Source organism: Mameliella sp. MMSF_3455 (assembly GCF_030733205.1).
Classification (GTDB): domain Bacteria; phylum Pseudomonadota; class Alphaproteobacteria; order Rhodobacterales; family Rhodobacteraceae; genus Antarctobacter.
Genome location: NZ_JASHJL010000032.1, coordinates 1 through 57440, shown reverse-complemented (window position 1 = coordinate 57440; position 57440 = coordinate 1). Strand labels below are relative to the sequence as shown.

Sequence of the window (57440 nt, the reverse complement as noted above, 5' to 3'; positions counted from 1 at the left end):
CCGGTACGGAATCTCATGAACCCCGGCTCGTTTTTCAGGGAAGTGCTTGAATCTCATGAATTCCGGCTATCCGACAGATTTCTCGGTGTTTTCTGACATGTCGCCGAGCATATTCTTTTACGTCCGATAAGGCAAACTTATTGGACATTAATAAGACTTACAAGGCGGGGCGGTTTAGACGCTATTTTCTGGAATAAAGCGCCGCGAAGATGTAGGTTGTCCGCATGATCTTTACCCGCGACAGCCGCATCAGCGACCCTGAGACCCTACCCCGGATGCCCGCCTGGGTCACCTCTGCACGCGCTGAAACCCTTGAAGATGTTGCGTTTTTGTCAGGTGCAGCGCTGAACCACCTGCATGTTGTGTTGGCGCAAGGGGACCTGCCCCACGCCTTGTTCCGGGATCGGCTCGCTCTGCGTGCCGCAGAGGCTTGTGTCGCGTTTTCCGGGCGGCCGGAGCGGGCGGCGGAGTTGCGCGACGTGGTACATGTTCTGCGGCCCGGTGACTTGCCGGGTCCGGCGGGCGAAACCTACCTGGTCTGGCGGCGCGCGGTGGAGCGGCCGGTGTCGATCAAGGCTCTAGGCCGAGCCTTGCCGACCTTCGAGCCGGGCCAGATTGCTACAAGGCTCGATACGGGGAAGGGGGCGCCGGTGACCCGCGCCGCGATGGCGCTGGAAGCCGTTCTGCGCGAGGCGCCACGTGCAGACGTAGCAGGACTGATGCTCGCGGATGCGGCCCTGGCTAGGGCACTCGGCTGGGATCATTTCGTGCCGCTGCTGGCCCCAGGCCTGAAACGCGCCGATCTGCGTAAGCGTGGCGAAGACTTGCGCTTGGCCTGTCATCGGGCACTCATCTCTTCGGTGTTCGAGGCGGTGCGGCAGGCCTCTGACCTCGCGCGTCGGGTGACGCACCTAAAGTCGGTCGCTCCGAAGCTGCGGGCAAAGGGGGCGGGGGATGCCGTCGAGATGTTCCTGACCCGGGATGCCGTGGCGCCGTCGGCCCTGCCTTTGCCGGATCGCGCCGCGCGGCGGCTCTGCGACCGGCTGGTCGACCTCGGCGCGGTGCGCGAGCTGACTGGGCGCGACACTTTCCGACTCTACGGGGTGTAGCGATGGCGAAGGATCGCCCTGAGCCGGAGCTTGATCGCGAGTTGACCGACCTGCCGCCCGATCTGCGCTGGCGCGAATGGATGCGCCGGATCGAAGCGGTTCTGTTTGCCAGTGCCGCGCCGGTGCCACGTGAGGATCTGGCGCGGGTCGTGGGGCAGGGGGCCTCAGTCGATCTGCTGGTTGAGGACCTTGCCGCCGATCTGGAGGGGCGGGCCTTCGAGATCGCGCAAGTTGCCGGCGGCTGGATGTTCCGGACGCGGTCGGCCTATGCCCCCGCGATCCGCGCCGCGGCGGATGTCGGGGACCAGTTGCTGGACTTGAGTGAATTCGACGTCGCGGTGCTGGCCGCCATCGCCTATCACCAGCCTATCACCCGCGACGGGCTGAAGGACATCTTCGGCAAAGAGATCAGCCGTGACCTGATCGGGCGGCTCCATGCGCGCGGGCTGATCGGAACCGGGCCGCGGTCGCCTCGACGCGGGGCGCCCTATACCTTCGTCACCACCGAGCAGTTCCTTGTCGCGTTTGGGTTGGAGAGCCTTCGCGATCTTCCCGATCGCGAGCAGCTGGTGGATGCGGGGGTGGTCGGCTCGGCTTAGTGGCCTAGCGGCACTCGGTCAGGCGGCTCGTTCACATGGCGTTAGTGAATTTCGAATATTTCGAGTGTTGCGATTGTTTCGAATGGGAGCTATCCTATATCTAACTCAAGTCGTGAGAACTGGAGAGACAAGATGAACGCCCTCAGAAAAGAGGCGTTTTTTGATCGCTTGCCCGATGAGGTGGAGATCAAGAACGCTGAACAACTCAGAACAATTGTCGCTTCCCAAATCAAGGAGGGCGAGCCCACTACGCTGTCGCTTGCCCTTGAAAGCGGCGAAGTCCAAACCGTAACCCTTGCACCGGCCCTCACAGCATCTCTTCTCGAGGTGCTGCGCCTCGTATCGAGCGGTCGCGGGTTTCGGATGATCCCGGTAGAGGCTGAGCTGACGACACAGCAGGCAGCAGACTTGCTCAACGTATCGCGTCCATTCCTGGTGAAGCTTCTTGAGGAGAAAGAAATTCCGTTCACGAAGACAGGACGGCATCGCCGCGTCCGCGCGAATGATCTGTTTGCTTACAAAGAAAAGCGTGACGCTGCCAGATCAGACGCGTTGGGCGATCTTGCGGTGATGGATGCCGAGGACGGCCTTATATGAGCCGATACGCAGATCGGTTCACGGCTCTCCTCGATGCATGCGTCATAGGCGGCGCGCTTCGTAGAAACATGCTGCTCAGCCTTGCCGAGGCCGGACTGTTCCGGCCCCGGTGGAGCAGTCGCATTCTGGACGAGACTCAGAAAGCCATCTTTCAGATCACGAAGGGCGAGACCGATGGTGCGCGTCAGAGGGCGGCCATAGAAGCCGCCTTCCCAGAAGCTTTGGTGACGGGCTATGAAATTTTCGAAGAGAAACTCGCCTTGCCAGACCCTGACGACAATCATGTCCTCGCCGCCGCCATCGCAACGTCAGCGTCCGTCATAGTGACGGACAATCTAGCCGATTTCCCATCCGAGGCCCTGGACCTGCACGCCATCCAGGCGATTTCCGCCGACGACTTCATCGCCGACACAATCGAGTTGGATCCCTCGGAGGCCATTCTGGCCCTGCGCCGTATGCGCGAGCGTTTCAGGAATCCGGCGCTCGATGTTGCGACCTTGATTCACAAGTCCGAAGCGCAGGGCCTACTGCAGGTTGCAACCTTCATGGACGAGTACCAGTCGTTCCTGTAGCTTGCTTCTTCCTGGCGAACGGCTGAAGAACCAATTTTTTTGACGCTGCTAATCACGCCATGGCCCGTTCCAACCTCTGCTTCCGACGCTCCCAATCGGGCATCACTTTGTCGAGGAGATCGAAGAAGGCTGATCCGTGATGGGGCTCAGCTACATGGCAGAGCTCGTGGGTGATCACATAGTCTATGGCGTCGACCGGGGCTTGCACGAGGCGGCGGTTCAGCAGAAGGCGCCCGGCTGGTGACATAGATCCCCATCTTTGTCGGGTCTGGCGCACGATGAGCGCTTTTGGCCGGAATGCTGCGGGATCCGGGAAGAGACCAAGACAGAGTTCGATCCGCTCCGGAAACTTGATGTGTGCCCGGTCTCGGTACCATGCCTCGACCAGTTCGCGCGTCACTTCCGGCTTGGCCGGCCGGTGCGTTTGCACGACGATGAAGCCGCGGCTCAGATTTACGCTTTCTCTAACATGCGGGATGACCTTCAGTCGGTATTGGCGCCCGAGATAGAGATGGGTCTCGCCTGCGACGAACCTGCGCTCTGGTGTTCTTGGAAGGAACTGGGCAAAATACCGCTGCTGCCTTGTCACCCATGCCGCGCGTTTCCGCAGCTTGGCTTCAATGGCGTCGAGCGTCGCGTCTTCCGGGGCCGCGATCACCACCGTCGCATCCGGCTCGACGGCAATCTCAAGTGTTTTTCTCGGGCGTCGGACGATCTCGTATAGGATCTCGTGCTCGCCATACTGCAGGCAGTGCAACTCACGCGTCATGCCGCGAACCGGGCTCGAGCGAGATCCATAATTTTCAGCTCGAGATCGTCGAGCACCTCTACCGGGAGGTCGATGCCTTGCTCGTCGCGCAGAACGTCGAAGAAGTAGTCGTCTATGGCGTTGCGCAGATTGTTCTGGGCCACTTCGTTCGACCAAATGTCCACGATCAGGTGGGACTTGATGATGTCGATAATCTGTCGAGCGATCGCTGCGGCATCGTTCCCGTCCACAGTATCATCGCCCACGGTCTTGAGCTGACCGTCCAGGATGCCGAAGAACGCCTGTGCATCTTCATCGCCTTGAATGCTCTCAGGAACATCCCGGCCACGATCCTTGCGTGCCACCTTGCTCGCGAGGTTCACGACGCTGTTCAGATACTCGCGCTCGGATAGCCGCTTCTCGCGATAGGCGCGGATGGTGTCTTCGAGCAGCTCGGAGAACTGTTTATAGAAAGTTGGGTCCTCATCCATCTTCTCAGTGATCGCCTTCCGGGTCGCGCTGGCAATGCGGTCTGCTCTTGAGGCTTCGGAGACGCTCGTTTCACCGACAACTGCTTTCAGCGCGTCAGGGTCGTTGATATTGACCACCTCGATGATGGTTTCCGCCGGCATCGCCACAACGTGGTCATCGAGCAGCTTCTGGATCTTCGGCTCGAACTCGCGGACGTCAACTGTCTCCTGGTAGCGGAGCTGGACCGAGCGTTTGAGTTCGGAGAACTGCTTCCAGTCCCGCTTCAGAGCATCGACCTTGGCGTGGTCGAAGACATCGAACAGCTTGTCGGACGAGAGCGAGATGTGCAGGCAACGGCTGAATGCCTTGAGGCGCGCGTAGAATTCATGACGCAACGCCTCGTCAGCGAGATGCTGCTCGAACTGCTCCATGTCTTTCTTGTTCCGAACCGGCTTGAAAAGGTCCCATAGCTGATCATGCAGCTGGGGCAGCTTGCGGATCTCCTCCCGGACATCGTGCACCGTCCCGGCGAGGTCCGTAGCCTCGTAACCTTCGAAGGCGCTATAGGTCGTCAGGGCGCTGTCCAACTCGCCGAGCAGCCCCTCGTAATCGACGATGAAACCGAACTGCTTCTCCGTTCCGCCGTCCTCGTAGAGACGGTTCACGCGCGCAATCGCCTGTAGAAGGTTGTGTTCTTTCAGGGACTTGCAGACGTAGAGCACCGTGTTCCGGGGCGCGTCGAAGCCGGTGAGGAGCTTGGAGACGACGATCAGGATCTCTGGATCGCCGGAACCTTTGAAGGCATCGATGATCTGGCGGTTGTACTCCTCCTCGGTCTTGTACCGCGCCATCATCTGCGACCAGAAGCGTCGCACCAGGTCCTTGGACTCCTGGTCGACCTCCTCGTTGCCCTCGTTCTCGTCCGGCGGGGAGATGACGATCGCGCTCGAGGCGTGGCCAATCTCGTCGAGTACATCTTTGAAGCGGACCGCCGCCGCCTTCGACGGGGCGACGAGCTGCGCCTTGAAGCCGGTCCCCTGCCAGTGCTGGCGATAGTGTTCGGAGATGTCGAACGCCTTAGCTCGGATAGCCTGGTCAGTCTTGGCCAGCGCGTCCATCCGGGAGAACTTGCGCTTGAGGTCGGCCTTCTGGCTGTCAGTCAACCCCTCGCTGATCTTCTCGAACCAGCGGTCGATCACGGCTCCGGATACCTGCTGCTCGACAAGCCTTCCCTCATACAGTAGCGGCACGACGGCACCGTCGGCGACCGCCTCGTCGATGGCGTAGCGGTGGATCAGTCGCCCGAAGGTCGACAGTGTGTTCTTCTCCTTCTTCAGCAGGGGCGTGCCGGTGAAGCCGAGGTAGCAGGCCTTGGGCAGGAGGCGCCGCATCTTGGCGGCGAATTGGCTGTGGCCGCCGTAGCGCCCAGTCTGCGTCCTGTGGCTCTCGTCCACCAGCACGAAGGTGTTCGGATCGTCGTCCACAAGCTTGCTGTTCTTCAGCGCAGTATCGAACTTGTTGATGATCGTGGTGACCAGTGGAGCCTTGTTTTGAACGAGATCGAGAAGGTGAGACCCGCTTGTTGCGCGAACCGGCTCGAGGTCGCAGGACTTGAAGGTGTCCTTGATCTGCTTGTCGAGATCATCGCGGTCCGTGACGATAATGATCCGCGGGTTCTCGATGCTACGCTCGAGAGCGAGCGAGCGCCCCAGCATCACCATCGTCAACGACTTGCCCGACCCCTGCGTGTGCCAGATGACACCGCCCTTGCGAGCGCCGTTAACATCATGCTGCTTGACCGTCTCGACAGCGCGCCGGATCCCGAAAAACTGCTGATGGCGCGCAACCTTGCGGACGCCGCCATCGAACACCGTGAAGCGGCGGATGAGATCGAGCAGCCGCACGGGGCGGCACAACGCGTACACCGTCCGGTCTTGAACCGTGACCGCGCGGTCGCCCTCAACGGCCATCGCATCGAAATAGGCGCGTGCGCCCGTGAAATCGCCGGAGAAGATGGCGTCTTTCTCCGCCGCAGAAAGCACACGGTTGGCGAAGGGCGCGATGGCCTCGTCAGTGTCTTCCTCGTCGCGCCAGTCAGCCCAGAACTTGGATCTTGTCCCAACCGTAGCATAGCGCGCACCATTGCGGTTCATGGAGACCAGTAGCTGGGCGAAGTGGAAGAGCTGTGGGATGTTGTCCTCGTTCTGGTAGCCGATCAGTTGACTGTCCGCCTTCTTCAGGCTTTCGGTCGGCCGCTTGTTCTCGATCACGAGAATCGGGATGCCGTTCACGAATGCGACGATGTCGCAGCGCTTGGTCTGGCTCGACGCCGTCCTCTCGACCGAGAACTCGGCAGTGACATGGAAAACGTTGTTCTCCGGCCGCTCCCAATCGATGTAGCGGAACGAGTAGCTCTTCGAGTCGCCGTCGATGGACTTCGTGATCGTCGTGCCGAGGACGAGCGTGTCGTAGATGTCCTGGTTAGTGCCCTTAAGACCCTTCAAACGGTCGGGCGTGGGCTTGAGGCGCCGCATGGCGTCATGCGCGTCCTCAAGGTCAAAGCTGTATTCACGCCCCCGATGGGTGAAGCGGTTGATGCGCATCAGCTGGTCGGCGAGCACGTCATCCAGCACCACGTTCCGCAGGCGCCCGCCGCGCAGGCGAAGCGCCTCCTCTTGTGAGAGCGGGGTGAACCCAAGCGCCACGAGCAGCTGCAGCGCTGGCACCTGGGACTGGTGTTTCTCAGCCGCGATGAATCCCTCGTAATTCATGCTACCTCGTCTGCGGGGTCAATCACCTCGCCGTCATCTTGATCGTCTTCTGTGGGCTTCGATGGCTTCACACCGACGGCAGCCGGCTTCTTGATCCAAGCAAACGCTGCTTTGTAGCCCAGTGCCTTGAGATCGCGGACGGCCTGGCGAAGCGTGACAAGGCTGAAGAAAGGAAGCTTCGGCACGTCACCGGTTCCGATGACGGCATAGACGATGGTGTAGTCCCGCGACTGGAAGTTGCTTGCTGCAGTCGGAATTATTTTCGCGAAGTCCGCCTGACCGGTCTCGGCTTCAACCTCGGCGATCTTGCCCCTGACAAGGTCGCGAGCGGCTCCATCAACGATCAAGATCCGACCGGAAACCGTGCCCTGGTTGAACAAGTGACTGAGGCGCGAGGACGAAGTCTTGTCCTTCACGTGGATGATGCGCGAGCCCTTATCGAGGAAATCGCAAGCTTCAACCGTCGTGGTCCAGCCGGTGGGCTTGATGAGTTTGCGATCGAGGCAGAGAAGCTCAGGCACGTCTTTCTTCAAGCGCCTGTTGTACTTCTCCTCATTTTCATCGGGGAGCGCGTCTGGAAGTTCTTCCTTTGGTAGTTCGTCGAAGAACTTCACTAACTCCTGAGCATAGTCCTGAGCGACCTGATACCAGCGTCCGCCGGAGAGCACGTAGGTATGGCCATCAACCTCGGCTTCGAGAACAAGACACTCGCCAATCTTCCAGCTCTTGCCGCAGTCCTTGCCCTCGTCGTCGACCTCGTGGACAGCATGCTTCCTGAGATCGTCGGCCGAGAAACTCGTCACGCCCTGCTCCTGAAGGGCGCCCAGGTAACCGGAGAGATCGAGGTCGGGGAACACAAGCTTGCTGCGGAAGCCCTTGTAGCGAATGCAGGCGCCCTTTTCTGGGTCGTAGATGATGGGAAAGGCCAAGTGCAGGCCATCCGGGTCTGCTCCACCGATGACAGCCTCGAGCTTCGCGGCAGCGGCATCATCCAGCTTCTCAAGAAGGTCGGCTTCGCGCACGTGTTTGATCTGGTCGACCCATCCGAAGTGGTTCTTGTAGGCGTCCTTCGCATATACGGAGAGCGCGTCGGCGCAGGCTTTCGGAAGGTCAGCCACCTTCAGACGGCGATCCATGGACAATGCATCACTGCCGGCGACCCGTGTCGCGAAGTCCTTGTCCTTGGGAGTGCCGGCCAACCCGCGAATGATATCGCGTTCGACGTCGATCGCGAAGGCCGTCTGGTCGGACCCGCGACTCGTCTGGCTGCGCCGGGACAAGGTGTTCTCGTCGGGCGTCCGGACATCGGCGCTCTTCAACTGCTCTTCGTCCACCGAGTTGAGGACGACCCGAAGACCGAAGTCCTGCTCGAACTTGGAGGGGTCCAATTTCACATGACCCATACCGAATGACACGGCGAACCAGCGGCCAGACGTCTGCAGAAAGACCAGACCGTATGCGGTGTTGTTCCAGACCTTCTTTTTTTCGTCCGCGGACAGCCCCAGGAAACCGGACCACTTCGGCGGGTTGCCACCCATCGTGTCCAGCGCGATCTTGGCGCCTTCGATCTTGGGCCAGTTCTCCAAGTCGACACCGTCGCGGAGGGCATCTGCAGGTTCGACACCGTCCTTCAGGAGGCGGATGGATAGCTTCTGAATATTGTCGGTCATGAAAATTCCTTCTGGTCACTCTTCAATTTCACGCGCCACTCACCCGTCAGCAGCTTCTGCATCAGGCCGCGCTTCTGCCGGGTGACCGCTTCGATTTCTCGTTCTGTGGCGGCGAGGTCGTCCCGCGCAGTGTTCAGAACTTCGACGATGGCTTTCTGTTCATCCAACGGCGGCACCGGAAACGGGAGGCGAGAAAAATCGCTCCAGCGGAGGCTGCCGCGCCGGTCCACCGAGGCGCTGGTACTTACCTCAAAGATGTGCCGGTAGAGTTCCGTCTTCAGAACCGCAAATGCGTATTCTGCACTCACCTCGTCTGGGCTGAAGCGGAAGACAGTGTAGATGGGACTGACGACGCCGATATCAGTGAGGTTCTGGAGGCCGATCGACCCTTCCTCGACGTGGTTGCTGGGGAAGCCGAAATCGCCGCGCCAGATTTTCTTATAGCCGGTCAGGTCGGCGCTGAAGACCTGCTTCTTGAAGTACTCCAGCGACCGCACGAAGCCGTCGTGCTTCGAGCATGAGAGAACTTCGTGCTGGTCAACTGCACCATTCCGCTCCGAGACTTCTGTGGCCAAATCGCCGATAGGGCGGCAGCCCCATGATGCAGGAAGCTGAAACCACCTGTAGGGCGCTACCTCGTCAGTCCTCCGGAAGCGGTCTAGCTGCTTGGCGCCGAAGGCCAACGCCATCGTGAGTCCCCGGTGCCGCCTGAGCTTCGCCGCGCGGAGGGCAGTGAGTTTTTCGAGCGCCTCGTCCCAAGTCCGCAGGATTTCGGCGATCTTGCGCTGTTCGGGGAGCGGGGGCAGCAAGATCGGGAGCTTTTCGAGCGCCTGCTTCGTGAGCTTGTAGCGCCCGGCGCCTTGACGGGTGAGCGAATGCGAAATGTCTCGGTGCCTAAAGAACTGAAAGAACCAGTCGACTGCGCAGCCCTTACCGCTCGCGATCAAATGAGCGTGGTTGTTGACGTTGAACCGCCCGGACACCCTAACGGTCTGGCTCTTCTTCTCCGTGTCGAGAAAATGATCGCCATCTTCGCCAATGAGCGCAAACTCACCTTCAGCGCGAAACTCATCAATGTAATCGAGAATGCCGGTCGGGCCGTAATACGGATACTCTCCCTGCATCACCGCTCTTGTTTCGACCGACAACGGCAAGCGAAGATCGTTTCGGATCGTGCAAGCCTTGCCCACGGTTGATAGCTTCCAGCCATCCGGAACCGTGGTCACGCCAAGTCGGCCGAGGTCTCGCTCAGCGGCACGGCTCCGCGCGCTTTCTTTCGCCGAAGTCGTTCCGTCACGCATCAACGCCGAGCTCCTTCAGATACCCGGCCATCTTCGCCCGAACGTCGGCCAGTTCGGCCTCGATCCGCAGGATGTCCTTCTGCACGGCGGCGACGTCGATCTCCTCCTCCGGCTCGAACGTGTCGACGTAGCGGGGGATGTTGAGGTTGTAGCCGTTCTCGGCGATTTCCTCCGGGCTGGCCCGGTGCGAATACCGCTCGACCTCGGCGCGGGTGCTGTAGGTCTCCAGCACCCTCGCCACATGCGCGTCGTCCATCACGTTCTGGGTCTTGCCCGGCGTGAACTCCTTGCTGGCGTCGATGAACAGCACGTCGCGCCGGCCCGCGTTCGCGCCGCCTTCCTCTCGCGAGCGGTCGAAGATCAGGATGGCGACCGGGATCCCTGTGGTGGTGAACAGGTTGGCGGGCAGGCCGACGACGGCATCGAGAAGGTTTTCCTCGATCAGCTGCTGCCGGATGCGCCCCTCGGCCCCGCCCCGGAACAGCACGCCATGCGGCACGATCACGGCCACGCGGCCGGACTGCCGCTTGGCGATCTCGATCATGTGGGTGATGAAGGCGTAGTCGCCCTTGGACTTGGGCGGCACACCGCGCCAGAACCGTTTGTACTGGTCGCTGTCCGCATCCTCCGCGCCCCACTTGTCGAGCGAGAACGGCGGATTGGCGAGCACCACGTCGAAGCGCATGAGGTGATCGCCCTCGACCAGCGTCGGGCTATTCAGCGTGTCGCACCATTCGATGCGGGCCGCGTCCTTGGCGTGCAGGAACATGTTCATGCGGGCCAGCGCCCAAGTCGCGCCGTTCACCTCTTGCCCGTAGAGGGCGAAGTTTTCGGACCCGACTTCCTGTGATGCCTGAATAAGCAGAGAGCCCGACCCACATGCCGGATCGCAGATGGTATCGCCCGGCTGAGGCGCGACCAGCTTGGCCAGCAGTCCGGAAACGGCGGTTGGGGTATAGAACTCGCCTGCCTTCTTGCCGGCGTCCGAGGCGAAGCGGGAAATCAGGTAGATGTAGCACTCGCCAATGATGTCCTCGGTCACCCGCGACGGGCGCAGGTCGAGCGCGGGCTTGGCGAAGTCCTCAAGCATGTTCTTGAGGCGGCGGTTGCGATCCTTCGGGCGGCCGAGATTGGCCTCGGAATTGAAGTCGATATTGCGGAAGACGCCTTCGAGCTTTGCGCGGTTCGCGTCCTCGATCTTTTCAAGCGCGATGTTGATCAGCTCGCCGATGTTGGGCTCGTTTCGCTGCGCGTAGAGATCGTAGAAGCTGGCGCCCTCGGGAAGGATGAAGCGCTCACGTTCCAACCGCCGACGGATGCGCGCATCATCGTCCCCGTATTGCTTGCGGTAGGTCTCGATATGATCATTCCAGAGGTCCGAAATGTACTTCAGGAACAACATCACGAGGATGTAGTCCTTGTACTGACCGGCATCGACGGCGCCCCGGAAGGTGTCGCAGGCCGCCCAAGCGGTCTGGTTGATCTGCTGTTGGGTAACCTGATCTGTCATTGGAAGAGTTCCTTTTTGCGACCGGCGCGGGCGCGCTCAGCCAGAATAATGGATGAAAGCTGCTCTCGGCGATCAGCCAGGTCGCGGAGCAATGCACCCTCGCGCTTTGCAAGCTTATGAATTGCAACAATACGTGCCTGAGTTTCGATATCGGGCAATGGCACGTCCAGCTCCTCGAGTACGGCCTTGGATATCATCCGCATGCTGGTCCCTTGTGCTTCTGTGTCGAAGTATCTCTGGGACCTTGGCTGATTGATCGCCCAGGCGAGGTAGTCCGGCAGCGTAAGACCCGCCTTAGGGCGCAAAATGACGAGCGGCAGGATAACGACAATCGGTTCTTCAAGTTTCGTGTTAACGGGCGCCGCTACGTTAGGCTCGCCACGTGACTTGAAGATCACTTCTCCCCCGCGCACAACATGGCGCTCGGGTAGACCATCCAGTGCATAACGCTGCAATGGCCTAGCGGCCAAATCGTCATCGGGCTGGATGTCGCGAAGCTGGACGGCAAGCCGCCCGCCTTCCGGGGAAACCTCTAAGCGCCCTCTTGCGGTGTGCCCTGACCAAATTTCGCAAATGTCACCAAGCCTCAAGATCGATTCCTCTGTATTGTCCATACAGAGATACGCCGTTGCAGCCAGATTGTCAAGGCCGCGAACTCAGTAGCTAGATTACAGAGAGTTTCGGTCTGGGGCGGTACTTCTGGCAGACAACTCGAGGAGACGGCTAATTCGCAAATTAGGTCAAGCTGATCGTTGGCCTGTCTCTGGCCTGCTCAAGACGCCATCGTTCCAGCTTACTGCCAATCCTGCCGAGGTGCGGCGTACGGTCTATCTTGATTGTCGCGGTCGTGGCGTTCGGGTTCGAACCGTTCTGGTTGGCAAAGATCAAGGACGGCAAGCGCCGAAGAAGGGCAGCATCTCCCTCGGCTGTTCACCCACCTTCCTTCGCGGCTACCGCACTTCTCCCGATGTGTTGCTTTGCATGACATGCTGGTCGCAGCTGTCGTCCCGCCCACAAGGGTTGTCGCCGATCTTTTTCCCCTGACCCTGCGGGTCATTCCTCGCGAGCCAAAAACACCGGCGCCTGCCCCTCTCCGCTGCGCTTCGCCTTCGGTGTGGCCGGGCCTTGGCCAGCTGCAAGGTGACCATCATTGCAACGCAAACAAGGAGAAGAGCAATGACCACGAACTGCATCAAATTCACCAGCGCCGACATCGAAACCGCCAAGGGCACAGGCTCCATCTCGACCCTGACCTTCGACCTCGACATCACGGTCGAACCCGTCGCGAGCACGAACCCGATGGCCCCCACGCACCGCGTCCTCGGCCGCTCCCCGCGCGGCAAGCTGGTCGAGTGCGGCGGTATCTGGAAGAAGCAGAACAAGGAGACCGGCGCCGACTACTACACGCTGACCATCCGCGACCACGGCTTCAACGCCAACCTCGGCAAGGCCGCAAACCAGGACGATCTGTCCGTGCAGGCCGTCATTCCCTGGGGTCCCAAAGACGCCGCCTAAGCCAACGGCCAGGCCGCTCCGGCGGTCTGGCTATTTCTTGTTCTTAGGTTCGCCCCAAGGACGGGCCGGATGCCGGTGCCCGAAGAACGCGGCATATTTCGGACGCGGTCACAGTGGTGGATAGTCAGACTGGATCGGTCGCCATGCGACGCCGATCTTTCTGTTCAGCGACAGCGAGGATCGCGCGAACCCGAGGCGGAACCGAATGTCAGCCGGAGAACTGGCAGCCGGCTGAGCGAGCCAAGCGCACTCCTTCTCTCAGTCGAGCAAACCGCGCCAGGACCGTCTTCGCGATGCTTCCCGGGGTGGCGAATTTACAATGTGCCGCGAGGGTAGAAACCGCAGATCAACGACATGAGTCCGGGGGCCACGTCTCACGTCAGGGCCACCGCCGCGCGCCTTTCCGTCGACCTGTTGGCCTTAGAGATCGCTAGCCCGGGGTAGAGCGGTCGGCAACGCCGGGGGCAGGTTTCTGGACGGCTGACGCCTTGAGCGCTGCTGGGCATCGCTCACAACAAACCTGCCCCCGGCGTGCTCCATTTCATTCCGCCCCGTGCCGGGTGCAGCCCGCTCTCATGCCCCCGGTCTTTTCCACGATCCGTCCAACGACGATCAAAGGAAAGGATCACACCATGACACTCGAACAATCCATCGACCTCGCCGAACTGCAAGCCGACATGGCCTTCGAGGCCTACCTCACCGCCTTTGATGAGGCCGCCCATCCCGAGACACTCGACAGCCTCGAGACCGAGGCGCTGATCGCCCGCAGTCGCTACGACGATCTGCGCAATCAGGGACTGGGTCACTGACCCAGACACCCCTGCGGGTCTTCGGATCCGCAGGGGTTTGACCCTGATACTTACCAACACTGTGACGCCCTAAACGGGCGTGACCCGCGCCATCCCGCGCGGGCCGTCTTCGTGTTCCTGGCGCCCGACCCGTGACCGGCTCGAGCGTCCGGTTCGTCTGTCGTCGCGTGCGTCTTGAACACAAGTTTCGGAAGTTTTTTCGACCTGGTTGTCCTGCATCGATGAGGGCGGGACCCGTTCCATGCCGCGCTGCGCGGCGGTCGTGAGTGCACATCATTTCCCGCAAAAAGATACAACATGCAAAACGTAATATTGCACAATGTGATGTATTGAAGTATAAGCGAAGGAGAGAAGGAAGACGTTGGCAGGATATGGCCAATGTTTGCACATTTTGTCCGAGGGGTCTGACCCGTGCCGAGGCCAGCGAGAAACCTGAAGCTTGAAGAGCGCATCGAAGTGGCGCGGCGCTTCGCGGCGGGCGAGACCGCGAAGGACCTGGCGGCGGCGTTCGGCATCTCTCCGCGTCATGTGAACCGGCTCGCGAACGAGGAGGCGGGCGAGGGCATCGCGGTGCGCGATCCGAGCGAGACAGTGGCCTTTCGGGCGAGCCAGTCCGAGCTTGCAGCGTTTGATGCGGAGTGGCGCGCGCGGGGCTTTGCCAATCGTTCGCAGGCGCTCAATGCGGTGCTGCGCGGACGCTGCGGTTTCCTCGATGTACCCCGTGATCTGGTCGCGGAATTCTGCGCCGCGTGGCGGCAGGCGAAGGATGTAAGCGACGCCGGTCTGGTCCTCGCCAAGGCGGTGCATCGCGGCCGACTGGAGGTCTCAGAGGCGGACCGCGCGGTGCTGATCGAACTCGTTGATCTGGCGCAGTCGATGAGCCGTGAGATGGGCCGGATGAAAGATGCGGCGCAGGCGTTGCGTCATCAGGAGTGGCCGCAAAAGGAAGAAGGGCAGGGGACGGAGAGCGCGGTTCTGGAGGATGACCCGCGCGCGATCGGGAGCGGTCTGAGGCTGGTGCGTGAGAGTTCCGGTTCAGAATTGCATCGCCCTTCGCTGCCTCTCGGCAAGCCGCGAACGCGAACGGCGATAGCCGATGATTTTCTGAAGAACCGGAACTCTCGAAATGGCTGATCCCCTCGCCCTCTATGCCTCGGTCATGGGGCGGCTTTGGGAGGATGAGCGCATCCGGGGTCAGGCCGCGGCGCAGATCGACGCGCGTCTGGCGGGGCGTCGGCAGGGGCGCAGTTTCGCGCGCGTCGGATCCATGTCGGCGCGCAACGCGCTGAAGGCTGCGTCGGGCCAGAGCCGCGCGGCGGTCTTCAAGCGGATCCGGGCAGGGGGCTGCAAAACGCGTGCTTCGCTTGAGGCGCAAATCTCCTACATCAACGACAAGGCGGTCTACACTTACTCGACGATGACCAACGCGCTGACCGATGCGGCGGTGCTTTCTGAGGAGCAGAAAGAAGACATCATCGAGGATTGGGCCGGGACCTGGCGCGGCTCGACCAAGCTCGGCTTCACCTCGCACATGCTGCTGTCCTTCCCGACCGACGTAACCGTCGATCAGGTGCGCGACATCGCCATGGACTGGACGGAGCATTTTTTCGAGAGCGGCGAATACGGCGACCAGTGGGACTATGTCCTCGCGGTTCATGATGACCGGGCGCACAAGCACGCCCACGTCATCCTGAACAATCGCGGCGTCGAGAAGGGCACCTGGTTCTCGTGCTGGGCCGAGGGCGTGATGTCGCCGCAGCTCATGCGCGAGAAGCAGGCTGAAATCGCGGAACGCTACGGCGTGATGCTCGACGCCACCACCCGGCTCGAGCGCGGCATCTTCGAGAAGCCTGCCGGGATCGAGGAGATCTACCGTGCCAAGGAAGAGGCCCGCCTGCCGCGCGAGATCGTCATGACGGCCCAGGAATCCGCCATCGCGCAGGCGCAGGTGGTGGGCTTCGCCAAGGACTACAAGAACCTCGCCGACCTGCTGGACCGGATGGACCAGCGCCACATGGCGCGCGCCGTACGCGGCATGGCGGACGGGCTTGGCTCCGGCACGCCGTGGAACTTCACCGAAGGAGAGATAGACATGAAGGACATCAAGACCGTCGGTGACGCGATCGACTATTCCGAGCGCACCATCGAGGCGCTGAGGCTTAAGGCCGAGGAACTGGACCCGGCCGAGCGCGCCGCTTTTGAAGCCAAGGCCGCACCGATCATCGCGGACCTCTCGCAGATGGTGCCGGACCCGGAGTTGCGCGCGCGGTTTGGCAAGCATCTCGAAGAACCCTATCCGCCGGGGGCGGGCAGCGATGTGCTGATCGACGCGCTGCGGTCCGGCAAGGATGAGGGGCTGCGCGATGTGCTCGAGCGCGCCGAGGAGGCGGGCATGGACAGCGAGGAGCTGGTGGCCCGGATCGCGGCGGGCGGCACGCGCAACTACGGTATGGCGCAGGACTGGGTCGAGCGGGACATGAACGCGGTGCTGGCTAAAGACGGTCTCAGCGTTGAGACCGCGAGTGACGACCAGCTAGATGCCGCGCTCGAGAAGGTCGACGGGGTGATGGACGCGCTGATGGAGCGGGCGAAGGAACTGGGCGTCGAGATCGGGCGAACCCTCGCGGACGAGGAGGAGGCGACATTGCCCCTCATCGACGAAGACGACCGGACGCCCAATCCCTACCTGCAGGACCTCGCCGACATGCTGCGGGACGGCAAGCTCACCGAGGCACAGGAGGAGACCATCGAGCGAACCCTGCAATCCGAGCTCTTCAAGGAGTTGGGCGAAGAAGGTTTGGCCGAGCTGCGCCGCGGCAACTACGAGGTGCTGGATGCGGCCCTGCCGAGCAAGCTCGATCAGATCACGGTCACGCAGGAGTTCCTCGAAATGACCTTCGAGGAGACCGGCGACCAGGTCTTTACCGACCGCGCTGCCGTGTTGCAGCAGGACAAGGCGACCGAGGTCGCGCGGATGCGCGGCCAGCAAGAGGCGCAGGAAATGGGGCGCGATCTCGGTCGGGACCGCGGTCTCGATGACGAGATGGAATTCTGAGGGGGATGACCACTATGACCAAGACACTTCCCCTCTGGGCCGCGCTCCTCTTCGGCGTGATCTGCGGCGCTGTCATCGGCACCATCGTTGCCGCCTTCTACCTGACCCTGGCCCTGAAAACCGGCTTCGGCAGTTTCGACATGTTGGCGCTCTGGAAGGCCAGCGCCGCAACACGCGCGGCACATCCTGAGGCCTTTAAGGTGGGGTTTGGCGCCGTCGGCTTCGGAGCCATCGGGCTTGGCGCCCTGGCGCTGGCCTGGACCTGGAAAAAGGAGAGAGACGACTATGGTTCGGCCCATTGGCAGACAAAGGCGGAGTTGAAGAAGAACGACATGTTGCAGGCGCCGGGCAAGGGCTTCGTCTGCGGCAAGCTTGGCGCGCCGCGTTTGAAAGCCGAGTTCATATCCTCGACCACGATCCCGCATGTGATGATGGTGGCGCCCACCCGCGCGGGTAAGGGCGTCGGCTTCGTGATCCCGAACCTTCTGAGCTTCGCGGGCTCGGTCGTGGTGCTCGACGTGAAGGGCGAGAACTTCGAGAAGACTGCACGGCTCCGGGCGTTGAACGGAGACGAGGTCTATCGCTTCAGCCCCTTCGACTGGGCCAATGCCACGCATCGCTACAACCCGCTTGCGCGGATCGCGAAGGCCCCGACATTCGCGCAGCGCTTCACCGAGGTCTCGATCCTGGCCGACCTCTTCCTCGACAAGGACAACAAGACGCTCGACACCTTCTCCGAGGCCGGCAAGTCGATCTTTGTCGCGGCCTGCCTGCTGGCGATCCAGCGCGGCACACCGAACCTTGGCGAGGTGAACAAGATCGTCGCCGGGGGCGAGTACAAGAACGCGCAATACAAGACCTATGCAGACGAGGCCGAGGAAGACATCCTGCGCGAGCTCTGGACCAACGCGGCCTCGGCCTCATCGCGCCTGCTGACCTCGAACATTCAGGCGCTGATGACGGCCGGCCTCAAGCAATGGGACAACCCGGCGGTGCGCTCGGCCACAGAGGCGAGTGATTTCGATTTCTCGACCTTCCGCAAGACCTCACAGTCGCTCTACATCGCGGTCTCCGAGGATCACATCGCCACCCTCGCCCCGCTCCTGCGTCTGATGTTCGCCGATCTCATCGCGTCGATCCGGCTGAACGAGCCCGGCCCGGATGAGCCCTGGCCTGTCATGATGATGATCGACGAATTCCAGCAGATGGGGGCCATGCCCTATCTCGAGCGCGCGATCCATTCGCTGGCAAGCTATGGCGGCCGCGTCGCGATGATCGCGCAGTCGCTGGCTTCGCTCGACCGGATCTACGGGCCCGAGGGCCGCGAAAGTCTCGAAAACGGGGCAGGGCTTAAGCTCTATATCACTCCCCGCGATCAGCGGACCGTGAAGGAGGTATCCGCCGCAGTAGGCAGCACGACCCGCGAGGCCGTGACCCGGATGTATGGCCGGAACAAGGGCTTCCTTGGCGCGACGTCAACATCAGCGCGGCTGGAGGAACGGCCGCTGCTTTCCGAGACCGAAGCGCGCCTGATGGACCCCGACGAGGTCATCATCCTCGCCTCGCCGCAGCATCCGATCAAGGCAAGCCGGATCAAGTATTACGACGATCCGTTCTTCAAGGACATGTTGGCACGACAGGAGGGCAAGCCCTTCCCCTATCCGCCGAGCGTGCAGGGTGTGGGGCCTTGGGGTAGCGACGGTGGTGACGAGGCAAGTTCTGACGAGCTGGTGAAACCAGTCGAACGCGCGCCTGTGCGGGATCGATCACAGCGCCGCGAAGCGCGCGCGATGAGCGTGAGGACGATGGATGCCAGGCGCGGGCAACCTGTGCCCGAGACGCTCGAGCGGGAAGCGGCGCTGCCGAAGGAATGGGAGGCGGCGCTCGATCGGCAGGAGGATTTCATCGCGGAGTTGTTGGGAGGGTAATGACCGAAATGTGTTTCAGTGCTAGTCAGAGAACTGGCGGTTTCGCTCCCGTGGTTGTCGGTCACTCCATCACAAGCTGACCTGCAAATGTCTGAAGATCCAGTGCGATACACGGTTGAAAAAACTGTCGCAAACAAGGATTGTGGGTGTTCATTCAACCCCGCAATCTCCCTCAAGCAGAGCTCTTCCATTCGGCCGAAAGTTCGATGGTGATCGCACAACGGAGCCCTGGGGGCAAAAACAGAAAAAAGGCAGGCTTGCAGTGTCTGAGAGATACCGAGCGGAACTACGCAGCGCTGAGAACGCGTATCAGTCAGCCATGAAGGCAGATATCTCCGAACTCTGTCGAGTCGTGGACGGTTGGCGAGAGAGCCCCATGATGATGGTTGGCTCTGGAGGATCTTACTCTGTGGCTAGCTTCGCGGCTCAGATGCATGAATTGATGGAAGGCGAAACCGCCAAAGCTGTCACACCGCTCGAAATCATTTCCGGCCCGACTACGAATGCCGGTATTGCATGCTTTTCGGCAAGTGGACGAAACCGAGATATTGGTGTGGCTTTCAAGGCCGCAGCTCAACGGGAGTTCTTGCCGCTTTCCGCGCTGGTCTTAAAAGATGAGAGCCCACTTCACGCTTTGGGGCGAAGGTTTCAGTACGCAGATATTGTCGATTTTCAGTCTGAAAGCTTTAAAGACGGTTTCTTGGCAGTCGCATCTTTGGTTGCGTCTTCCGTCCTGATTTTGCGAGCGTACCAAGCGTCGGGATTTGATAGCGAGGAGTTGCCTTCGTCGCTTGAGGAACTAATGCACCAAATCATTTGCGGATGGAGCGCGGAGGACATCGCCAGTCAAGCAAAAGATCTGTGCTTGAATCGGACTGTTAGCCTATTGTTCACGAACTCCTTGCGAGCAACGTCTGTCGATCTTGAGTCTCGTTTCGTTGAAGCTGGTCTGGGGAACCTACATGCTGCGGACTTGCGAAATTTTGGGCACGGAAGACATTTCTGGATGCATAAACATAAGGCGTCCACGGGTATCGTTTGTTTGGTGGGCGACGGAATGGAGCAGCTCGCAACCAAGACCCTTGAGGCTTTACCGCGAGAAATTCCGCGACTGAGAATAGATTTTCGCGGACCCAGACACCTACAGGCTATTGCAGGAATCGTAGCAGGTTTACATCTGAGCCTTGGAGCTGGCGAGGCCTCAAAAATAGACCCCGCCAAGCCAGGAGTGCCGGAATTCGGAAGGCGGCTCTATCGGATCGGTCCGATGCTTCCTGCAGAATCTCAGAAGGAGTTGAACCTGAATGCTGCGCTCGCACGGAAGGGAGTTAATCTCTCAGGGGCAGACAAGGAGACTTGGTTTGAGCATTATTCTAGCGCAATTAATTTTGTCAGAGATGCTTCCATTCAGGGTTTGGTGATGGATTATGACGGGACGCTCTCTGATGACCGCGACCGGTTCAAAGTTGGCCTTCGGCCCAAGGTAGCCGAAGAACTGAATAGGCTCCTTGAAGGCGGGCTGCCCATAGGTATTGCAACGGGTCGGGGACCAAGTGCGGGCGTGTCTCTAAGGTCGAGCATAAAGCGAGAGCTCTGGGGGCGAGTACTTGTGGGGTACTATAATGGCGCAGTAATTAGTTCTTTGAGCGACGATCGTGATCCCCTGTTAGACGAATTGGATGCGGTTGATCCAATGCTCGAGGAACTGCGTAAGGGTACATTTCTGTCTTCTTGCGAAATTCGAGCGAACACGAAACAGATTTCAATAAAATTTCGGAGAAGACGAGACGTATCTCGGGCGGTCTCAGAAATTCGTGAGGCGTTGAGATTAGGTGGACTTGATAAGCAAGTTGTAATTTCGAGCCACTCGGTCGATGTCCTAATCGGGGGGCAAAGCAAGCTTAAGCTGGTCGAAGAGCTGTGCAACTATGCAAAAATAGACAGTGGCGCGGTCTTACGCATTGGTGACCGCGCCGATCCAGTCGGGAACGATTTTCAGCTTTTGGATCATCCACTTGGTCTGAGTGTCGATCGGGCGAGCGAAGATCCGAAAACAGGTTGGGCATTGGCTCCCGCAGGTATCCGTGGTGTACAAGCGACGGTCTTCTACCTTGAGAGGCTGGCAAAGCTTGAAGAGGCTTGGGCTATGGCGATTAAGCCCTCCGACCGAGGTCTGACAAATTGAAGAAAGAACTCGCTGAAACACTTCTTACCAAGATAATGGGGTGGTCCGATGCCGAGAAGGCAGAGGAAAGAGCTTTGCTGGAAAGCTTTGCGTCCTACAAATACGACGAGTATCAGCAGTTCGCTCCTGGGCGCCGCTTTCTGGAGAGCCTAGCGCTGTGGTTGCAGCAGTTTGAAACCAAGGGTGAACGAGATATTGCCTATTCCTTCGTCAAGGAACGGTTAATATTTGTTTCAAATGCGGAAATTAACAGTCTTGTTGGGTTGGCTTTTCCAACCTTTGTTCGCCCAAAGTTGATTGCTGATACCGCGGAGAGCCATTCGGCTTTGGAAGCCCATCGGGTAAAATCGATAGTTAAATCCAAGGAATATCGCGCAAGATTACGAAAGACACTGTTTCTTGGATTGAGCGACGGTGCCCGTACTGACCAGTTTCGAAGGGCGCATCCACAAGACATCACCCATGAGCAAGTGTTCCACGCATATGATATGTCTTCGCCAAAGGCCAAAGGGTTCACGGAAAAGTTACAAAAGGATCTCTCAACGATCTCTGGCGCGGAAGTACCGGAAGATCAAGCTAAGTTCGAGTATGTAGTATTGCTGGATGACTTTACAGCGAGTGGGACCAGCTACCTTCGAGAGGGAAAGAACGGAGACTGGGACGGAAAAATTGCAAAAATTATCCGCGAACTCGATAGCGATGAGCTTTTAGGTAGTCTCGTGGCTCAATCCGGAGTTTCGGTGCTCGTCGTGATCTACATCGCGGCTGATCAGGCGATAGAACACATCGAGCAGCGTTTGGAACAGCTGCCATTTTCGAAAGGATCAATCGAGTTCAAGGTTGTTCATCGCCTCAACTGCGGCGTGAAGCTGGTGCCGCCGACGGACGATGGAATTTTGTCTCTTGCCAACCAAGACCGCTACTTTGACCCCGATGCAGACGATGAACATTCGAAGGTTGGTGGCACGTCCAAACGTTTCGGTTATGCAGGGTGTAAGTTGCCGGTAGTTCTGGCACACAATACACCCAACAACTCCATCTTCCTTTTGTGGGCAGAAGATGTGCACAGGGTACGCGGTTTGTTCCCTCGTGTCAGTCGCCATAGAAAGTTTGAGTAGCTGTGAGAAACCCATTCCGCATAAGAGCATCCCAGCGTTCGGTGAGTGATGAACAGTTCGTCAGACTGTTCGGGCCTGGAGCTTTGGATGTCGTCGACGACAAAGAAGATCCGTTTTCCGGACTAGTCTTCTTTCGAAGCGCTCCTGGGGGCGGAAAGACAACCTTGCTGCGAATGATGCTGCCGCGCCCGCTCGAGCTCGTTGTGTCGTTGCGGGAAGATCAGCAGGTCAAGCCAACGTTCGATGTCTTGAGTAATCTCGGTGCCGTAGATGAAAACGGAGCCAAGTTGCTTGGTGCCATGATTTCGTTCTCGACAGAGTATCAAGATTTGGCGCAGATCGATCGCGGCAATGGGTTATTCAGATCGCTTCTGGATTCTAGAATCGTCATCGCGACGCTCCGATCACTCCTTGATCAAAGTGGACGACTATATCCGGATGATCTGAAAACATTGCGAGTCACTTGGGAACCAGAGTCTGGAGCAACTGTGCCTGCATCCGCGAGTGGAACAGAGCTGTTCGAATGGGCTTCTGAGATCGAACGCAATTTTTATGACACGATGGATGATCTAGGGGAGCCAGATGCACTCCAAGGTGGCCATACAAGGCTCGACAGTCTCAAGTGGTTTGCCCGGGCGAGAATGTTCGATGGGCGCGGAGAGGTTCGGTCCCGACGAATTCTCCTTTTCGACGAACTTCAATTCTTGGACAATGCGCAACGCAAAAGTCTGATAAACCTTGTAACCAATGCACGGGAGCCCTGCGGTATTTGGATTGCCGAGCGCCTCGATGCGATGAGCCACCAAGACTTGTTGACCGAAGGTGCCTTGGAGAAACGCGATTACGACTCCGTCATCCAGCTTGAAACACAGTGGTCCGGAAAGCGGTCATCTGGTTTCACGCGATTTGCCGAGCAAATTGCCAATCTCAGGGCATCCAAGGCGGACGGTTTTGAAGGGAGAGAGTTCTTCCCTTTGGTAGCAAACGAGGAAGAGCTGGCGCAAGGTGAGAATAGATACGGCGAGAAGTCATCCGAGATCGAGACGCGACTTGTCGAGAAGACCGCCGGTGATAGCCGCTATGAAGAATGGATTTCTGCCGCTCGAGAAGATCGCAGAGATGCGATTTCATCAGCTATTAAGTGGCGGTCCACAGAGATCCTGATCGAGCGGGACCTAAGGCGGAGCCAGGCGTCATTCGCATTCGACGTTCTGCCGGCTGATGAACTCGATGAAAAGGAAAAGGCCGTTTCGAGGGCCGCTGAGCATTTCCTAAGAACCGAAATGGAAACTCCGCTGTACTTTGGAAAAGACACGCTAGCGGCAGTGGCGAGTTCGAACATCGATCAGTATCTTGAGGTAGCTGGAGCGTTGTTCGAAGAGATTTCTGCAAAGATCACCGGTCCAAGGAGCATTCCGCGTTCGTTGTCAGCAGAACGACAGGATGCGATAATTCGTGAAGTCGCCGAGTTAAGATGGGAAGGCTTGGTCCGGCGCCTGCCCCAGGGCTACGATGCAAAGAGATTTCTGGAAGCTCTTGGCAAATACTGCCGTGATCAGACCTTTCGCCCAACCGCTCCCTATATGCCGGGAGTCACCGGGTTTGCGATATCCATGCAGGATCGAAATACGCTGGCAAATGAAGATGAAAAAAAGATCAAGCATCTTCTTCAATTGCGAAATGTCGTCACTTCCCTAGTTGCGCATAACTTGATTACCCCGCATTTGGATCGGAAGGCGAAGGGAAAATCCTACATGGTTTTCTATCTGAACAGATTGCTATGTGTGAAATTTGGCCTGCCGCTTGGATATGGGGGCTGGCGTGAGCAATCGCTTGGAACACTTCATCGCTGGATGGAGCTCGGCGACATAGGGGAGCAGTCGGACAGGGAGCCGAGGCTTGTCTAGCGAGGTCACTATCATGCGTTGGGACCCCTATATCTTCCGTCAGGGTGAGGATTTTGATGCCTTTTGGCAGAAATACGCAAATGAACCTTCCAAGCGTTTCTTGTTTGTGCTTGGGCGTGGGTACGACCCGAGGGCTCTATCTGTTTTGGATAAGATCGTGGAGTTTGGTGGGGAAGTCGATGTTTGGTTGCTTGCCTTCGACAACGGCTTCCAAGACAGCGAATTAAGAATCCAGCTCACTCTCGAAAACGTTAAAAAACTCGAAGCTTTGGTCGGCGCATCGAAGATTCGCGAGATTGAGGTCTCACTCGGACGCTCCGGGAAAGGTAACGCCACTTCTAGGAACGTGCGGCAGGCATTGCGCGCCGCGGGTTCTTTGGGCGTGTATACTGACGTTGTGGTGGACATTAGCGCTATGCCCAGGATGGTGGCGCTAACGGCGGTCGCATCTCTGCTCCACGAGCTTGACAAAATGAGTGTAGATGGACCGGACGTAAATCTCCATGTGACGACCGCCGAGAGCGTGTCGGCTGACATCGGCGCCGCGCGAGGTACGCTCCGTGATGACGTCACCAACGTGATCGGTTTTGGCGGGCAGCTTGATAGTGAATCGACCGATCAGATTCCTCGGGTATGGTTTCCGGTGCTCGGCGAACAGCAAGGAATTAGGCTGTCGCGCATCCGAGACAAATTGAACCCTGACGAGATTTGCCCCGTGATCCCTTTTCCAACTAGAGAACCACGACGCGGAGACGAGATCATTCGGGAGCATCGGCAACTCTTGTTCGAAGAGTTCCAAGTCGAACCAGGCAACATTCTAAGAGCATCAGAGTATAATCCGTTCGAAGCTTACAAGCAGATATTTGCCGCCATGGACCGGTATCGGCGGGCACTGAGCGAACTTGGCGGTTGCAAGGCTTTCGTGTCACCATTATCTTCCAAGCTTTTATCGGTCGGCGCCTTGTTGGCGTGCTATGACCATAGGTACGGGGCTATCGCAGGAGATCGTATGTCAGTGGGTGTTTTGTATGTAGAAACAGCAGACTACTCCGATCCTGTCATAGAATCAGACACGGAGTACCAGCTCTCATCTATGTGGCTTCGTGGGGACTGGGAACGATGATCGACGACAAGAAACAGGAAGCCATCGGGTTACGGGCCATGGGAACAGGCTTCGTGGCCATGGATGTTGTGGAGGGCCTTGAGGCGACCTTTGCTTCGGCAGGCGGTTCGTGCGGGAATGTTATGGCCTTGTTGAGCTGGCTGGGTTGGGATTCGTTTCCTGTGGCGCGACTTGGATGTGATGAACCGGGAGACTTCGTTGTTCACGACCTTCAGTTCGACGGCGTTAAAACTGACTTTGTATGGCAAGAACAGTCGGTCTCCACGCCAGTTGTCGTTCAGAAATTCAAGGTAGATGCTGAAGGCCACAGGTCACATCGTTATGTGTTGACTTGCCCGGATTGCGGCGGTTGGCTTCCAAGGTTCAGATCAACGACGATCCGACAAATCCAGCCGGTATTGGATAGTGATTGCGTTCCCGATATCTTTTTCTTTGACCGCGTGTCTCCGAGCGCCCTGAAGCTTGCCTCTTGGGTACGCGAAAGTGGAGGTCTAGTCCTCTTTGAGCCGTCTTCCATAGGGGATGAGAGCCAATTTCAAAAGGCAATAGATGTTTGTCACGTCCTAAAGTTTGCCGAAGATAGGCTCGGTCACATCAATGAAATCCGTGATCTCACTGGGCCAAATCTCATCATTCAAACCTTAGGACCGCGAGGCTTGGAATTTCGCCTTGGCTGGGATTGGTTCGAACTTGATGCTTTCGAGGCGCCATATTTTCTTGATGCGGCAGGTTCAGGTGATTGGTGTACCGCAATACTGTTGAGTGAACTTGGCAACCAGGGCAGTATGAACCCTGTATCCTGGACGCCGAGGTTAATCTCTGACGCACTTCGAAGAGGGCAAGCGGCGGCGGCGTTGAACTGCGGATTTGAAGGTGCCCGTGGAGCGATGCAAGCAGCCGACAAGGATGCTTTCATGTTGGCGGTTTCAGACCTGATGGCCGGCAAGGAAACTTCAGTTGAAAGATTGACTGAGGGTAAGGCTGAGCCGCGAGTGAACCTGTGTTCGCTATGCAAGATTGTTCCGTTTTCGACGGGGAAAGATGCCGAAACCGCCTAAAGTACTATGACATCAGCAGTGCCCACGCATTATGGTTCCGGAGACCCAGTTCTGCTAACGAGCCTCAAGGCGGCGGCTGGTTTCTGCTTCCAGGCAGATAGAACTCAGTGATCCCCCGTTTGCCCTCGGCCCGCCCCAGCTGCACGATCACATCAATGGATTTCCGGATGTACTCCCGCACTTCAGCGAAGGTCAGCGGTGTGCCGGCCTGCAGCACCATGATCGCCAGCCGGTCGATGGCGAGTTCCGCGGTTTCGGCGTGGATCGTGGAGACCGACCCACCATGGCCAGTGTTGATGGCCTCGAGATAGGTCAGGGCCTCGGCCCCGCGCAACTCACCGACGATGATCCGGTCGGGGCGCATGCGGAGGGAGGCCTGAAGGAGGGCATTGGCGCTGCGTTGCGAACCGGTTCCGCGGTCGGCCAGGAGGGCGACGGTGTTCGGTTGGGCGGGGAATAGCTCGAAGGCGTCCTCGATGGTGATCAGGCGTTCGTGCTCAGTGATATGGGTCAGAAGATGGCGGGCGAAAGTGGTCTTGCCGGTCGAGGTGCCGCCGCTGATCAGGACGTTGAGCCGCGCCTCGACGAGGGTCTGCAGCGCGACCTCGAGGTTTTCTTCTGCGAGACTGGCGATGTTTTTCATCTTCTCGGCGCGGAGCGCATCGAGCGAGACGGCCTTGCCGAAGAGATAGGCCGGGGCGTAGTCCCGGACGCTGCCCGAGGCGAAAAGTCGGATGGTGATCGAGGCACCGCGGTCGATGGCGGGCGGCACGGCGACCTGGACCCGGAGGGGGCGGCCCGCATATTCCACCTTGCCGGACACGAGCGGGTTCTTTTCAGAGACGCGGGCCTTGGCGTCGCCGACGATGGTCTGGGCCATGTTGAGGGCGGTGGTGCGATCCACGGTCTGGCCTTCGTGGCGCATCGTGGCGTCGCCCGCGACCTCGAGCCAGACCTTGCCGTCCGGGTTGACCGCGATCTCGACCACGTCGTCGCGCCGCAGAAGGTCGCGGAACGGATCGAGATATCGCTCGAGATAGGAGGCTGGGCTTTCTGTCCGGGTCAATAAATCACCACATCCCGATCCACGAGCACGGTGACCGAGGCCCCCTGATCGACATAGATCGTCGGCGCGATCGAGACCTGATCGGCGATGACCGACCCGACCGCGTCCTGCAGGTCGCTGCCGACATCTCCCAGGACAATGCTGGTGGTTTCATTGTTGGCACTCTCGGCCGCGACCGCAGGCGCCGCCCCGATCACGGAAATCAGAGCCGCCCCGCCAAAGCGCTCGGCGAACTTGGTATCGACGAGGCCGGTGAGGCCCGACCGGCCGAGCTGGTCCCCGCCGACGGCGGCGATTTCCATCGAGGTGCCGTCCGGGGTCAGGACGCGGGTCCAGAGGATCAGGATGCGCTTCTGGTGCATCTCGATGCCGGAGCGGTATTGGCCAAAAAGGCGGGAACCCCGGGGGATCAGAACCCGGTCCCCGGAGAACGCCGGAACCGGCTCGGAGACGACCGCGACAACGGAGCCCGGCAGATCGCTGTTGATGGCGGTCTGAAGCGCGGCCTGGATGACGGACCCTTGGGTCAGCGTGCGCTCGGGATGGGTGAGACGAGTGGCCTCCTGCACCTCGAGCGGTCGCGCGCTCTGCAGGAACGCCTCATTGCCTGAGAGCACCGGCCCCCCGGCACCAGCAGCGGCGGTAGGTTCGGCCACTGCCGCGCCACTCGCGCTGCCGCGCGGCCCGTCGGCATATACCACGGCGGGAGATTTGATCTGCGCGGTCAGAAGCTCCTCTGCAACCCGCTCGGCCTCGCGCTGACGCTGTTCCTCTTCCTGCCTGCGGCGTTCCTCGAGCAGGCGCTGGTCAGCGATCAGCCCTTCGCGGTCGAGCTCGGCCTCGAGCCCTTCCCGCTGCGCCCTCTCGGCATCGAGCATGGCTTGCAACCCGGCGATACGGGACTCGGTCTGGCGTTGCAGGTTGGCAAGCTCGGCCTCCTTTGCTGCCAGCATGGATTCGAGTGCGGCCTTCTGTTCGTCGAAGGCCTCGCGCAGGTCAGCAACGGCGGATTGGATTTCCGAGTTGCGGGCGGCCTGGCTGGCGGCCAGTGCCTCGCGCAGCTTGGCGATCTCGGCCAGCACCTCGGCGCTTGCCTCCGGGGCAGGGGCCGCGGGCACGTCGAGCGCCTCCTCGACAGCGATCAGCGCGTCATTGATCCGTTGTTCGGCCTCATCTGGCGGAAACTCCAACCGCCCGCCCGTGCCGGGGCGGCGGTCCTGAAAGGTCTCGACATCGGAGGTCTCCAGCGCGCTGTCACCTTCCTGCAACCCGGTTGCGAGGAAATACGCGACCCCGGCGCCGCCGAGCGCGAGGGCGGCGGCGAGCGCGCCGACCCCGAGGCTGTTGCCCCGGCGTTTGGATTTGCCGCGCTGGCTAAATTGATCGAGGCGGTCCTGCAGGTCGGGAGGGGTTTGATCGGCCATGGTCAGTTGCTCACGTAGATCGCGCTCTCGTCGCGCCAGGCGCAGATCGCCTCATCGCCGATGCGCAGCGTCCAGTAGGTGTTCACCCCGAGCACGCGGACGGTGTTGCCTGCCTGCGTCCAGTTCACAGTGCGCTCACGGCCTTGGTCATCGGCCTTGAAGAAGGCAGGCTGGCGACCGTTCTCCGGGAAGACGAAATACGTATAGCGCCCGTCGTCGTAGATATGGCTGGGGCGGAAGTCGCCTTCGCCTGAGACGCGGTAGTTGTAATTGCGCGGGGCCTCAAATCCCTTGGGCTGGGTGGAACCCGCCGCGCGGCGCTCCTCGTCGGGGTAGCGGAAGCGCACTTCGAAGAACATGCCGGTGCGGTTCGGGATCGAGCCTTCGCGCAGATGGAACGAATAGGTGCGTCGGTTGGTGATCACCGTCATGTTGGTCGAGGCATTGGCCACATGCGGTTTGATGGTCAGCACGTTGCCCAGCTCGGGGATCGGATCGACCTGGAAGCTTTCGGTGTCGCCAACAATCACTGCTTCAAACCGCTCGCCCGCCCCGAAATGAATCGTGGTCGAATGCCGCAGATCGGTCTCGATCCGGTAGACCTGGTTCTCATTATAGACGGCGGTGCGGATGCGGATATCGAGCGGGCCGCCTTGCGGCGTGGCCTCGGCAAGGGCGGCAACAGGAAGGGCAAGCGCCAGGAGGAGCGCGGGCAGGGATTTCATACTGGTCAGTTCTCCAGGGTCTCGGCATCGACGCGGTAGGAGGTCACCACGAAGCCCAAGGGGTTGGCCCAGACGTCCTGAAGGCGCTGGCGGGTTTCGGGTTGGAAGTCGTAGCCGACGGTGGCGACATAGGACCGGGTGACAGTGCGGGTGTCGCGGGGACGGCGCAGCGTGCGGGTGAAGCGCACCTGCGCCACGCCGCGCTCGATCTGATTCACGGATTTGATCACCACCTCGATCTTGGCGTCGCGGCCGTAAACGGTGATCGGGTAATCCTCGTTGGTCGAGGACCAGAGATCGCGCAGCGTGCGGGCAGCGTCACCGTCCGAGCGGTCCAGCACCGAGTTGATGCGTTGCTCGCCATCGGTCAGGTCATAGGTTTCCCGATCATCGACATAGGCCACGAGATTGGCCTGGATGATCGCGTCACTTTCGGAAAGGGTCAGCGCCTGCACGGCCGCGACCCGGTCCATCTCGCCGGTTTCCTTGTCGACCACGACCACGAAGGTCTCGGTCGATTTGAGGGGAAAGAGGCTCGCGCCCGCGACCATGCCGGCCACGCCGACCAGCACGCCCGCCGCCGCGACGAACCAGGCAAAGCGCTCGCGCCGCCGTGGCCCGAAGATGAAATCCGCCTCGAAAGCGTCGCAGTCTTGGCTCGCAGAACTGGTTACGGTTGTCTTCAAGTCAGTCGTCTTTCAAATCAGGGTTTGCGGAAGGATTTGGCGGCGGAGAGAAGCGCGCCGGGGCTTTGCCGGATCAACTCGCCAGTTTTCACCACGCCCGCATTGGCCATCTGGTTCAGCTCCTGCGGCGACTTGCCGGTGACGAGGCGGGAGGTGGTGCCCGTGCCGTACTGGCGCGTGTTCACGAAACCCTGGCGTGCGAGGCCGGTCAGACCCACGGCGTTGGAGGCAATGCCGACAACGCCGGTGAGGTTGGAGGCGATGTAGGGGACCGAGGCCATGATCCCGGCGCTGAGGATCAGGATGACGAGGAAGGGCAGGATGAGGCTGACCGTCTCGACATCGCCCGGATCGGCGGAGGCGTCCCCGATGGCCTCGGCGATGGCGACGATGATGCCGGCGGCCCCTGCGGCAGCGACCGGCATGAGCGCATAGCCGATGGTAGCGCGGGTCCAGGCCTCGAAGAGCGACTGGGTCGGCTTGAAGAGCGAGGTCACGATCATGAAGGGGGCGATCACGATCATCAGCGCGAAGACGATGCGGGCGAAGGCGATGATCCCGGCGGTGACGGCGGCAAAGACGGCGGAGAGGACGAAGAAGATGGCACCCAGGACCGCGCCGAAAACCCAGCCCGCACGGTCCCCGATCGTATCGCCATAGGCGGTGATGCGGGCGACCATGTTGTCGAGGCTCTCATAGACCCCGGCCTCGTCGCCGGACCCGGTGAGGGCCAGGATCGAGGCGCCGACGGAGTCGGGCACGCGTGTGACGATGTCATAGATGACGCTGAAATTGTCCCAACTTTGCGCGAATATCCCTACCAGTGCCACCTTCACCCCGAAGGCAAAGCCGGTGCCGAAGGGCAGGGGGCGCAGCTGCATGACCGCGTTGATGCCCAGAAGGACGAGGAGGAGGGTCGCGCCCGCCGAGATGACGTTGCCGACCGAGGCCGCCGAGGAGACAAAGCCGTCCTGCGCCACGGTGTTCACCGCGGCGTCGACCTGTCCCAGGATGTCGCGAATAACGCCCATTTACTCTGCGCAACCTTCTGCAAGTTGAGCCTCGAGCGCGTCGGCTTTGGCGTAGAGGTCCAGCACGTTGAAGGGCAGACGCGGATTGTCCGAGGTCTTGAACCGGGGCAGGGCGCCCAAGGCCTGATCCCAGCTGAACTGGTCCAGCAGGCAGGTGCAGCTCTCCGAGGCGAGGGCTTCCTCGGCGATCAGGATGCGCAGGATCGCGCGGTAGCCATTGCGCAAGTAAGCGGTCTCGGCGAGATCAACAGGCGGCTTTGGGACGCGGCATTCGTCCTCTTCATCCCGTACGATCTCCATCGAGGTGAAGGGCCGGTCCTGACCCGAGGCCGGGTCGGGCAAGACGAGAAGACCGACCGGAATGACAAGTGAAAGGCTGAGGAGACCGGCTTCCATCAATGTGAAGCGGCTCGGGGTGCGCTTGGACATTCTCATGGATCCACCGCCATCGAGCGGAACTTGCGTTCATCCGCGAGGGTGGCTGCATCGACGACGCCAAGTTGGCCGGCGCTGACGCCCTGGGCCGCTTCCAGCCGCCAGATCTGGGTCAGGATGATGCCGAGCTCTGCCGTGACGCGGGTGTTGAGATCGACGGCGGCCTTCAGCCCGTCCTGATCGTCGATCAGCCCGACCATGGTCTCGAGCCGCTCGAGGCTTTGGCCCGCTTCTTCATGGCTTTCCTGGGCTGCGACGGACAGCATGGCGCTGGCCCCGGCCGAAGTGGCGATCCGGTTGTCGGCGGGCTGATCGGAGCCCGAAAGCGTGCTCAGGCGCTCCGAGGTGAAACCGCTGCCAGACAAAACCCGCTCGACCGAGGCTGTGAGTTCCGCACCGGGATTGAAGCCGCTCAGGAAATCGCCGCTCGCCAGAGATTGCGCGGTGTTGAGCGGGGCGACCAACTTGCCGCGCAGTGCGCGGAATTCTTCGACCGTGGCGAAGAGCTCACCCAACCCGCTGCCCTCGATCAGCGAGGTCAGTTGCGCCTCGAGGTTTGTGAGCTGCGACAGTTGGGTTTCCAGTTCCAGCCGCATGGTGGCGAGCTGCTGCATCTGGACGTTCAGATCTTCGGCCATGTGCTCGAGTTGCGCGACCAGTTGTCCAAGCTGCGAACCATCGAAGGTTGGCACACCTTGGGCCGCTGCGGGCGAGGAAAACCCAAGCGTGGTGACCGCAGCCACGGTCAGGAGAAGCTGTCTCATTCGGGAACTCCCATTTGCATGAAGTCGCGCTCGGCCAGCCGGTCAGCGACGAGGTGCTGCGCATAGGCCGCCTCGCGCTGCTGGTTTGCCGCCATCAGCCGGACGCGGAGGTTGAGGATGCGACCGATCTCGGCCTTGGCGTAGGTGTTGAGCTCCCAGGCCGCCTTGGCATTGGGTTGCGCGTCGATCTGCAGGATGATCGCGCGCAGGCGATTGATGACCTGCTCTGTGGTGGCGGAACTGTCGGCGGCGTAATAGACGCCGGCCTCGGAGATGCTGGCATACTCGGCCAGCGCAAAGTCCGAGGGCGAGAGCGTGCCGAGCGCATCGGCGCCGCCGACCACGGCAAGGTATTCGTTGTAAAACTTGGAGATGTTGCGCACATAGCCTTGGGTCTCGGCAAAGGGCGGCACGCCACCATATTCGATCACGCGTCCCGGACCCGCGTTATAGGCCGCGAGCGCATGGGGGATGTTGCCGAAGCGATTGAGCTGGGTGGTGATGTAGCGCGCGCCGCCGCGCAGGTTGTCTTTGACATTATAGCGGTCGACGCCAAGATCGGAGGCGGTGCCGGGCATGAGCTGGGTCAACCCATAAGCCCCGACCGGACTTTCGGCGGCGACGTTGAAGCGGCTTTCCTGCTTGATCAGGGCCTGGAAGAGACAGCGCCACTGGGTGGCCGAGAGACCTGCTCGGGCCACACCTGGCGCGCCTGCGAATTCGCCCGCCACCTCGACGATCATCATCTCGACCGTCTCGCGACCGTCGCCGAAGAGGCGGCTGTTCATCGGGCTCGGGTCGGTGTTCGGGTAGACCGCCGCTACTCCGAAATCCGCATTGCCCTCGAGCGCGCGGATATCGACGCCGGGACCGGTGATCGCTGTGGTCATCTCTTCGAGCACACGCAACTGGTCAGCCTGGACATCGGCCAGGGTCGTCTCGGTGCGATCCTTGTCCTGCTGGACGCCCAGATCCTCGGCCAGTGCGGCCACCCGGGCGATGGCGCGCCCGATCGCGGAATTGTCCTGCGTCGGCACGCCCTGGGCGATCGCGGGCAGGGTGCTGAGGCCGAGGCAGAAACCGGCGGATATGATCGCGACGCGGCTCATTCCGGACGGGGCAGGGGCTCGAAGGTGCAGTCGGGCTTGGCCATTGCGTGAGCCGGCGCGCCCATGGTCGAGAAGGACAGGGCGGACCTTGTCACCTGCGGCTCGCCATTGCGTCCGAAGCAGGGCGAGGATTTCTCGGTGTATTTCTCGCAAGCCGAAAGAAGGCTTCCGGCGGCGCAAAGCGCGAGGAGAGGTTTCGAATTCATATAACATGTCTCCAGAAATCAGGATTGGCGCGCCAATCGGCGGGCACACGGGCCTCGCCGGTGGCGCCGCCGCCAAGGATGGGGAGGAGGGTGCCGAGGGCGGAGAGATCGGCATCGACAAAGACGCTGTCGCCCGCCGAGCGCACGAGCGCGATGCGCTGGCCGATTGTGGGCTGCACGAGGAGGGCAGCCTCCTTGGCGTTCACGCGCAGAAAGTCGTAATCGGAGATCGTGGCACGGTCGTTCGGGAAGAGGATCTGGGTCGGGACCGTCTCGACGATGGTCTTGCCGACGCGGCTATCGCGCAGCTGGCTCGGATACTGCGTCATCATGATCACGACGCAGTTCATCTTGCGCAGCGTCACCAGCCAGTTTTCCAGCCGCGCGCCGAAGTAGGGATCGTCAAGCAGCTTCCAGGCCTCGTCGAGGACGATGATGGTGGGGCGGCGATCCTCGACCACACGTTCGATCTGGCGGAAGATGTAGGAGAGCACCGCCATCCGCTCGGTGGTCATGTCGAGAATCTCGGTCATGTCGAAGCCGATGATGTCGGAGGCCAGTTCGAGCCCGGCACCATGTTCCGGCTCGTCGAAGACCCAGCCATAGCGGCCGCCCGGGGCCCATTCGGCGACGCGGGACTGTAGCTCGCCATCGTCGTCGAGCGATTGAAACAGCGTCTCGAAACTCGCGAAGCGCCGGAGCGAGCCCTCGGCATAGGCATTTTGCGCGACCGCGCTCTGGATATGGCGGGATTGTTCGCCCGTGAGGGTTCCGCCCCGGGAAAGAAGGGTCGCCAGCCAGTCCGAGAGCCAGGCGCGGCCCCGTTCGTCGATCTCGGTCATCAGCGGGTTCAGGCCCGTCGGCACGCCAGCGCGGATCTCGTTGTAGCGCCCGCCAAGCGCGCGGACCGCCATCTCGAGGCCGCGATCCTTGTCGAAGAAGAAAAGCCGCGCGCCGACCCGCTGCGCTTGGGCTGCGAGGAAGGCGGTGGTGAGCGTCTTGCCGGTGCCGGTGCGCCCCAGCACGAGCGTATGGCCGACGGTCGGTTCCTTGCCCGGGTTGCCCGCCTCGTGAAAATTGAACCGATAGCCCGAGGTGCCGACGGTTGGCAGGACCGAGATGGTCTGGCCCCAGGGCGATTGGTTGGGGCCGCGCCCCTCGACGCTGCCATGCAGGGCGGCGAAATCCGCGAAGTTGATCGAGGAGATCGGAGTTTTGCGAGCGCGATAGCCAAAGTTGCCGGGGGATTGTGCGAAGTAGGTGGCTTTCAGCGCCATGTTCTCGCGCACGATCACCGACATGATTTCCTGGCCCACGCGCTTGATCTGGGCTGCAGCGCGCTCAAGCGTATCGCGGTCGGGCGCATAGACGGCGATCGACAGGTGATGATCGCCAAAGGCGATCCGTCCCGCCTCCTGATCGTCGGCGGCCTGGCCCAGTTGTTCGCGCAGAGAGACGGCGGCATCGTCGGAGGCGTGCATCTGGCGGATGATGCGCTGGATGCGCTCGGCCATGATGTTGTTCGGGATCGGGCTGAAGGAGTTGGTCAGCACGATGTCGAGAGGCAGGTCGAGCGCGTCGAGCAGCGTGACGTCCGTGAGCGCCGGATAGGTTTTCATCGAAAAGAGTGCGCCGTATTTGACCTGGCCGGTCACGGCGTCGGTCAGGGTGACGACATCGCCGTCGAAGGTCGCGCGACAGTTGCTCAGGGTGTGCGAGAGGGGTAGGGCGCTCTGCCCGAAGGCGATGGGGGAGAAGCTGCCGGCGTTCAGCGTATTGAGGTAGCCCAGCCATTCACCGCCCGACTTCGTGAGCCTGACGGGGTTGGCCGAGGCAAGCGCTACCTCGAAGAAGCCCATGACCTCGTTCAACTCCTGCAGGCGTGTCGCGCGGTCCTTGACCCAGGCCTTGCGGGCCAGCGCACGCAGGAGGGGAATGCGGGCCGAGATATCGGGCCGCCGGATGACGCTGAGATAGAGTTGGCGCTTGGCCGGGCGCAGGTCTTTGACATGGGCCTGCCAGCGCGCATCGATCGCGGCGGCGAAGCTGTCCCCCTCGAGGGGGCGCATTCCGAGATCCTGCGGCACGGAGATGCGGTGAATGTAGAAGCCGAAGGCGTTGCCGGTCTGGGCGACGATGGCAGCGACTGCACGCTTGAGCGCGTCGAGCCGGGCATCTTCCGTGGTCATCGGGTTGAGCCCGTCGAGGCGGAGGGTCGCCATAAGGTCGCCCTCGCGCAGTACCATGACGTCGTCAGCCGCGAGCGCGAAATACGGCAGGTGCTCGGCGAGATAACTCTCCCGCGTGAACTCCCCCCCGCCTGCTTGATGCAGGGCGGCCCCAAAAGTGGAAAGTGTGCCCGCATCAAGCGCCAAAGCTGTCGCCTCCATGCAGGGCCCTGTTCTTCGTCGGACGCACTGATCCATAGGAGACGCGCAGGACCTCGAAGAAATGCGGCTCGCGGTCGGCGACAAACCAGAGGATCGGATAGGCGACGAGACCAATCAGGAAGAAGACCATCGACTTCGTCCAGATGAACGGCAGAACGACCCCGGTCGTCAGCACCACGAGGTATCCGACAGGGAGACCCAGATACTTGGGCGGACGGGCGAGGCCCAGAAAAAGGGGGGATCGTTCTGCCACTGCTCTACTCGGATCTCAGGAGAAGCCGTCGACGATGGTACCGGCCGAGAAGATCAGCACGATCCCGATGATGACCGAGGCGAACCAGCCCCAGTTGAGCCGCCCCATCATGCACATGAATCCGGTGCCGATGACCGCGAGCGTGGCAACCGCGATCCCGATGGGACCGGTCAGCGCGGCCTCGACGGTTTCCAGCATGGTCTGGATCGGTGACAAGTCCTGCGCGAGAGCGGGCGTTGCGAGAGCCGCCAAGGTTGTGGCGATGGGCAAGAGGCGGCTGAGGCAATGTCTGAGCATGCGAAGTTCCCTTGTTTTACTGAAGATCGATGAGGACCGGCGCGCGGGCTGGAACCCGGTCTGCGACGCGGATGTCCGGCGCGGAAACAGGTGTACCCGCAAGTCGGGACCGGATCCGGTGGATGCGCGCGATGTAGTCGCGGGTCTCGATGAAAGGCGGGATGCCGGAATACTCGACCACCCGGTGCGGTCCGGCATTGTAGGCCGCGAGCGCCAAGTCGATGTCCTTGAACGTTCCGAGTTGTGCGAGCAGATACCGCGCCGCGCCGTCGAGGTTCTGGGAGGGATCGCGCGGATCGACGCCGAGCGCACGGGCAGTATCCGGCATCAGCTGGCCAAGACCATAGGCATCCTTCGGGCTGACGGCGGTCGGGTTGTAGCTGCTTTCAGCCTCGACCAGGGCGCGGAACAGAATTTGCCAGTCGTCCGCATCAAGGCTGACCTGCCGCAGGGCACGGTTCCCCTGGTGGCGGACGGCAGTCGTGCGGATCAGGGAGAGGGTGTCGTCGCGACTGGAAGGCGGCGTGGCGTCCAACGAGGCCAGAACGACCTCGGCTTCAGCGCTATGTTCCAAACCAGCCCAGGCAGGGCGCTCACCGTGAAAGGTCCAGCCCGAAGTCCGGGCTGTGCCGTCGCGGCCGAAGGCGATAACGTCAGCCGCGCTCCTCGAGGGTGATGCTGTAGTCAGGACCAAAGCGCAGATCGCGCCCGTCACCGAACTCGAGATGATGTTTGAAGAGCCCTGGCCATATGTTGAAATACCGCGGCTCAGGCCCGTGCGGGGTGATCCGGGTCGAGACCAGAATGGCTTCCGGCTCACCCTCGCGCAGGTAGATGCACTGGTAGCGCGGCTTGCCATCGTCCGTGAACCCCACGAGTTCATACCGGCAGCGGAACGCGATGCCCTGTTCGGACAGGTCTTTGACACCATCGATGGTGATCAGGATCTGGTTGCGCGCTATCGGCATGTTCGGACTCTCCCCACGAGAGCCCTTCTACTTCCTGCGCTTAAATCCATAAAGTCATATGGAGTCAATACGACATATTGCAGATAAATACATATTGCGCGATAGTCTGCGCAACTTTTGCGGGAGAGCGACATGAAGCGACAGGCGATGGCAGCGGCGATGGGGGTGATGGCGGTGTTCGGAGCCCCGGGGAAGGCGCAGGCCTATGACATCGACTGCGCCATCATGCTCTGCATGGCTGGCGGCTTCCCCCCGAGCGCAGTCTGTGCACGGGCCTATCGCACTATGATCCGCCGCATCACGCCCTGGCCGAGCCTGCCGCCCTTCGGGGTCTGCACCTTCGCACATGTGCCGGTCGAGCTGGGCGGGCCCGGCGGGGAGGGCGAGCTCGACACCACTCTGCCCGAATACGAATGGCTGAACCGCACCCATGTGATCTGGTTCACCGGTCAAGCCTATAGAGAAAGGGGAGGTGAACAGTATTGGGACTGGTCTCTCCGTTCCTGCGACCGAGAGAACCGCACCTGCCGGTACATCCAGCGGGTCTACCGATCCCACACGCCCTGGCCCGAGGCATTCGTATCGGAAGGCGGTCAGGAGATCGCCTATCCGACCGGCGGAGGTTCCTCGTACTTCTATTTGCGCAGTATCATGGTTGAATACGGCGACTACGAGGGCAACATGGGCCACTCGGAGTGGTTCTCCTACTGATCCGAACGGTCTGATGCCTTCAGGGAAACTGGGCGAAGCTCGACCAGACAAGCATCAAAGCGTTCTGGATCGACATGCCAGCGGCGGCTCACCGAGCCATCATTCCAACGGTAATCGGTGAACAGGTGAATCTCCTGCGCACCGTCGTTCAGAAACCCGTTCTGGAAGGGCCAGCCTGTCTTCTTCTTACCCATCGAACTCTCTGCACTCCATTTGACTACCTCTTGAGACGTTCCGCTCCAGGACGCATCAGGGGCTGGCAAAAACTGGCTAGCGTTTTGTGAAGAGCTCTGCTGGATCTACGTTCAGTGCTTTGGCGATACGTTCGAGAAGGTCGAGGGAGGCCGCGAACTTGGCGTTCTCGAGCTTGCCCATATGGCCGCGACTCACATCGGCCCGATGAGCAAGCTCCTCCTGGCTGAGGCTGCGGGCGCGTCTCAATTCCTGGATGTTTAGTGCTACACGGTCCCGCAAGTTCATGCCGTTGAAACGGACACGATGCGCGAAATATCGCCACGCGATATATGTTACATTCGGAAGTGCAGAGAAGAAATCTTGGGATGGCGCGAGATCGCCGGAATGGAATGCCTGCCGAAACGCAGGTCACGTGATGATCCGTCTCGCAAACATTATGGGCCGTTCAATCGTTCTTTCAGGAAAGGGCGGCACCGGAGAGAGGTTCCGGTACCGCCAGGGTATCGCCCACAGGGAGGTGGTAGAGGGCGAATTCTACACGGAAAATTTGGGGTCGACCAATAATCGCGTAATCATGATTATGGTAATTTTTAGGCTGTCACGGCACCTCAGACAGCTTCGAGTGCGATTGCAATTCCCTGTCCCACGCCAATACACATGGTCGACAACGACTTTTCTCCAGGTTTGAGGTCCAGCATCGCTGAGCCGGTGATGCGGGCACCCGACATGCCAAGCGGATGGCCGAGAGCAATAGCGCCGCCGTTTGGGTTCACGCGGGCATCATCATCCGCGATCCCCAGGTGCCGTAGTGTGGCCAGACCCTGCGAAGCAAAGGCTTCGTTAAGTTCGATCACCGAGAAGTCTTCTTGTTTCAGTCCAAGTCGCGCCATCAGCTTTTTCGACGCCGGTGCCGGCCCGAAACCCATGATGCGCGGTGCAACGCCGGCGGTTGCGCCGCCCAAGACCCTTGCGACCGGCGTGAGGCCAAATTTTTTTGCGACGTCGCTGGTGGCAAGGATCAATGCTGCGGCACCATCGTTCACGCCTGAAGAATTCCCTGCGGTTACCGTGCCATCCGCTTTTACGAAAGTTTTCAGTTGGGCGAGCGCTTCCAAAGTCGTACTCGCGCGAGGGTGTTCATCCTGTACGACGATCTTTGGCTCCCCCTTTCGCTGAGGAATCTCTACCGGGACAATTTCACGGGCCAAACGACCGTTCGCCATAGCAACGCTCGCCTTTTGCTGGGAATGTAGGGCGAAAGCATCTTGGTCGGCGCGGTTGATGCCGAAGACTTCAGCCACGTTTTCGGCCGTTTCAGGCATACTGTCGACGCCGTATTGGCTCTTCATCAGTCTATTGACGAAGCGCCAGCCGATGGTGGTGTCTTCCACACTATTCTCGCGCGAGAATGCAGTTGTAGCTTTTGGCATCACAAACGGAGCACGAGACATGCTTTCCACACCGCCAGCAACAATGAGATCGGCTTCTCCAGCTTTGATCGCGCGGGCGGCTGTGATTACGGCGTCCATACCCGATCCGCACAACCGGTTCATCGTCGTGCCAGGGACACAATCCGGAAATCCCGCGAGTAGCAGCGACATGCGTGCGACGTTGCGGTTGTCCTCGCCCGCCTGGTTGGCGCAGCCGAAAATCACTTCGTCAATGGCCGCTAGATCTAGCTTCGGGTTTCGGCTGGCCAGGGCCCTGAGTGGGATTGCACCAAGATCGTCGGCTCGCACAGAAGAAAGCGCGCCGCCATAGCGACCAATTGGTGTGCGGATGTAATCGCAGATGTAGACGTTTGTCATTCTTAGAGTGCCTTTGTCATATCCGGGACGGCGTCGAGCAGGTCTGCGACCAGGCCGTAGTCGGCGACCTGGAAGATCTGGGCCTCTTCATCCTTGTTGATGGCGACGATGACCTTGCTGTCCTTCATGCCTGCAAGGTGTTGAATTGCCCCGGAAATCCCGACCGCGATGTACAGCTCGGGCGCCACGACCTTGCCGGTCTGGCCGACCTGCCAGTCGTTCGGTGCGAACCCGCTATCCACCGCCGCGCGCGAGGCGCCGACGGCAGCACCCAGTTTGTCCGCAAGTGCTTCAATAATCGCGAAATTTTCCTCGGAACCGACGCCGCGCCCGCCCGAGACCACGACCTTGGCCGAGGTCAGTTCCGGACGATCCGACGCCGCGACCTTGTCCTCGACCCAGGCGCTCAGGCCCGCGTTGCCGGCTGCTGCGATGGCCTCGACGGCGGCCGAGCCACCCTGGCCAGCCGCGTCGAAGGCGGTGGTGCGGACGGTCAGTAACTTCTTGGAATCGTTGGACTTTACCGTCTGCATCGCGTTGCCCGCGTAGATCGGGCGCTCGAACGTGGACCCGTCCAGGATGGCCGTCACGTCCGACAGAACCATCACATCCAGCAGCGCCGCAACGCGCGGCAGGATGTTTTTCGCGCTTGCCGTGGAGGGAGCAACGATATGTTCATAATTGCCTGCCAGGCTGACCACCAGATCGGCGACCGGCTCGGCCAGGCCGTTGGCGTAGGCCGCGTCATCCGCGACCACAACCTTCGCCACGCCGTCGATCTGCGACGCGGCCTGACCCGCAGCAGCAGGGCCCGCAACCAGAACGGTCACATCGCCCAGCGATTTGGCAGCGGTCACCGCCTTGGCGGTGGCGTCCAGCGCCAGCGCGCCACCGGCGATTTCTGCAAGGAGAAGAACAGCCATTACACGATCCCCTTTTCTTTCAGTTTCGACACCAGCTCGTCGACCGAGCCGACCATCTCGCCTGCCGACCGTGCGGCGGGCTCGGCGGTTTTCACAATCTCCAGGCGCGGGGTGACATCGACGCCGTAATCGGCGGCGGTCTTCTCATCCAGCGGCTTCTTCTTGGCCTTCATGATGTTGGGCAGCGAGGCATAGCGCGGCTCGTTCAGGCGCAAATCGGCGGTGACGATCGCCGGCAGCTTGACCTTGATCGTCTGCAACCCGCCATCCACTTCGCGGGTCACGACGGCATGATCGCCTTCGATCCCGACCTCGGAGGCATAGGTCGCCTGGCCCCAGCCCAGCAGCGCCGCCAGCATCTGGCCGGTGGCGTTCATGTCATTGTCGATCGCCTGCTTGCCCGCGATCACCAGGCCCGGCGCCTCGGCGTCGATCACGGCCTTCAGGATCTTGGCCACCGCCAGCGGCTCGATGTCCTGGTGCACGTCATCGGCGGCCACAACCAGGATCGCCCGGTCCGCGCCCATCGCCAGCGCCGTGCGCAGCGTTTCCTGCGCCTGCTTCACGCCGATCGAGACGACGACAACCTCGTCCGCCTTGCCCGCTTCCTTCAGCCGGATCGCCTCTTCGACCGCAATCTCGTCGAACGGGTTCATCGACATCTTCACATTCGCGAGATCAACTCCGCTCCCGTCCGCCTTAACGCGAACCTTCACGTTGTGGTCAATTAGGCGTTTTATAGGAGCAATTATTTTCATTGGCTTTTATCGTTTTCAAAATTTGCAATGGTGGTAACGGCCCGGATTCCGAGCCGTTACTCGGGATGGGTCCCTGTCAATTCGCAGTATAACCGCCATCTACTACAATCTCTGCTCCGTGAACGAACGATGACTCATCCGATGCGAGGAACAGGACCGCATTCGAAACCTCTTCAGGTTTGCTTGGTCGCTTGAGCAGCGTCGCCCCCAGAATTGCCTGCCGGGTAACTTCGTCGGCGTGTAGCAGATCTTTTGTCATGGGAGTATCGATGACACCGGGATGGATCGAATTCACGCGTATGCCACTTTCAGCCAGGTCGACTGCGCAGGATTTCGTCAACATCCGTACGGCGCCTTTGGATCCAATGTAGGCTCCCGCCGAAGCGGCTCCAACAATCCCATAGATTGAAGAAATATTGATAATAGATGCCTTTTCGGCCTCTTTCATCAATGGAACCGCGGCTCGGATGCCGAGATAAATACCGCGTACATTGACGTTGAACGTCATGTCAAATTCGTCAGGCGAGGTTTCGTGGAGCGGCTTAAGAATGAGAATGCCAGCGTTGTTCACTAGCACATCAAGCCGACCAGCACTTGATTGCACCGTAGAGATGACATTCTTCCAATCTTCTTCAAGCGTCACGTCATGTTGAATGAATTCCGCCTTCCCTCCGGCTTCAATGATACCTTTCACTACGCTTTCAGCCGCTTCCGTGTCACGGTCGGTTACAAATACATGCGCACCTTCACGTGCCAGCGTTTCACAATGGGCTTTTCCCATGCCCATCGCTCCACCTGTTACCAGTGCGACTTTTCCGAATACCCTTCCCAAATCTCTCTCCCTAGTTTTCATGAACAAATTTAATTGGTTCCGCCGGGGATTCTTGATGCCCGGCGGAATTCTTTACACCTTCTCGGCAGTGCGGTTGCGGATCAGGGATGTATAACCTTCCTCCTTCACTGCATTAATGGCATTTCGGTAATTGCCAATCCCGGCCATGTAGAACATTACTGCATTCTTCTTTCCGGGGATATTTGCGCCGAAGATCCAGCTTTCAGCTTTGGGGAAGAGTGTCATGTCGGCGATTTCACGACAGGTGCGAACCCAAGCATCGCGCGCTTCCACGGTTGGCTCCACACTTTGAACCCCCTCTTTTTCCATTGCGCAAATCGTGTCAGCGATCCATTCAACTTGCGTCTCAATGCTGGGGGGCAGGTTAGTGAAGGGGCCATTAGGGCCAAGGATCATGAAGAAGTTAGGGAAGTCTACCTCCATCATGCCGAGGTAACCGAGTGGGCCTTCCTTCCAAGTGTCGCGCATGGTCACGCCTCCGCGTCCGCGGAGGTCCATTTTGACGTAATTGCCGTCGACCGCATCGAAACCAGTGGCAAAGATTACGATGTCAAGCTCATGCTCCTCGCCGCTTTCGAGACGAATGCCGTTCGGAGTGAACTCTGCGATCGGATCGGCCTTCACGTCGGCGAGGGTCACGTTGTCTCGGTTGTAGACCTCGTAATAGTTGTTTCCGCAAAGCGGGCGCTTGGCGTAAAGGTCCTTCGGCGTCAGTTTCTCTGCGACCTTGGGGTCCTTCACGATTTTCTTGATTTTGCCCTTGATGAAGTCAGCGGCCGCATCATTGGCCACTTGGCTGGTCGCAATATCGCAAAAGGTGCCAAACATGAAATAGAAACCACCGCCGCGCTGCCAGGCGGCTTCGAAGACCCGCTCCCGTTCCTCGGGCGAGGCGGTTTCGGCGGGTTCGGCGCTTTCTTCGAAGCCGAAGGCCACAACAGAATTCTTCACTTGATTCCAGATATTATCGTAGTTCGCCTTTTGCTCGGCGATGGTAGCATCGTCTTGCGGGGTGTTCCCAATCGGCACGACATATTGTGCAGAGCGCTGAAAAACAGTCAGGTGTTTTGCAATTGGTGCCGTTGCAGTGATAACCTGAACACCCGTCGAGCCGGTGCCGATAATGCCCACGCGTTTGTTGCTCAAGTCCACTCCCTCGGGCCAGGCACCTGTGTGTAAGATACGGCCTTTGAAATCATCGATGCCCTTGAATTTTGGAACATTCGTTGCGGACAAGAGACCGAGGCCAGTGACAAGGTATTTGGCGGTAACTGTCTCACCACTATCAGTGATCACGTTCCAGAGACCGGTTTTTTCATTATAGTGCGCGCCGTCCACCTTGGTGTCGAACTTGTAGCTGCGTCGGAGATCGAGATGATCCGCCACCTCGTTCATGTATTCGAGGATCTCGGGCTGGGTCAGATACCGCGTTTTCCAGCGGCCTTTTTGAAGCAACTCTTTGTCAAAAGAATAGCGGTAGACATAGCTTTCCGTGTCCGACAGCGCACCGGGATATCGGTTCCACCACCAGGTGCCGCCAACGTCACTGGCGCTGTCATAGCCCCGGACGTTCAGTCCCTGCTCGTTGCGAAGTTTGTGGACGGCGTAAAGCCCGCCGAAGCCCGCGCCAATGACGACTGCGTCGTAATCCGCTCCGGATGTTTTAGTAATCTCAGTCTGAATGTTCATGTCACTCCTCCCAGAGTAAGACTGCTCCGCCCCGCAGTTTGCGGGTGAGATGGCAGATGAATGTGTCGTAGGGGTTTCTCTCGCACCGCACCGCACCGCACCGCAATGCAGTGCGAGTACAGGTGTCAGAGGGCCTGATACCATGCGGCGATGCGACCAAGTTCCTCGTTCGCCTCGGGCGCGCGTCCCGAAAGCGCGGGAAAGACATGCTGCATGCCTTCGACGATAGACAGGGTCACATTTACGCCCTGTGCCTTGGCCTTTTCGTGCAACCGCTCGGCATCGCTCCTAAGCGTCTCAGCCCCTCCGGCATTGATATAAAGCGGCGGGTAACCGGTGAAATCGTTCTCCAGCGGGTTGGCCAACGGATTAAGCGGATCCGTGCCTTCACCGAGGAACATCCCCGCCATCGCTTCGAGGATCGGTTTGCCGACTAGCGCATCGGTTTCCGCGTTGGTTTCCAGTGTTTCCCCGCGCATCGCCATGTCGAGCCAGGGCGAATAGGCGATGACCGCTCCGGGCAGTGGCAACCCAAGTTCGCGTAACTTCAGCACGCTGGCGATGGCAAGATTGCCGCCAGCACTGTCGCCAGCCGTCAGAATATTTCTTGCCTTGAAACCCTTATCCAGCAGCGCTTTGTATGCGGCTACTGCATCTTCGATCTGCGCCGGAAATGGGTGCTCGGGTGCGCGCCGATAGTGCAGGATCACCGACGTAACCCCAAGCACCTTAGCGAGGTGCCCTGCCATTTTTCGATGACTATCGGCTGAGCCGACGGCAAAGCCGCCACCATGAGTGTAAACAATTACACGCGAGGTATCTGCCCCGGCTGGTAGGGCCCAGATAGCCTCAACTCCTCCGACATGATCGCTTTTGTAGCTAACGTTTTCCGGCTCTAGTGCGGGCTGCCCCCATTCATCGAACATGCTGCGCAGGTTCGCGATCGTCAGGTCTGGGTTCTCGACCATCTGATCGGTCCAATTCTGATAAAGCGCCCGCAGCGTATCGGCTTCTCTACTGATTTCCATGTTTATCCTCCCAAGCATAACATTTGGCAAAGCCACCAACTGACGTCGCCAATCTCGAAGACGTCAAACGGTCAACGGCATACGCCAATTATCTCAGAGTAAGGGCGAAAAATGCGCCATGTATTGAACAATCCTGCTTTGGAAATAGTATGATCGTGCTCAGCCTGTCGTGAGGCAGATATGCCCGTTACTAGGCTCTGTTGATGGCGTGGATACCCCCTCCCGACGGCATCGCAATGTGCCACTATGATGAGCGTTAAAAGCCATCACAGAAGGAAGGAGCATCTATGTCCGAAATTAAAATTATCGGTGTCGACTTGGCAAAGCGCGTTATCCAGTTGCATGGTGCGTACAATGATGGGTCAGTCGCGTTTCGCAAAAAGCTTTCACGAGGCCAGTTTCTCGCGTTCGTGGCACAGCAACCCAAATGCATGATCGCCATGGAGGCGTGGCCACGGCGCATGGCTGGGGCCGCGAATTTGAGAAGCTGGGGTGCGACGTGCGGTTGATACCGCCGGTCTATGTGAAGCCGTTCGTCAAACGCCAGAAGAATGATGCGACCGATGCAGAGGCCATCTTGGAGGCTGCATTGCGTCCAACCATGCGCTTTTTCGCAGTGAAGACGGAAGATCAGCAGGCCCGTGCCATGCTGTTTCGCACGCGGCAGATGTTTGTCGGCCAGCGCCCCCAGATGATCAACGCTTTACGCGGCCACCTCGCCGAACACGGATTGGTCGCGGCCCGCGGGCCTGCCCATCTCAAGCGACTCGCGGACGCAATCGCAGGTGATGACACCGCGCTGCATGCTGAGGTTCGTGACCTCGGCCGGATGTATCTGGGGCAGATTGAGGGGCTGAATACGCGTGTTGCAGAGCTTGACGCGAAGATGCGATGTGCCGCCAAGAAAGCCGACTTGGTGCGCCGAACACAAACCATGCCGGGCGTGGTTCCTGTCACGGCGCTTGCGATCGAGACATTTGCCCGTGACCTGGCCACCTTCCGGCGCGGGTGCGATTTTGCCGCCTGGCTTGGGCTTGTGCCGAAGCAGCACTCGACGGGCGGCAAAGCCCGGCTCGGGAAGACCTCGAAGATGCGACAGCGCGACTCCGGACACTCTTGGTCTCTGGCGCTATGGCTGTCCTCCAGGCTGTCGAGCGGTTTGACACACCGAATAATGGCTGGCTGAAACGCCTACTAACCCGCAAGCCGCGCATGGGTCGCCGCGATTGCGCTGGCCAACAAGATGGCGCGTGGCCTCTGGGCCATCATAATGAAACAAGAGGATTACCGGAATCCGGTGGCGGCGATGGCATAGCGAAGACGGCATGCCACGACGTCCCGGTAAGTTGGGAGTGTGAGGAGGTCACTGAAAAGTAAGGGCAAAGGATCGATCAGATCCGGGTCAGAGAAAGCAGCATTTGTGCAGGAGCCACCGAGCTCGGTTTGTTGATATGCCTCTGGTCCGCGCATCGCCATACCGGCCCGCGGTTACATCAGCGCCGCACACAGAGGCCTGATACATGACCGCACCCGATCACACGCTCGCGCCGTTCAAAAAATCACTTGCACCAATGGGGGCATGCATGCACAAATCCCGTGTCGGACTCATCTTATGAATCCAGCGTGGTAGCTGAGGTGCATGAGCAGACCGACAACCCCGACATACAAGACCATGAACTGGCCCGCTTATAACGAAGCGCTCAAGCGCCGTGGCTCGCTGACGATCTGGTTTGACCCCGAGATGAGCTGGGAGGCCGTGCCGACAGGCAGAAGAGTTACAGCGACGCCGCGACCCAGACCTGTCTTTCGATGAAGGTCCTGTTCGGCATGGCCTTGCGACAGGCGACCGGGTTCGTCGAGAGCCTGTTGCGGCTGATCGGTCTCGACTGGACGGTGCTCGACTTCAGCACCCTGTCCCGGCGCCAGAAGACCCTGGCCGTGAACATCCCGTATCGCGGCTCCAAAGGGCCGTTGCACTTGTTGGTGGACAGCACGGGGATCAAGCTTGAAGGTGAGTGGCATGCCCGCAAGCATGGCGGCCCCAAGCGACGGGTCTGGCGCAAGATCCACCTCGGGATCGACGAGCAAACGTTGGAAGTGCGCGCTGTTCAGATCACCGGGAGCCACATCGGTGACGCTCCAGTGTTACCCAACCTTCTTGAACAGATCCCGGCAGACCAGCAGTGTCACGGCTGACGGTGCGTATGACACACGAAAATGCCAGGACGCGATTGCGGACCGTGGCGTCCACGCCGTTATCCCACCAGGTAAGAACGCAAAGTCTTGGAAGACCATCACCGCCTAAGCCGCGTCGAGACGAAGATGCACTGTGTTAAGTTGCTGGGGCAGCGCCTTATGGCGCGGGACTTTGACCGTCAGGTCGCGAAAACCCTTTCTAAATTACGAGGCACCCTCCAGTCGCAAGGATCCTCTCTGACAAGCGCGCTAAAGAGCGCGGCCAACCGATCCTTGCCGATATTTTTGGCGTGGTGCATCAGGCCTCCCCGCCAGCGGGGAAATCCGTAGCCGTGAATCATTACTAGGTCGATGTCTTGCGGTTTTTCTGCGACGCCTTCGTCAAGGATATCGCAGGCTTCCGCCACCATTGCGAGCAAGAGCCTTTCTACGATTTCGTCAGCTGAGAACTCCCGGCGAGTGAAGTTCATTTCTTCTGAGACACGGAGTATTTCGCTAGCGACCAGCTCCGAAGGTGAGGGTTTGCCGTCCGGCCCATAGTCGTACCATCCGGCGCCCGATTTGCGTCCTAGGCGTTTGTGCTTTTCGACCAGCCGCTCGACCAAGGGCACGTGACCACAGCAGTTCCCTTCTGCAGCGGCCTTGCGACGGATATTCGCGTAGGCGATGTCCAGCCCCGACATGTCCTGTGCAGCATATGGACCCATCGCCATACCGAATCCGCGCATAGCCGCGTCGATCTCGTCGACAATAGCCCCCTTCACCAGAAGGCGATTAGCGGCGTGACGGTAGCTAGACAAAATTCGGTTTCCGATGAAGCCATCGCAAACACCAGACAGTACCGGGATTTTACCAAGCCTGCGCGCCAGCACAAATGCTGCACCTAATGTATCGTCTGACGTTCGGTCGCTCCTGACGACTTCCAGAAGCTTCATAATATGCGCAGGACTGAAGAAATGAATCCCTACAAAGCGTGCTGGGTGCTTCAACCCATCAGAAAGCCGATTTACATCGAGATAGGATGTGTTTGTGGCAATAATCGTCTCGGGCGGCAGAGCACCTTCGAGTTCGGTCAAGATCGCGCTCTTGACCGCAAAATCCTCGAAGGCCGCCTCGATTGCTAGATCGGTTGGTGGCAGAGCGTCATAGCCTGAGACCGTAACCAGCCGGTCCTCAACCGCCTTTCCCGCATCGGGGGACAGAATGCCGCGACTGATACCCTGATCAATCAGCTTTTGCAGGTTTTCTCTGGCCCACTCTGCGGACGAGGCACTGCGTTCGACGACAGTCACCGAGATCCCTGCGGTCGCTAGCGTGTACGCAATAGCTGCTCCCATATTGCCACCACCGACCACGATGGCGGTTTCAGCATCTCGGGAAGGTCGGGGGTAGGTGCGCCCCTTGTTGGTTGCGGTACGCTCGGTGAAGAAAACGTGCCTAAGGGCCCGCGCCTGATCCGAGGCACGAAGGTCCAAAAACGCAGCGCGCTCGCTGGCCAGTGCGTCGTGCAGCGGCGTCATCGCGCTGGCCGCGACCAGGTCCACCGCAACATGCGGGGCATTCTGGCCAGGCATACGCCGTGCTACATGCGCTCGGGCGACTTCCGCTGCGACGTGGTTTGGCTTTGGTGAAGGAAGATTGTCGGGTGCCTGTGCCGCCTCAAGTACATCGTCATCGAGAGCTATGGCCGCGCCAAGCGGGTCATCGGCTAGCAGCTGGATCAGTCCCATTTTCAGTGCCTGCTCGGCGGAAACAGCCTTCCCGGTGACAATCATGTCAAGCGCAGCTTCAATACCGATAAGTCGCGGCAGTCTTTGGGTTCCCCCTGCGCCAGGCACGATCCCCAAGTTTACCTCTGGCAAGCCCAGTTTGGCAGAAGTTGAGGCGATGCGATAGCAGCAAGCCAGAGCAATCTCTAGTCCCCCACCAAGCGCAGCCCCGTTGATGGCTGCGATAGTCGGAATCGGAAGGTGCGCAAGTTGCAACAGCACGTCATTTAGTTGTGGATCAACAGGCAACTGTCCGAATTCCTTCGCATCCGCGCCCGCGACGAACGTCGTTCCTGCACCGGTGATAATCAGCCTGGTAGCGCCAGTTTCGAGGACTTGGGAGATACAGTGTTGTATTCCAGCCCGAACCTCCGCGTTGATTAGGTTAAGCGGCGAATTGTCTATGGTCAGAATTGCTGCGCCATTTGAGAAGCTTAATTCAATAGGCATGGGCATCCTCACAGCACTGGCGCTCGATTGCGCGAGATAAATTTGGTATTGAGATAGCCTTCGAAGGTTTCTGTCCCGCCTTCAGTCCCATAGCCGCTGTCTCTTACGCCGCCAAACGGAGTCTCGGGCAGAGCCAGGCCGAACTGGTTGATGCTTACCATACCTGCCTGCAAACCCGCAGCTGCTTTATCTGCACGCTCCAACGAATTGGTAAAGACATAGGACGCCAGCCCGAAGGGTAGCCCGTTGGCCCGCGACAGTCCGTCCTCTATTTCACGAAAAGACGAGACGACAGCAATCGGGCCGAAGGGTTCTTCGCGCATCAAGTCGATGTCGTCGTTGGGCGTATCGACGACTGTCGGGGCATAGAAGCTACCATGATTCCCAACCCTTTTGCCTCCCGTCAACACCCGTGCGCCGTTTTCGCGGGCATCCTCGACGAGCTTTTCCATCGCATTCACGCGTCCGCGATGACACAATGGTCCCATCTGCGTGCCTTCGGCTAAACCAGCGCCCACCTTTACGCTCTCAAATGCTGAAACTAGTTCGGACAGAAATCGATCGTAGATGCCTTGTTGTACGTAAAACCGGGTTGGGGCGATGCACACCTGGCCTGCATTGCGCAGCTTGTTGACCGCCAAGGCGCGCGCCGCGGCCGTGGCATCGGTGTCGTCGAACACCAATACGGGCGCGTGACCGCCGAGTTCCATCGTCGCCCGCTTCATATGGCGGCCAGCCAATTCTGCCAGATGCTTGCCCACCTCGACCGAACCGGTGAAGGTGATCTTGCGCACCTCGGGGCGCGCAATAAGAGTTTCCGAAATGAAGGCCGCATTACCCCAGACAAGGTTCAGACAGCCTTCGGGCAAGCCTGCATCCAGCAGATAGCGCGCAATTGCCATGCAGCCCGCCGGAGCCTCTGCCGGGCCTTTCAAGATCATCGTGCAACCTGACGCAAGCGCCGCCGCGACCTTGCGTACCGCTTGGCTCAGCGGAAAATTCCAAGGCGTGATTGCAAGGCAGACGCCTATCGGTTCGCGCACGACAAGCTGCTGTACCCCTGGGCTGCGCGATGGAATGATGCGCCCATAAATGCGCCGACATTCCTCGGCGTGCCAGTCGACGTGGTCAGCTGAGGCGCGGACCTCAGCCAAGGCCTCAGCCTGAGGCTTGCCTTCATCGAGAGTGATCCAGCCAGCGATCAGTCTGTCATTTTGGCGCAGCAGGTCGGCAAACCGTCGCAAAATTGCACTTCGTTCCATGGGAGAGCTGTTTTTCCATTGGCGAAAAGCTGATTCGGCGGAGTGAACCGCATGGTCCAGATCTGCGGCGCTAGCCTGCGGAATCTGTCCGATAGTTTGCCCGTTTGCAGGGTTTATGACTGCGCGATCCTCCGGCGTGGGAGAAGCGATCCAGTCCTGTCCGATGAGGTGCTGGATGGTCGGATAATTCATTTCTTTCATGGCGTTATGACCTCGCTTAGTTGTGTCATCCGCAGGATCCGGCACGAAGGGGACCAGATGGACGACCTTAGTTTTCCGCATAGCGGTAAAGTTTACCGCAGTATTGACGCGGACGTTATCGATCGTTTAGATGTGTTTCAAGACGCATAATTCTTCCCGAGGAGGGATGTCGTGAGACCAAGGAAAGACCGCACCAAGGACGCCGAGAGACAGGACCGCGATTTTGTCACGGCGTTGGCGCGCGGCTTGGAGCTGTTGCGGGCCTTTCGGCGGGAAGGGGAAGCTCTGGGGAACGGTGAGTTGGCCGAGCGCACTGGCCTGAGCAGATCGACGGTCTCAAGGCTGGCCTATACACTGAACAAGCTGGAATACCTCAGCTACGATCCGGATACAGCACGCTATCGACTGGCCCCTCCAGTGCTTTCGCTGGGTTTCTCCTGCCTTGCAGGGATTCCGCTGCGGCAACTCGCAAAGCCCTTTATGCAGGAATTAGCAGATTACACAGGTATGCCGGTGGCCATGGCCAGTCGTGACCGACTATCGATGGTCTATCTAGAGCGGTGCAAGGGCACCAACGCCGTCACGCTGGCGATTGAGGTTGGTGCCCATATTAAACTGGCCACTACCGCGGTTGGTCGCGCCTGCATAGCGGCACACGGCCCGGATGAGCAGGCCAGAATTCTGGCCCTTGTGGAGGAACATGAGGGTGACAACTGGCCGAATGTGCAGCCCGGAATCGAAGCAGCTATCGAAGACTACCAACAGTACGGTTATTGCACGTCCTTCACGGAGTGGAAGCGTGATGTGAACGCAGTAGCAGTGCCCTTCGTGCCGACGGACGGCTCACCCATCATTGCCTTCAACTGCGGCGGTCCTTCGCAAACCCTTACGCGCGATTGGATCGAAAGCGACGTCGCGCACCGCCTTGTCGATCTTGTCCGCCGCGTTGCGGCGGTCGCACCCTGAACAATAGAGAGCATAATGGCCCTTGATACAGATACCCTTTCCCAGTTTCTCGACGCGCTCGACCGCTTCGTGAAAGAGCGACTAATCCCTTACGAGGATCGCGTCGCCGATGAAGATGTGATTCCGCCTATGCTGGTCGATGAAATCCGCACGATGGGCCTTTTCGGCATGTCGATCCCGGAGGATTTCGGCGGGCTTGGCTTGTCGATGATAGAGGAAGTGCAAGCCGCTTTCGTTCTTGGCCAGGCTTCGCCTGCGTTCCGGTCGCTAGTTGGCACAAACAACGGGATCGGCTCGCAGGGAATCATCATCGATGGAACCGACGAGCAGAAGGCGAAGTATCTACCAGCTCTCGCCTCCGGAGATATGATCGCATCCTTCGCCCTAACCGAGCCAGATGCTGGTTCGGATGCTGGCGGTCTGCGCACCACTGCGCGGCGTGATGGAAACGATTTCCTACTGAACGGCACGAAGCGCTACATTACCAATGCGCCGCGTGCCGATCTATTCACGGTTTTTGCCCGGACCAGTCCAGAGGTGAAAGGTTCTGCCGGCGTAAGCGCTTTTCTCGTCGAGGCAGGGACGCCGGGCATAACGCTTGGCCAGCCTGACAGGAAGATGGGGCAGAAGGGTTCGCACACATGCGACGTCATCCTTGACAATGTCCGCGTGCCTGCCTCGAACATCATCGGCGGGCCGGACCGTCTGAACAAGGGCTTCAAAACGGCAATGAAAGTCCTTGATCGGGGCCGACTGCATATTTCTGCCGTCTGTGTGGGCGCCGCCGAACGGCTGATCCGTGACAGCCTATCCTATGCGATGGAACGCAAACAATTCGGTGAACCCATCGCTGAAAAGCAACTGATCCAAGCCATGCTGGCTGACAGTCGCGCCGAGGCCTTCGCAGCGCGTTGCATGATCGAAGAAACAGCACGCCGCAAGGACGCTGGTCAGAACGTGTCGACTGATGCTGCCTGCTGCAAGATGTTTGCCAGTGAGATGGTAGGTCGAGTGGCCGATCGCGCAGTGCAAATCCACGGCGGTGCAGGATACATGGCCGAATATGCGGTCGAGCGCTTCTATCGCGATGTGCGTCTCTTCCGCATCTACGAGGGGACAACCCAGATTCAGCAAATACTGATCGCGCGGAATATGATCCGCACTGCAGCAGCTTAACAGGAGCGAAGACAAACTATGGACTTCAATTTCCTTTCCACCCCGAGGATCGTCTGCGAGAGCGGTGGGCTTGGCCGGATCGGCAGCCTGATGCAAGATTTGTCTTGCACCCGTGCGCTGGTCGTGACGGACCCGGGCATATTGGCCTGTGGTTTTGCGGACGAGGCAGCCGCCGCACTTAGGGCTGCTGGCATCGAGGTTGAGATTTTTCATAAAGTCGAAGCGGACCCCCCGATCGCTGTCGTCGAGGCCGCGGTAGAGGTCGCGCGGGCCTTTGGTGCTGACGGAATCATCGGACTTGGCGGCGGCAGTTCACTGGACACGGCCAAGGTCATCGCAGCGGCGGTAGCCAACGATCAACCGATTACGGACATGATCGGGATCAATCAGGTCACCGATAAACGCTTGCCACTGATCCAGGTGCCAACCACGGCAGGGACCGGATCAGAGGTAACATGGGTGTCCGTGCTGACTTCGGAAAGCCACGAAAAAAAAGCGGTATATGCACCGCAGCTTCTGCCTGACGTTGCCTTGCTAGATGCAAAGCTAACATTGGGAATGCCTCGTCACATCACAGCGGCCACGGCGTTAGACGCAATGGTTCACGCCATTGAGGCAGTAACCAGTCGCACCAGAAAGAATCCCATTTCCGATGGAATGGCGGACAAAGCGCTGGTGCTTCTCGGTCAGAACTTACCAATCGTCATGGAAACGCCTTCGGACCTGTCAGCGCGAGAGGCCATGCTGTTGGGGGCGACACTGGCTGGGATGGCCTTCATTAATGCCAGCGTGGGGGCGATTCATGCCTTGTCATACCCACTGGGAACAGGTTTCAAAGTTCCTCACGGGCACGCAAACGCTCTGGTCGCAGGACCAGTGATGAGGTTCAACATGCCCGTTGCAGAAGCTGAATATGCTCGTCTATCGCGGTTACTACTGCCCTCGCGGCCTTTCAACTCTGATGCGGCTGCGGCCTATGGCCTGATCGACGAGATGGAACGGATGCTAGTCGAAAGCGGACTTGAGTCTCGACTTTCTGGTGTCGGAGTGACCGAGGCAGCCATTCCCGGAATGGCTAATGAGGTCGTGACCGGTATCACGCGATTGCTGGAGACCAACCCGCGCGACATGACAGCCGAAGATGTGTCGCGCCTCTATCAGGAGGCGCTTTGATGGCTGGCTCATTGGACGGGATCAAGGTGGTCGACCTCAGCCGCGTGCTGGGCGGGCCTTACTGCACCCAAATGCTTGCGGATCATGGCGCTGAGGTCATCAAGGTGGAGCCGCCTCTGGGCGACGAGACCCGCAGTTGGGGCCCGCCTTTCAATGATGAACTCAGCGCCTATTTCTCTGGCGCCAACCGCAACAAGCGGTCCATCGCTATCGATCTGCAGCAACCGGAAGGGCGCGACCTGATTTTGCGGTTTCTTCAGGATGCGGATGTTTTAGTTCACAATTTTAAGTCTGGTACTCTTGAAAAATGGGGGCTTGGTTATGATGATGTTCTCAGGGCACGTTTTCCTAGACTGGTACTCTGCCACGTGACTGGATTTGGTTCCGATGGCCCACTTGGCGGTTTTCCCGGCTATGACGCCGTGGTACAAGCTATGACGGGCCTCATGAGCATCAACGGCAATCCCTCCGAAGGCCCGACACGCATGGGTACGCCCATCGTGGACATCGGCACCGGTCTGATCGCCTGTAACGCTATTCTCGCCGCACTTTTGGAACGGGGCCGGTCCGGATTGGGCCAAGCCATCGAAGTGCCGCTATATGATTGCGCGATCAGCATGATGCATCCCCAAGCGGCTAATTCCCTCATGTCCGGACAGATACCAATGGCGACCGGCAATGGGCATCCAAATATCGTACCATACGACATGTTCGAAACAAGTAATGGCAAACTCTATCTGGCTATCGGTAACAATGGTCAGTTCGCAAAACTCTGTGACGTGCTTGGCCTACCTGAGGTGCCCTGCGATCCACGATTTGCCGACAATGCCGCGCGTCTTGCGCATCGGTCAGAGATGACAGAGGTCTTGTCAGAGTGCCTGGTGCAACATGACGCCTTCAAACTTGAGCCGGTGCTTTTGAAAGCTGGGATTCCCGCCGGAGTCGTTCGGAATGTGAATGAAGCGTTGGAGCATCCACACACCCGACATCGCGGCATGGTGGTATCAGTTGGCACCTACCGCGGCACCGGCGTGCCAGCACGCTTGTCGCGTACCCCCGGAGCGGTTCGCGCGGCACCGCCTCGCTTCGGGCAGCATAGTAGGGAGTTGCTTAGCGAGGCTGGACTGACAGAAGCTGAAATCGATAGATTGACTCAAGCGAATATCGTTCGAGAAGAACCGCGGATGCGCGAGACGACCTAAGCCGAAATTTCAGCTCAAGCGGACGATCGTGAAAAAGTTCAGGGAGGCCAAGATGGAAAGACTGCTCATATCACCGGACCGGATACCCGAATGGATTCCCGGCACGACTACGTTGGACAGTTCCGGGTGCAACTGGAACGGCATTACCCTGAAGGGCTATCGTTATGAGCGACAAGACGCGGCAATTCCCCCCATGCGCGACTATATGATTGTTGCATATGATGGCGCGCCAACCACTATGCGCCGCACGAGTGGCGGCCCATGGCAAAGCGCGCGCGTAGAGAAAGGTAGGATTTCCTTGCTCACGCGTGCAGAGGAATCCACTTGGAGTTGGTCCGAGCCTATCACGGTTAGACACGTCTATCTCAGTCACAGTGAACTCGAAAACGCGGCCCTTTCGGTCTTTGATCGTGACCCGAAGTCCATTGAGATCAATGATTGGCTATCTGCGAAGGACCCCTGTATCCTGAACTGCATCCAATTGCTAGAGAATGAGCTAAAGAACGGTGGAATCGGCCAGAGATTGATCATCGACGCCCTGCGCAGCCAGATCGCCGTTCACCTTCTGCGTCAGTACGCCAAGGTCTCTTTGACCAGCGACGCAAACTCGAACTTCAGCCCTGCTCAAAGGCAGAGAATCATCGATCTCGTTGAAAGCTGCTTAGGTGAAAACCTCAGTCTGGAAGACATGGCCGCATCTATCGGTTTCAGCCAGTTTCACTTTTCGCGTCAGTTCAAGGCGGAGTTTGGGTTGGCACCGTATGCATATGTTTTGCGCAAGCGAATATCGAAGGCCCAGGAGATGCTGAGAAAGGGTAATGCCCCCCTGAAAGTGGTCGCGCTTGACTGCGGTTTTGCAGATCAGAGTCATTTTAGTCGAACTTTTCGAAAAATGACAGGCGCGACCCCCGCCGAGTTCCGGCGCATGGCATAATGACCGGAAAACTATTCCTTCCTATCGCTGTCACGCACCAGAGACAAAGAAATGTTGAGCCCGTAACGCTGCAATGAATGTACCAGAAACAGAATTTAAACCACGATTTGCCTTCGAACGCAGGATTTTCTTTGGCGACTGTGACCAGCTGGGAATCGCCTTTACTGGCCGGATCACGAATTTCGCGCTGGAAGCGATCGAGACTTTCTGGGACGATTTGCTTTCAGGCCGGGGCTGGCTTTTTCTACTCACGGAAAGAAACACGGCCATGCCTTTTGTCTCTATGGACCTACAATTCCATGCGCCGGTGAAAGCAGGCGCGAACCTAGCATGCGAGGTCTATGTGGTCCATGTCGGGGAAAGTTCAGTTGGTCTAAAAGTTGTCGGCCGTCAGCATGACTTGATTTGCTTCGAATGCGAAACGAAGTCAGTTTTCCGAGATGCTTCAACATTTGGAAAAGTCAAAATTGAAAGCTCAATTCGGCAGATTTTGCTCGCGGAAGTGGGTTCGGAAAATCAAACAGTGAGCTAGCAACCTTTGAGGTTGCCGCCTGTAATCAAAGAGGTTTTTCGCCCCGTTTGCGTGTGACCGAGTGCAAATTTCTATCTGGCCTTCAAGAATGGCATTTTGAAAAGCCGCGGCCAGAGACGAAGGTCAGCGGATGAGGTCTGAAGTGGTCCCAGGAAACCGGACAGTCAGCTAAGGTGTTTCCCGAACCTTTGAAGGGATACGAACATGGCAAAGC

At 59.5% G+C, this 57440-nt stretch carries 51 protein-coding genes and 2 pseudogenes; 23 read left to right on the top strand and 30 right to left on the bottom strand.

What is annotated here, in order from left to right; all coding sequences use genetic code 11:
* Nucleotides 1-224 precede the first annotated feature (224 nt).
* The 4 genes from RBB42_RS20190 to RBB42_RS20175 all read left to right on the top strand — a co-directional run bounded on the left by RBB42_RS20190 (nucleotide 225) and on the right by RBB42_RS20175 (nucleotide 2877).
* Nucleotides 225-1109, top strand: coding sequence for a DUF1403 family protein (locus RBB42_RS20190; protein ID WP_088672544.1), 885 nt, complete (start codon nucleotides 225-227; stop codon nucleotides 1107-1109).
* A 2-nt stretch (nucleotides 1110-1111) separates the two neighbouring features.
* Entirely contained in the window at nucleotides 1112-1708 is a 597-nt protein-coding gene (gene scpB / locus RBB42_RS20185; protein ID WP_088672545.1) for an SMC-Scp complex subunit ScpB, read from the top strand.
* 132 nt (nucleotides 1709-1840) lie between these two features.
* Nucleotides 1841-2305: a helix-turn-helix domain-containing protein gene (locus RBB42_RS20180; protein WP_053079232.1), complete on the top strand. Its 465-nt coding sequence runs from the start codon at nucleotides 1841-1843 to the stop codon at nucleotides 2303-2305.
* The gene (locus RBB42_RS20175) at nucleotides 2302-2877 is read left to right on the top strand and encodes a PIN domain-containing protein (RefSeq protein WP_088672546.1); all 576 of its coding nucleotides are present in this window, start codon (nucleotides 2302-2304) and stop codon (nucleotides 2875-2877) included. The genes RBB42_RS20180 and RBB42_RS20175 overlap by 4 nt, the downstream gene beginning before the upstream one ends.
* Nucleotides 2878-2929: 52 nt before the next feature.
* On the opposite strand, the gene RBB42_RS20170 is transcribed toward RBB42_RS20175, so the two are convergent.
* The 6 genes from RBB42_RS20170 to RBB42_RS20145 are packed head-to-tail and all read right to left on the bottom strand — an operon-like array spanning nucleotide 2930 to nucleotide 11962.
* A complete protein-coding gene (locus tag RBB42_RS20170) occupies nucleotides 2930-3646 on the bottom strand; it encodes a M48 family metallopeptidase (protein ID WP_088672547.1) in 717 nt (238 codons plus the stop codon).
* Entirely contained in the window at nucleotides 3643-6867 is a 3225-nt protein-coding gene (locus tag RBB42_RS20165; RefSeq protein ID WP_100161450.1) for a type I restriction endonuclease subunit R, read from the bottom strand. Before RBB42_RS20165 ends, RBB42_RS20170 begins: the two co-directional genes overlap by 4 nt.
* Nucleotides 6864-8537: a DUF6119 family protein gene (locus tag RBB42_RS20160; protein WP_100161451.1), complete on the bottom strand. Its 1674-nt coding sequence runs from the start codon at nucleotides 8535-8537 to the stop codon at nucleotides 6864-6866. The genes RBB42_RS20165 and RBB42_RS20160 overlap by 4 nt, the downstream gene beginning before the upstream one ends.
* A complete protein-coding gene (locus RBB42_RS20155) occupies nucleotides 8534-9838 on the bottom strand; it encodes a restriction endonuclease subunit S (protein WP_100161452.1) in 1305 nt (434 codons plus the stop codon). Before RBB42_RS20155 ends, RBB42_RS20160 begins: the two co-directional genes overlap by 4 nt.
* Nucleotides 9831-11348, bottom strand: coding sequence for a type I restriction-modification system subunit M (locus RBB42_RS20150; protein WP_100161453.1), 1518 nt, complete (start codon nucleotides 11346-11348; stop codon nucleotides 9831-9833). The genes RBB42_RS20155 and RBB42_RS20150 overlap by 8 nt, the downstream gene beginning before the upstream one ends.
* Complete coding sequence (locus tag RBB42_RS20145) at nucleotides 11345-11962, bottom strand: restriction endonuclease subunit S domain-containing protein (protein WP_100161454.1); 618 nt, start codon at nucleotides 11960-11962, stop codon at nucleotides 11345-11347. Before RBB42_RS20145 ends, RBB42_RS20150 begins: the two co-directional genes overlap by 4 nt.
* Before the next feature lie 562 nt (nucleotides 11963-12524).
* Here RBB42_RS20145 and RBB42_RS20140 point away from each other — a divergent pair.
* From RBB42_RS20140 to RBB42_RS20095, 10 genes are all read left to right on the top strand, one after another.
* Nucleotides 12525-12863, top strand: a complete 339-nt coding sequence (locus RBB42_RS20140) for a DUF736 domain-containing protein (protein WP_100161455.1) — start codon at nucleotides 12525-12527, stop codon at nucleotides 12861-12863.
* 632 nt (nucleotides 12864-13495) lie between these two features.
* On the top strand, nucleotides 13496-13672 hold the full coding sequence (locus RBB42_RS20135) for a hypothetical protein (protein WP_172720910.1): 177 nt from the start codon (nucleotides 13496-13498) through the stop codon (nucleotides 13670-13672).
* 411 nt (nucleotides 13673-14083) lie between these two features.
* On the top strand, nucleotides 14084-14806 hold the full coding sequence (locus tag RBB42_RS20130) for a helix-turn-helix domain-containing protein (RefSeq protein WP_071974411.1): 723 nt from the start codon (nucleotides 14084-14086) through the stop codon (nucleotides 14804-14806).
* On the top strand, nucleotides 14799-16727 hold the full coding sequence (locus RBB42_RS20125) for a relaxase/mobilization nuclease domain-containing protein (RefSeq protein ID WP_071974410.1): 1929 nt from the start codon (nucleotides 14799-14801) through the stop codon (nucleotides 16725-16727). Before RBB42_RS20130 ends, RBB42_RS20125 begins: the two co-directional genes overlap by 8 nt.
* 14 nt (nucleotides 16728-16741) lie before the next feature.
* The gene (locus RBB42_RS20120) at nucleotides 16742-18655 is read left to right on the top strand and encodes a type IV secretory system conjugative DNA transfer family protein (protein WP_071974409.1); all 1914 of its coding nucleotides are present in this window, start codon (nucleotides 16742-16744) and stop codon (nucleotides 18653-18655) included.
* A 376-nt stretch (nucleotides 18656-19031) separates the two neighbouring features.
* Nucleotides 19032-20840 carry an HAD hydrolase family protein gene (locus RBB42_RS20115; protein ID WP_205964883.1) on the top strand — a complete coding sequence of 603 codons (1809 nt, stop codon included), beginning with the start codon at nucleotides 19032-19034 and terminating at the stop codon, nucleotides 20838-20840.
* Nucleotides 20837-21958: a phosphoribosyltransferase-like protein gene (locus tag RBB42_RS20110; RefSeq protein WP_100161457.1), complete on the top strand. Its 1122-nt coding sequence runs from the start codon at nucleotides 20837-20839 to the stop codon at nucleotides 21956-21958. The genes RBB42_RS20115 and RBB42_RS20110 overlap by 4 nt, the downstream gene beginning before the upstream one ends.
* Nucleotides 21959-22041: 83 nt before the next feature.
* On the top strand, nucleotides 22042-23865 hold the full coding sequence (locus tag RBB42_RS20105) for an ORC-CDC6 family AAA ATPase (RefSeq protein ID WP_306043815.1): 1824 nt from the start codon (nucleotides 22042-22044) through the stop codon (nucleotides 23863-23865).
* A gap of 13 nt (nucleotides 23866-23878) precedes the next feature.
* Nucleotides 23879-24988, top strand: coding sequence for a hypothetical protein (locus tag RBB42_RS20100; RefSeq protein ID WP_100161458.1), 1110 nt, complete (start codon nucleotides 23879-23881; stop codon nucleotides 24986-24988).
* Nucleotides 24985-26046, top strand: a complete 1062-nt coding sequence (locus RBB42_RS20095; RefSeq protein WP_067267214.1) for a carbohydrate kinase family protein — start codon at nucleotides 24985-24987, stop codon at nucleotides 26044-26046. The genes RBB42_RS20100 and RBB42_RS20095 overlap by 4 nt, the downstream gene beginning before the upstream one ends.
* 64 nt (nucleotides 26047-26110) lie before the next feature.
* Here RBB42_RS20095 and virB11 read toward each other — a convergent pair whose 3' ends face one another.
* The 14 genes from virB11 to RBB42_RS20025 form a co-directional block, all read right to left on the bottom strand.
* Nucleotides 26111-27049: a P-type DNA transfer ATPase VirB11 gene (virB11, locus tag RBB42_RS20090; protein WP_172720912.1), complete on the bottom strand. Its 939-nt coding sequence runs from the start codon at nucleotides 27047-27049 to the stop codon at nucleotides 26111-26113.
* 59 nt (nucleotides 27050-27108) lie between these two features.
* A complete protein-coding gene (locus RBB42_RS20085; protein WP_071974404.1) occupies nucleotides 27109-28536 on the bottom strand; it encodes a TraB/TrbI/VirB10 family type IV secretion system protein in 1428 nt (475 codons plus the stop codon).
* Between the two features lie 2 nt (nucleotides 28537-28538).
* Nucleotides 28539-29261, bottom strand: a complete 723-nt coding sequence (locus RBB42_RS20080; RefSeq protein WP_071974403.1) for a TrbG/VirB9 family P-type conjugative transfer protein — start codon at nucleotides 29259-29261, stop codon at nucleotides 28539-28541.
* Between the two features lie 5 nt (nucleotides 29262-29266).
* Nucleotides 29267-29947 carry a VirB8 family type IV secretion system protein gene (locus tag RBB42_RS20075; protein ID WP_071974402.1) on the bottom strand — a complete coding sequence of 227 codons (681 nt, stop codon included), beginning with the start codon at nucleotides 29945-29947 and terminating at the stop codon, nucleotides 29267-29269.
* 17 nt (nucleotides 29948-29964) lie between these two features.
* Nucleotides 29965-30978, bottom strand: coding sequence for a TrbL/VirB6 family protein (locus RBB42_RS20070; RefSeq protein ID WP_071974401.1), 1014 nt, complete (start codon nucleotides 30976-30978; stop codon nucleotides 29965-29967).
* A complete protein-coding gene (locus RBB42_RS20065; protein ID WP_232786401.1) occupies nucleotides 30979-31407 on the bottom strand; it encodes a hypothetical protein in 429 nt (142 codons plus the stop codon).
* A gap of 2 nt (nucleotides 31408-31409) precedes the next feature.
* Nucleotides 31410-32177 carry a type IV secretion system protein gene (locus RBB42_RS20060; protein WP_071974400.1) on the bottom strand — a complete coding sequence of 256 codons (768 nt, stop codon included), beginning with the start codon at nucleotides 32175-32177 and terminating at the stop codon, nucleotides 31410-31412.
* A complete protein-coding gene (locus tag RBB42_RS20055) occupies nucleotides 32174-33286 on the bottom strand; it encodes a lytic transglycosylase domain-containing protein (RefSeq protein WP_009804201.1) in 1113 nt (370 codons plus the stop codon). The genes RBB42_RS20060 and RBB42_RS20055 overlap by 4 nt, the downstream gene beginning before the upstream one ends.
* On the bottom strand, nucleotides 33283-33492 hold the full coding sequence (locus RBB42_RS20050) for a hypothetical protein (protein ID WP_009804202.1): 210 nt from the start codon (nucleotides 33490-33492) through the stop codon (nucleotides 33283-33285). Before RBB42_RS20050 ends, RBB42_RS20055 begins: the two co-directional genes overlap by 4 nt.
* Complete coding sequence (locus tag RBB42_RS20045; protein ID WP_172839585.1) at nucleotides 33489-35882, bottom strand: VirB4 family type IV secretion/conjugal transfer ATPase; 2394 nt, start codon at nucleotides 35880-35882, stop codon at nucleotides 33489-33491. Before RBB42_RS20045 ends, RBB42_RS20050 begins: the two co-directional genes overlap by 4 nt.
* On the bottom strand, nucleotides 35857-36135 hold the full coding sequence (locus tag RBB42_RS20040; RefSeq protein ID WP_040609064.1) for a VirB3 family type IV secretion system protein: 279 nt from the start codon (nucleotides 36133-36135) through the stop codon (nucleotides 35857-35859). Before RBB42_RS20040 ends, RBB42_RS20045 begins: the two co-directional genes overlap by 26 nt.
* A gap of 15 nt (nucleotides 36136-36150) precedes the next feature.
* The gene (locus tag RBB42_RS20035; protein WP_040609066.1) at nucleotides 36151-36432 is read right to left on the bottom strand and encodes a TrbC/VirB2 family protein; all 282 of its coding nucleotides are present in this window, start codon (nucleotides 36430-36432) and stop codon (nucleotides 36151-36153) included.
* Between the two features lie 16 nt (nucleotides 36433-36448).
* Entirely contained in the window at nucleotides 36449-37006 is a 558-nt protein-coding gene (locus RBB42_RS20030) for a lytic transglycosylase domain-containing protein (protein ID WP_007120604.1), read from the bottom strand.
* 79 nt (nucleotides 37007-37085) lie between these two features.
* Nucleotides 37086-37400, bottom strand: coding sequence for a hypothetical protein (locus RBB42_RS20025; RefSeq protein ID WP_007120603.1), 315 nt, complete (start codon nucleotides 37398-37400; stop codon nucleotides 37086-37088).
* 132 nt (nucleotides 37401-37532) lie between these two features.
* Between RBB42_RS20025 and RBB42_RS20020 the strand changes: the two genes are divergently transcribed.
* The gene (locus RBB42_RS20020; protein WP_007120602.1) at nucleotides 37533-38111 is read left to right on the top strand and encodes a hypothetical protein; all 579 of its coding nucleotides are present in this window, start codon (nucleotides 37533-37535) and stop codon (nucleotides 38109-38111) included.
* Here RBB42_RS20020 and RBB42_RS20015 read toward each other — a convergent pair.
* From RBB42_RS20015 to RBB42_RS19980, 8 genes are all read right to left on the bottom strand, one after another.
* Nucleotides 38105-38305: a hypothetical protein gene (locus RBB42_RS20015; protein WP_007120601.1), complete on the bottom strand. Its 201-nt coding sequence runs from the start codon at nucleotides 38303-38305 to the stop codon at nucleotides 38105-38107. The two genes, RBB42_RS20020 and RBB42_RS20015, sit on opposite strands and share 7 nt — an antisense overlap.
* Before the next feature lie 76 nt (nucleotides 38306-38381).
* Nucleotides 38382-38591 carry a helix-turn-helix domain-containing protein gene (locus RBB42_RS20010; protein WP_007120600.1) on the bottom strand — a complete coding sequence of 70 codons (210 nt, stop codon included), beginning with the start codon at nucleotides 38589-38591 and terminating at the stop codon, nucleotides 38382-38384.
* 323 nt (nucleotides 38592-38914) lie between these two features.
* Nucleotides 38915-40114: a 3-oxoadipyl-CoA thiolase gene (gene pcaF, locus RBB42_RS20005; protein WP_071974433.1), complete on the bottom strand. Its 1200-nt coding sequence runs from the start codon at nucleotides 40112-40114 to the stop codon at nucleotides 38915-38917.
* A gap of 2 nt (nucleotides 40115-40116) precedes the next feature.
* A complete protein-coding gene (locus RBB42_RS20000) occupies nucleotides 40117-41037 on the bottom strand; it encodes an FAD-binding protein (RefSeq protein ID WP_071974432.1) in 921 nt (306 codons plus the stop codon).
* Entirely contained in the window at nucleotides 41037-41795 is a 759-nt protein-coding gene (locus RBB42_RS19995; RefSeq protein WP_009827023.1) for an electron transfer flavoprotein subunit beta/FixA family protein, read from the bottom strand. The genes RBB42_RS20000 and RBB42_RS19995 overlap by 1 nt, the downstream gene beginning before the upstream one ends.
* A gap of 76 nt (nucleotides 41796-41871) precedes the next feature.
* Nucleotides 41872-42648, bottom strand: coding sequence for an SDR family NAD(P)-dependent oxidoreductase (locus RBB42_RS19990; RefSeq protein ID WP_009827024.1), 777 nt, complete (start codon nucleotides 42646-42648; stop codon nucleotides 41872-41874).
* Nucleotides 42649-42699: 51 nt separating this feature from the next.
* On the bottom strand, nucleotides 42700-44337 hold the full coding sequence (locus RBB42_RS19985) for a flavin-containing monooxygenase (RefSeq protein WP_071974431.1): 1638 nt from the start codon (nucleotides 44335-44337) through the stop codon (nucleotides 42700-42702).
* Between the two features lie 125 nt (nucleotides 44338-44462).
* Complete coding sequence (locus tag RBB42_RS19980) at nucleotides 44463-45365, bottom strand: alpha/beta hydrolase (protein ID WP_071974447.1); 903 nt, start codon at nucleotides 45363-45365, stop codon at nucleotides 44463-44465.
* A 287-nt stretch (nucleotides 45366-45652) separates the two neighbouring features.
* On the opposite strand from RBB42_RS19980, the pseudogene RBB42_RS19975 reads away from it, so the two are divergent.
* Both RBB42_RS19975 and RBB42_RS19970 read left to right on the top strand, forming a co-directional pair.
* Nucleotides 45653-46680: pseudogene (locus RBB42_RS19975) on the top strand (IS110 family RNA-guided transposase).
* A 324-nt stretch (nucleotides 46681-47004) separates the two neighbouring features.
* Nucleotides 47005-47753 (top strand): annotated as a pseudogene (locus RBB42_RS19970) (IS5 family transposase); the annotation flags it as partial.
* Here the strand turns inward: RBB42_RS19970 and RBB42_RS19965 are convergent.
* Both RBB42_RS19965 and RBB42_RS19960 read right to left on the bottom strand, forming a co-directional pair.
* Nucleotides 47741-49780 (bottom strand): FAD-dependent oxidoreductase, encoded by a 2040-nt coding sequence (locus RBB42_RS19965; RefSeq protein ID WP_232786402.1) that lies wholly within the window; start codon nucleotides 49778-49780, stop codon nucleotides 47741-47743. The pseudogene RBB42_RS19970 and the gene RBB42_RS19965 overlap by 13 nt on opposite strands.
* Before the next feature lie 8 nt (nucleotides 49781-49788).
* A complete protein-coding gene (locus RBB42_RS19960; RefSeq protein ID WP_232786403.1) occupies nucleotides 49789-51243 on the bottom strand; it encodes an NAD-dependent succinate-semialdehyde dehydrogenase in 1455 nt (484 codons plus the stop codon).
* A gap of 171 nt (nucleotides 51244-51414) precedes the next feature.
* Between RBB42_RS19960 and RBB42_RS19955 the strand changes: the two genes are divergently transcribed.
* From RBB42_RS19955 to RBB42_RS19930, 6 genes are all read left to right on the top strand, one after another.
* Nucleotides 51415-52209: an IclR family transcriptional regulator gene (locus RBB42_RS19955; protein ID WP_017467065.1), complete on the top strand. Its 795-nt coding sequence runs from the start codon at nucleotides 51415-51417 to the stop codon at nucleotides 52207-52209.
* Nucleotides 52210-52224: 15 nt separating this feature from the next.
* Nucleotides 52225-53385 carry an acyl-CoA dehydrogenase family protein gene (locus RBB42_RS19950; protein WP_017467064.1) on the top strand — a complete coding sequence of 387 codons (1161 nt, stop codon included), beginning with the start codon at nucleotides 52225-52227 and terminating at the stop codon, nucleotides 53383-53385.
* 18 nt (nucleotides 53386-53403) lie between these two features.
* Nucleotides 53404-54558: an iron-containing alcohol dehydrogenase gene (locus tag RBB42_RS19945; RefSeq protein ID WP_017467063.1), complete on the top strand. Its 1155-nt coding sequence runs from the start codon at nucleotides 53404-53406 to the stop codon at nucleotides 54556-54558.
* Nucleotides 54558-55760, top strand: coding sequence for a CaiB/BaiF CoA transferase family protein (locus RBB42_RS19940; protein ID WP_088672647.1), 1203 nt, complete (start codon nucleotides 54558-54560; stop codon nucleotides 55758-55760). Before RBB42_RS19945 ends, RBB42_RS19940 begins: the two co-directional genes overlap by 1 nt.
* A gap of 52 nt (nucleotides 55761-55812) precedes the next feature.
* Nucleotides 55813-56694, top strand: a complete 882-nt coding sequence (locus RBB42_RS19935) for a helix-turn-helix domain-containing protein (protein ID WP_232786404.1) — start codon at nucleotides 55813-55815, stop codon at nucleotides 56692-56694.
* A gap of 73 nt (nucleotides 56695-56767) precedes the next feature.
* On the top strand, nucleotides 56768-57226 hold the full coding sequence (locus RBB42_RS19930; protein ID WP_007120589.1) for an acyl-CoA thioesterase: 459 nt from the start codon (nucleotides 56768-56770) through the stop codon (nucleotides 57224-57226).
* The last annotated feature ends 214 nt before the right edge of the window (nucleotides 57227-57440 follow it).

Bases quoted from the DNA above. Each gene is read 5' to 3' on its own strand.
- RBB42_RS20190 (WP_088672544.1), top strand. From the start codon at position 225: ATGATCTTTACCCGCGACAGCCGCATCAGCGACCCTGAGACCCTACCC.
- scpB (WP_088672545.1), top strand. From the start codon at position 1,112: ATGGCGAAGGATCGCCCTGAGCCGGAGCTTGATCGCGAGTTGACCGAC.
- RBB42_RS20180 (WP_053079232.1), top strand. From the start codon at position 1,841: ATGAACGCCCTCAGAAAAGAGGCGTTTTTTGATCGCTTGCCCGATGAG.
- RBB42_RS20175 (WP_088672546.1), top strand. From the start codon at position 2,302: ATGAGCCGATACGCAGATCGGTTCACGGCTCTCCTCGATGCATGCGTC.
- RBB42_RS20170 (WP_088672547.1), bottom strand. From the start codon at position 3,646: ATGACGCGTGAGTTGCACTGCCTGCAGTATGGCGAGCACGAGATCCTA.
- RBB42_RS20165 (WP_100161450.1), bottom strand. From the start codon at position 6,867: ATGAATTACGAGGGATTCATCGCGGCTGAGAAACACCAGTCCCAGGTG.
- RBB42_RS20160 (WP_100161451.1), bottom strand. From the start codon at position 8,537: ATGACCGACAATATTCAGAAGCTATCCATCCGCCTCCTGAAGGACGGT.
- RBB42_RS20155 (WP_100161452.1), bottom strand. From the start codon at position 9,838: ATGCGTGACGGAACGACTTCGGCGAAAGAAAGCGCGCGGAGCCGTGCC.
- RBB42_RS20150 (WP_100161453.1), bottom strand. From the start codon at position 11,348: ATGACAGATCAGGTTACCCAACAGCAGATCAACCAGACCGCTTGGGCG.
- RBB42_RS20145 (WP_100161454.1), bottom strand. From the start codon at position 11,962: ATGGACAATACAGAGGAATCGATCTTGAGGCTTGGTGACATTTGCGAA.
- RBB42_RS20140 (WP_100161455.1), top strand. From the start codon at position 12,525: ATGACCACGAACTGCATCAAATTCACCAGCGCCGACATCGAAACCGCC.
- RBB42_RS20135 (WP_172720910.1), top strand. From the start codon at position 13,496: ATGACACTCGAACAATCCATCGACCTCGCCGAACTGCAAGCCGACATG.
- RBB42_RS20125 (WP_071974410.1), top strand. From the start codon at position 14,799: ATGGCTGATCCCCTCGCCCTCTATGCCTCGGTCATGGGGCGGCTTTGG.
- RBB42_RS20120 (WP_071974409.1), top strand. From the start codon at position 16,742: ATGACCAAGACACTTCCCCTCTGGGCCGCGCTCCTCTTCGGCGTGATC.
- RBB42_RS20115 (WP_205964883.1), top strand. From the start codon at position 19,032: ATGATGATGGTTGGCTCTGGAGGATCTTACTCTGTGGCTAGCTTCGCG.
- RBB42_RS20100 (WP_100161458.1), top strand. From the start codon at position 23,879: ATGCGTTGGGACCCCTATATCTTCCGTCAGGGTGAGGATTTTGATGCC.
- RBB42_RS20095 (WP_067267214.1), top strand. From the start codon at position 24,985: ATGATCGACGACAAGAAACAGGAAGCCATCGGGTTACGGGCCATGGGA.
- RBB42_RS20085 (WP_071974404.1), bottom strand. From the start codon at position 28,536: ATGGCCGATCAAACCCCTCCCGACCTGCAGGACCGCCTCGATCAATTT.
- RBB42_RS20080 (WP_071974403.1), bottom strand. From the start codon at position 29,261: ATGAAATCCCTGCCCGCGCTCCTCCTGGCGCTTGCCCTTCCTGTTGCC.
- RBB42_RS20070 (WP_071974401.1), bottom strand. From the start codon at position 30,978: ATGGGCGTTATTCGCGACATCCTGGGACAGGTCGACGCCGCGGTGAAC.
- RBB42_RS20065 (WP_232786401.1), bottom strand. From the start codon at position 31,407: ATGTCCAAGCGCACCCCGAGCCGCTTCACATTGATGGAAGCCGGTCTC.
- RBB42_RS20060 (WP_071974400.1), bottom strand. From the start codon at position 32,177: ATGAGACAGCTTCTCCTGACCGTGGCTGCGGTCACCACGCTTGGGTTT.
- RBB42_RS20055 (WP_009804201.1), bottom strand. From the start codon at position 33,286: ATGAGCCGCGTCGCGATCATATCCGCCGGTTTCTGCCTCGGCCTCAGC.
- RBB42_RS20050 (WP_009804202.1), bottom strand. From the start codon at position 33,492: ATGAATTCGAAACCTCTCCTCGCGCTTTGCGCCGCCGGAAGCCTTCTT.
- RBB42_RS20045 (WP_172839585.1), bottom strand. From the start codon at position 35,882: ATGGAGGCGACAGCTTTGGCGCTTGATGCGGGCACACTTTCCACTTTT.
- RBB42_RS20035 (WP_040609066.1), bottom strand. From the start codon at position 36,432: ATGCTCAGACATTGCCTCAGCCGCCTCTTGCCCATCGCCACAACCTTG.
- RBB42_RS20025 (WP_007120603.1), bottom strand. From the start codon at position 37,400: ATGCCGATAGCGCGCAACCAGATCCTGATCACCATCGATGGTGTCAAA.
- RBB42_RS20020 (WP_007120602.1), top strand. From the start codon at position 37,533: ATGAAGCGACAGGCGATGGCAGCGGCGATGGGGGTGATGGCGGTGTTC.
- RBB42_RS20015 (WP_007120601.1), bottom strand. From the start codon at position 38,305: ATGGGTAAGAAGAAGACAGGCTGGCCCTTCCAGAACGGGTTTCTGAAC.
- RBB42_RS20010 (WP_007120600.1), bottom strand. From the start codon at position 38,591: ATGAACTTGCGGGACCGTGTAGCACTAAACATCCAGGAATTGAGACGC.
- pcaF (WP_071974433.1), bottom strand. From the start codon at position 40,114: ATGACAAACGTCTACATCTGCGATTACATCCGCACACCAATTGGTCGC.
- RBB42_RS20000 (WP_071974432.1), bottom strand. From the start codon at position 41,037: ATGGCTGTTCTTCTCCTTGCAGAAATCGCCGGTGGCGCGCTGGCGCTG.
- RBB42_RS19995 (WP_009827023.1), bottom strand. From the start codon at position 41,795: ATGAAAATAATTGCTCCTATAAAACGCCTAATTGACCACAACGTGAAG.
- RBB42_RS19990 (WP_009827024.1), bottom strand. From the start codon at position 42,648: ATGAAAACTAGGGAGAGAGATTTGGGAAGGGTATTCGGAAAAGTCGCA.
- RBB42_RS19985 (WP_071974431.1), bottom strand. From the start codon at position 44,337: ATGAACATTCAGACTGAGATTACTAAAACATCCGGAGCGGATTACGAC.
- RBB42_RS19980 (WP_071974447.1), bottom strand. From the start codon at position 45,365: ATGGAAATCAGTAGAGAAGCCGATACGCTGCGGGCGCTTTATCAGAAT.
- RBB42_RS19965 (WP_232786402.1), bottom strand. From the start codon at position 49,780: ATGCCTATTGAATTAAGCTTCTCAAATGGCGCAGCAATTCTGACCATA.
- RBB42_RS19960 (WP_232786403.1), bottom strand. From the start codon at position 51,243: ATGAAAGAAATGAATTATCCGACCATCCAGCACCTCATCGGACAGGAC.
- RBB42_RS19950 (WP_017467064.1), top strand. From the start codon at position 52,225: ATGGCCCTTGATACAGATACCCTTTCCCAGTTTCTCGACGCGCTCGAC.
- RBB42_RS19945 (WP_017467063.1), top strand. From the start codon at position 53,404: ATGGACTTCAATTTCCTTTCCACCCCGAGGATCGTCTGCGAGAGCGGT.
- RBB42_RS19940 (WP_088672647.1), top strand. From the start codon at position 54,558: ATGGCTGGCTCATTGGACGGGATCAAGGTGGTCGACCTCAGCCGCGTG.
- RBB42_RS19935 (WP_232786404.1), top strand. From the start codon at position 55,813: ATGGAAAGACTGCTCATATCACCGGACCGGATACCCGAATGGATTCCC.
- RBB42_RS19930 (WP_007120589.1), top strand. From the start codon at position 56,768: ATGAATGTACCAGAAACAGAATTTAAACCACGATTTGCCTTCGAACGC.